General features: G+C 38.2%; 30 protein-coding genes and 2 pseudogenes (1 of these 32 running past the window's edge). 23 read left to right on the forward strand and 9 right to left on the reverse strand.

Translation table 11 applies throughout. The annotated features are described in order from the left end of the window. The 8 genes and pseudogenes from RMY63_RS24370 to RMY63_RS24405 form a co-directional block, all read right to left on the reverse strand. Window positions 1–929 (reverse strand): annotated as a pseudogene (locus RMY63_RS24370) (ISKra4 family transposase); the annotation flags it as partial. A 362-nt stretch (window positions 930–1,291) separates the two neighbouring features. Further along, window positions 1,292–2,935, reverse strand: coding sequence for a hypothetical protein (locus RMY63_RS24375; RefSeq protein ID WP_322731188.1), 1,644 nt, complete (start codon window positions 2,933–2,935; stop codon window positions 1,292–1,294). A 409-nt stretch (window positions 2,936–3,344) separates the two neighbouring features. Then, a complete protein-coding gene (locus RMY63_RS24380) occupies window positions 3,345–4,163 on the reverse strand; it encodes a thioesterase II family protein (RefSeq protein ID WP_322731226.1) in 819 nt (272 codons plus the stop codon). 97 nt (window positions 4,164–4,260) lie between these two features. Further along, complete coding sequence (locus RMY63_RS24385) at window positions 4,261–4,488, reverse strand: MbtH family protein (protein WP_185563727.1); 228 nt, start codon at window positions 4,486–4,488, stop codon at window positions 4,261–4,263. 430 nt (window positions 4,489–4,918) lie between these two features. Next, window positions 4,919–5,750, reverse strand: a protein-coding gene (locus RMY63_RS24390; RefSeq protein WP_322731189.1) for an IS5 family transposase whose coding sequence is annotated in 2 segments (ribosomal slippage) — window positions 4,919–5,488 and window positions 5,490–5,750 — 831 coding nt in all. Because the reading frame shifts where the segments join, the coding sequence is not laid out codon by codon here. Window positions 5,751–5,762: 12 nt separating this feature from the next. Then, complete coding sequence (locus RMY63_RS24395) at window positions 5,763–6,089, reverse strand: MbtH domain protein (protein ID WP_322731190.1); 327 nt, start codon at window positions 6,087–6,089, stop codon at window positions 5,763–5,765. A gap of 15 nt (window positions 6,090–6,104) precedes the next feature. Continuing rightward, a complete protein-coding gene (locus tag RMY63_RS24400) occupies window positions 6,105–6,440 on the reverse strand; it encodes a hypothetical protein (RefSeq protein WP_322731191.1) in 336 nt (111 codons plus the stop codon). A gap of 294 nt (window positions 6,441–6,734) precedes the next feature. Continuing rightward, a complete protein-coding gene (locus RMY63_RS24405) occupies window positions 6,735–7,481 on the reverse strand; it encodes a VOC family protein (protein ID WP_322731192.1) in 747 nt (248 codons plus the stop codon). A gap of 330 nt (window positions 7,482–7,811) precedes the next feature. Between RMY63_RS24405 and RMY63_RS24410 the strand changes: the two genes are divergently transcribed. Continuing rightward, on the forward strand, window positions 7,812–8,060 hold the full coding sequence (locus RMY63_RS24410; RefSeq protein WP_322731193.1) for a hypothetical protein: 249 nt from the start codon (window positions 7,812–7,814) through the stop codon (window positions 8,058–8,060). Between the two features lie 503 nt (window positions 8,061–8,563). Here RMY63_RS24410 and RMY63_RS24420 read toward each other — a convergent pair. Next, window positions 8,564–9,158: pseudogene (locus RMY63_RS24420) on the reverse strand (IS1 family transposase); the annotation flags it as partial. Window positions 9,159–9,315: 157 nt separating this feature from the next. On the opposite strand from RMY63_RS24420, the gene RMY63_RS24425 reads away from it, so the two are divergent. The 22 genes from RMY63_RS24425 to panP all read left to right on the forward strand — a co-directional run. Continuing rightward, window positions 9,316–10,311, forward strand: a complete 996-nt coding sequence (locus tag RMY63_RS24425; protein WP_322731194.1) for a DUF3102 domain-containing protein — start codon at window positions 9,316–9,318, stop codon at window positions 10,309–10,311. A gap of 489 nt (window positions 10,312–10,800) precedes the next feature. Beyond that, a complete protein-coding gene (locus RMY63_RS24430; protein ID WP_322731195.1) occupies window positions 10,801–16,224 on the forward strand; it encodes a non-ribosomal peptide synthetase in 5,424 nt (1,807 codons plus the stop codon). 65 nt (window positions 16,225–16,289) lie between these two features. Further along, window positions 16,290–17,153 carry a TauD/TfdA family dioxygenase gene (locus tag RMY63_RS24435; RefSeq protein ID WP_322731196.1) on the forward strand — a complete coding sequence of 288 codons (864 nt, stop codon included), beginning with the start codon at window positions 16,290–16,292 and terminating at the stop codon, window positions 17,151–17,153. A gap of 29 nt (window positions 17,154–17,182) precedes the next feature. Further along, complete coding sequence (locus RMY63_RS24440; protein WP_322731197.1) at window positions 17,183–18,553, forward strand: acyltransferase domain-containing protein; 1,371 nt, start codon at window positions 17,183–17,185, stop codon at window positions 18,551–18,553. A gap of 123 nt (window positions 18,554–18,676) precedes the next feature. After that, entirely contained in the window at window positions 18,677–20,065 is a 1,389-nt protein-coding gene (locus tag RMY63_RS24445) for an APC family permease (RefSeq protein WP_322731198.1), read from the forward strand. 64 nt (window positions 20,066–20,129) lie between these two features. Further along, window positions 20,130–20,816 (forward strand): SAM-dependent methyltransferase, encoded by a 687-nt coding sequence (locus RMY63_RS24450; RefSeq protein WP_322731199.1) that lies wholly within the window; start codon window positions 20,130–20,132, stop codon window positions 20,814–20,816. A gap of 111 nt (window positions 20,817–20,927) precedes the next feature. After that, window positions 20,928–21,782 (forward strand): 3-hydroxyacyl-CoA dehydrogenase family protein, encoded by an 855-nt coding sequence (locus tag RMY63_RS24455; RefSeq protein ID WP_322731200.1) that lies wholly within the window; start codon window positions 20,928–20,930, stop codon window positions 21,780–21,782. 19 nt (window positions 21,783–21,801) lie between these two features. Next, window positions 21,802–22,053 carry an acyl carrier protein gene (locus tag RMY63_RS24460; protein WP_322731201.1) on the forward strand — a complete coding sequence of 84 codons (252 nt, stop codon included), beginning with the start codon at window positions 21,802–21,804 and terminating at the stop codon, window positions 22,051–22,053. A gap of 88 nt (window positions 22,054–22,141) precedes the next feature. After that, entirely contained in the window at window positions 22,142–23,044 is a 903-nt protein-coding gene (locus RMY63_RS24465) for a cupin-like domain-containing protein (RefSeq protein ID WP_322731202.1), read from the forward strand. Between the two features lie 315 nt (window positions 23,045–23,359). Further along, entirely contained in the window at window positions 23,360–24,337 is a 978-nt protein-coding gene (locus tag RMY63_RS24470) for an acyl-CoA dehydrogenase family protein (RefSeq protein WP_322731203.1), read from the forward strand. Between the two features lie 171 nt (window positions 24,338–24,508). Further along, window positions 24,509–25,471, forward strand: coding sequence for a cupin-like domain-containing protein (locus RMY63_RS24475; protein ID WP_322731204.1), 963 nt, complete (start codon window positions 24,509–24,511; stop codon window positions 25,469–25,471). A gap of 124 nt (window positions 25,472–25,595) precedes the next feature. Beyond that, window positions 25,596–26,666, forward strand: coding sequence for an HAD-IIIC family phosphatase (locus tag RMY63_RS24480; RefSeq protein ID WP_322731205.1), 1,071 nt, complete (start codon window positions 25,596–25,598; stop codon window positions 26,664–26,666). 169 nt (window positions 26,667–26,835) lie between these two features. Beyond that, on the forward strand, window positions 26,836–32,670 hold the full coding sequence (locus tag RMY63_RS24485) for an SDR family oxidoreductase (protein ID WP_322731206.1): 5,835 nt from the start codon (window positions 26,836–26,838) through the stop codon (window positions 32,668–32,670). An 11-nt stretch (window positions 32,671–32,681) separates the two neighbouring features. After that, window positions 32,682–34,067, forward strand: a complete 1,386-nt coding sequence (locus tag RMY63_RS24490; RefSeq protein ID WP_322731207.1) for a condensation domain-containing protein — start codon at window positions 32,682–32,684, stop codon at window positions 34,065–34,067. A gap of 147 nt (window positions 34,068–34,214) precedes the next feature. Then, window positions 34,215–36,983 carry an amino acid adenylation domain-containing protein gene (locus tag RMY63_RS24495; protein ID WP_322731208.1) on the forward strand — a complete coding sequence of 923 codons (2,769 nt, stop codon included), beginning with the start codon at window positions 34,215–34,217 and terminating at the stop codon, window positions 36,981–36,983. 37 nt (window positions 36,984–37,020) lie between these two features. Further along, window positions 37,021–43,074 carry an SDR family oxidoreductase gene (locus tag RMY63_RS24500; RefSeq protein ID WP_322731209.1) on the forward strand — a complete coding sequence of 2,018 codons (6,054 nt, stop codon included), beginning with the start codon at window positions 37,021–37,023 and terminating at the stop codon, window positions 43,072–43,074. Next, window positions 43,055–44,458: a condensation domain-containing protein gene (locus RMY63_RS24505; RefSeq protein WP_322731210.1), complete on the forward strand. Its 1,404-nt coding sequence runs from the start codon at window positions 43,055–43,057 to the stop codon at window positions 44,456–44,458. The genes RMY63_RS24500 and RMY63_RS24505 overlap by 20 nt, the downstream gene beginning before the upstream one ends. Before the next feature lie 145 nt (window positions 44,459–44,603). Further along, window positions 44,604–45,485, forward strand: a complete 882-nt coding sequence (locus RMY63_RS24510; protein WP_322731211.1) for a cupin-like domain-containing protein — start codon at window positions 44,604–44,606, stop codon at window positions 45,483–45,485. Window positions 45,486–45,552: 67 nt separating this feature from the next. Beyond that, window positions 45,553–46,812, forward strand: coding sequence for a diaminobutyrate--2-oxoglutarate transaminase (ectB, locus tag RMY63_RS24515; RefSeq protein ID WP_322731212.1), 1,260 nt, complete (start codon window positions 45,553–45,555; stop codon window positions 46,810–46,812). 133 nt (window positions 46,813–46,945) lie between these two features. Then, a complete protein-coding gene (locus RMY63_RS24520; RefSeq protein ID WP_322731227.1) occupies window positions 46,946–49,714 on the forward strand; it encodes an amino acid adenylation domain-containing protein in 2,769 nt (922 codons plus the stop codon). Beyond that, window positions 49,711–56,439 carry a non-ribosomal peptide synthetase gene (locus RMY63_RS24525; protein ID WP_322731213.1) on the forward strand — a complete coding sequence of 2,243 codons (6,729 nt, stop codon included), beginning with the start codon at window positions 49,711–49,713 and terminating at the stop codon, window positions 56,437–56,439. The genes RMY63_RS24520 and RMY63_RS24525 overlap by 4 nt, the downstream gene beginning before the upstream one ends. Before the next feature lie 109 nt (window positions 56,440–56,548). Beyond that, a protein-coding gene (gene panP / locus RMY63_RS24530; RefSeq protein ID WP_322731214.1) for a pyridoxal-dependent aspartate 1-decarboxylase PanP crosses the window boundary here: on the forward strand, window positions 56,549–57,671 show its 5' portion. The gene runs 521 nt beyond the window's last position; only the first 1,123 of its 1,644 coding nucleotides appear in the window; it begins with the start codon at window positions 56,549–56,551; the stop codon falls past the right edge of the window.

The raw sequence follows: 57,671 nt of genomic DNA on the forward strand, positions 1-57,671 counted from the left end.
GGGATTTTATTCTTGATGCTTTATTTGCATCAAATTTTTCGTGAAATGGTATCAGGCGGTGTCGCTCAAGATAAGTACAGAAATTTTTCGCCTGCTTACCCTTGCAATCGGCAAACAACGCCTGGGTTGCCTCCACTTGACCTTGCCACAATAGGGTTTCGGCTTTTTTGAGTCGTTTGACGGAACCACCAACTTTGTAGAGATTTTCTTTGAGATGAAACCAGTCTAAAATTTCCCATCTTTGGTTAGCGATCGCAAATTCTTTAACTAAATTCCATACTCCATCATGTCCGTCTCCTAAACATACAAGTGGTTGACTAGCTGTTGGCTATTGACGTAATCAATCAATGATTGATTCGAGTCAAAAAATGCACCATAGTAAATGCCTTGTAAACGCACAACTTTGTAGTCTCGCCAATAACTACCTTCAGTAGGCTTTCCCCGTAGCCTCACTTTTCCCCCGTCCACACTTACTTCTGATACAGCTTGAAGTGCCTGTGGCAAGGGCAAGTCTTGCCGCAGTACCAGCCTCTGCTGAGTTGAATGACCCACTTTAACCCCCGTCAACGCCTCGATTTCGGCTTCTGCACTTTGGTATGACTCGTTTGCAGATAGTCGTAAGCAACACTTCTCCAACAAGGGACTGAGTTGACTATGTGACTTCAATCCTAATCTTTGTGCCTGCTTTGCTCTCAGCTTCAGTACCCCCAGACAGCTTTTTACTTTTCGGACTTTACCTGTTTTAGTTCCTGTTGCTTGTTCGATAAAAAAAGGGCGATTTCGGGGCTAACCTTTTCTAACATTTGGGTTCGCACTGTTTTTTCAATACTTTCTAGGTCGGTCAGCGTACTTTTGTCCGTCTGTTCATATAGTAACGTTGCGAGTTCTTTCAGGCAGGCTTCTAGACGTGCTTGTTTTTCAGGAATCATGTTTCACACGGACAGCTTGGGTATTGCCTTAGATTCTCTCAAGAATTGGTATATTTGCCAAAGTGGGATGCTCCCGTATTTCAGTGGATGTCGCTAGTATCGCTCCATTCTGGAGTACCACAACTAAGGCAAAGATCAAACCGAGTATAAACGGTAAAACACGGAATACTTTTCTTCTAAAAACTTTCAGTAAATAGCGCATATTGTAGTTTTTTAATTAATAAAGAGAATGTAAATAGCCTCTAATAATGATTTAGGCTTGCTATATTAATATCATAGTTATAAGAAACAAGTTTAAAACTTCAATATCATGTTATAAGTAATAAAATTTTAGTCAATTATATTGATATTTAGTATTTTTATTATTGTCTCTTAACTATAATTCGCTCAACAATATCTTCCGGCAGTTTATAAAAACTAGCAATCTCACTAATAGTAGCAACTCCTAGCTCAAACATATTCCTAATCTCCAAAATTTGCTTATTATTAAGGATTTTTCCATCCAAATTATCTAGATTTGTACCAGATGTCTCTGGCTGACCAAACTCATAAATTCGTAACCCTTCTTTATATGGAAGTGTGCCTTGTACATATGCACACTCAACCCAAATTAATGCTTCTTCACTACGATTCTTGCCTACAGGACAAAGACGGTAATGCCTTCTTCTGTGGTAACTACTAAACTGCCTTTTAGGTTCAGTAATACTGACCACTTCTGATTGTTGAAAGTTATCAACTTTACCTATCTCGTCACTCGAAAAAACTCCTGTTCGACAACTACGCTTACCACACATTTTAACTAGCGAATATCCCTGCTTATCTATTTTTAAAAGTGCTTTACTCCTTGTATTTGCATCATCTGATTCTAATTCTTTACGCAAATTATTGGGAATAAATCCAGGTATTTGTTCTGAAATTTCTTCAGTAAACCGATAATTAGTTGTGTAAAATATAGCATTGATAACTAACTTTAAAATTTTTAATATAAATTTATAACACTTATGATCATGAAATTCTTCAAATTCATAGAATAAAAAATCGTTCAAGAATTCTATATTAAAATCAACATCAATTTTATCAAGTAAATTATTCTCATCTAGATAATGAAATATGGCTTTTTTATGAGAGGCAGAAGTATCTATTATCTCCCAGTCTAAAGCTTCCCCAATAGTTATATCTGGATTAATTAAAGGAATTCTTACAGAAAGCGCTTCGGTCGGATACTCCAGCCAACTATCACTCAAAACTGGAAATTCTGGAGAACCAATTAATGCTAATTCAAAACCACCACTAGCTATTTCTTTTACATATACCCCCTCCAAGTAATATTTATTTATTTGCTTACTTTTTGTTGACAACGAACATAAAAATTCACTGTTGACTACATGTCCAAGTTCTAACTCTAAATCTTTTTGCAAACCAAAATGTAAATAAAAAGCTGGATATGGCAGTTTGACATCGCGTAAAGGAATTTTTTTTATATTTGTATTCTTAAAAGACTCTAATAAACATTGAGGAAAATCAAAAATATTTTTGCCTAAGTTATAAAAGTTTACAAAATCTAATGCCAACTTTAATTCATGGAGAATGTTGGCTTTCCAAGTGTAGACAACAGATGAATATTCATCATCAATTATCTCTGTACCTAAAGATTCTGGATTGAGAGCTTGATTTGGAACTTCTGTGAAAGTCTTTTTCAGATATTTTGCATAAGTTGTATTACCAGGAGTGTCGCATACTATCTCAGTAAAGAATTCATAAAAATCAGTTTGCAATGTACTAGTATTAAATATCTCTGCTGAAGGTAAAACAGTAAAATTTACTAGTTGAGTAGCATATATTTTTTGATATTTATTGACAAATTTAGGTAAATACCTGCGAACTAAAGCATACCGATAAGGAAAATACTTTTGTTGTCTTTGAAATCCCTTAAGAGTCTTAGAATCTATTCCCAATAAAGAAGAGGTACTCATATGCAATCCTAATTGACAAACTTCTTGTACCAACAATATTCAATATCGCTTAACCCCTAAACGGAAGTGAAAAATTTGTAAAGGTATGCCTTCAAAGTCTTGTATTTGGTTGATTAAAGCAGAATTTAGGAATCATCATTCAGTATGAATTGGAATCCTACTGTCGAACCCGAAGAGCGGATGAATAAGTGTGAAATACTGCGCTAAATCGTTCAAGTAAACTCTCTGGTAGGAGAAATTTAGCAGTCTATAATTAGCTGCGATTCTGTAGCAAGATCCCGTAGTATATCTGCCACTTTGTTGTTCTGAATTCTTCCTCAACTAGGTGAGATTTTTATTTGCGCTCTGCTTAAGGATTTTGTAGATACTGATTGAACAAATCTTAGTGGATAATACATTCTACAAATTAGAAATGCAAAGCAAAATCAAGAATAATACAGAGTCAATCAGAATTTTCCTGTAAACGGTCTATTTTACTGGTAATTTGCTGTAGTTCTTGAGAAAGTGACTGTAGCAGGAGTGATTGGGCTGAGTGTAAAAAGAAATGATCGCCCTTGAACATTTGTAGTGAGAATGCAGCATTTGTCTGCTCGCGCCAAGCTTGAAGTTCATCGCAATTAGCCTCTTGATCCTGTAAGCCACCAAAAGCAGTAATAGGACAATCAAGTGGTGGCTCAGTAGTATATACATAGGTTTCTAGAACTTCAAAGTCTGCTCGTAGAATTGGGACAAGAAGTTGCATTAATTCGGCATTTTCCAGTAGTGCTTCGGGAGTACCATTGAGACGGCGTAGTTCTTCTATGAACTCAGGTTCACTGAGAGCATGGATAGGTGGATCTGGATCGGGAATTTGTGGAGCACGGCGGCCGGAAACAAACATGTGTACTGGTTCAAGACCGTACTGTTTGCGGAGTAAACGGGCTAGCTCAAAACTGACAACTGCTCCCATGCTGTGACCAAAGAAGGCAAATGGCTTGTTTAAATGTGGAAGCAAGGCGGGAGCAAACTGATTCCTTGTCAGCGCTTGGGCGATCGCACCGACAAGAGGTTTTAGCCGCGAAAATGGGGCTGACTTCATCTGGGTTCCTCGTCCAGGAAGTTCAATAGAGCAAACTTCGACAGTTTTAGGTAGACTCTCAGCCCATGTGCGAAAAATGATAGAACTACCACCTGCATAGGGAAAGCAGAATAAACGCACTGAAGCATGAGGATTAGGTTTGGTATATGTTAGCCAGGAGTTAAATGTTTGTGCAGTTGTCATACTTTCATGTCGAATTTCTGTTGCTTCGGTCAAGAGTCCAGAGTTTTTTGACCCTTCACTCTTAACCTTGGACAACCTTTACGAAAAATCAAATGTGTTATGATTTACCTCCAGCAGCTTCTTCCATTTTCTTGCGAAGGCTAAGTGGTCTCATATCAGTCCAAACTTCTTTAATGTAATCTAGACATTCTTGTTTCAAACCACTTTTGCCAGCATCCTTCCAGCCGAGTGCGTTTTCTCTGTCAGCAGGCCAAATGGAATACTGTTCTTCATGATTGACTACAACTTTGTAAATTGTTGTGTCTTCTTTGTCGTCTTGGTACATAATTTATCTCCGTGGTATTTAATTGGCTATGTTTTCTAAGATTTGATAATCCAGTACTTTACTATAAGAAGTTAGTAGTCGGTGGCTCTAGTCGTCATTTAAGCCAATAAAGTACTTACTACTAACTCGTTTAACCTGTCATAATCACACTTGGGAGATTACGAGTACTAACTGCCTGTAATTCCTAATACTTGCTTGAAGGCGAGAAGGAAACTACGTAATTAAGTTTGGGCAAAAGTTTCAGGCATTTAAAATGGGTGGCTTATTTACCCCGATGTCTACTAATCCATCTACCTTAATAATTTACACGGGGAAATCTCACGATTCCACTGATTCAAGGTGTCCCTTACCTTCTAAACTTGCCAGTTCAATAGACCTCTTGCAAAAAAGTTTTGTGGTAAAGTAATGGGTTAAAAAAATTTGCGAAAACTTAACTGGCATTTAGAAGCTCATAGTTATAAATTCCAGCAATTAAGTGGCAGCGCAACACAAAACGTTTTCTGCGATTACGGTAGCGTTGAGAGAGAATCCGAAAGACCTTAAATCGTCGGTTGACGTGTTCAATAACAACTCGACGACGAGCTAAATCACGGTTAAAGTGCCTATCTTGCTTGGTTAACTTACCTCCTCTCGGTCTCTTTCTTGGTAAATGGCTATTGGCATGAAATTTAGCAATTCCTTGGTAGCCACTATCTTCTAGGCTATGTGTATCAGGATGAAAACGTACTTTGCTTTCCACAAACAGTTTGAAGTCGTGTTTACGACCTGAATCATTGACAACGCAACGTACTTGCGAGGTCTCAAGGTCAATGACAAATTGAGATTTGAGAGTATGCTGTCCCTTTTTGCCACTATAGAAACGTTTCTGACCGGATTTAGGACGTTCAATGGGACTCTCAGTTACATCCATCACAACCGTTTTTGGTTTCTGTGACGGTATCAACAAGGACTTTTTTCCTTCTAAACGGAATCTCCCAGAACTAACCAACACACTTTCTTTTGCGTTGTACTGTACGGCAAACAGTTGATTCTGATACTTGCCAATCTTGGGCTATATGGAAGTAAGTTCGATATTCTCGCCAATATTGTAAGCAAATCAAAATCTGGTCTTCCAAATCTAGTTTATTTGGACAACCTCGCGTTTTTTTAGTCTTAACAGTATCTCGCATGATTCTTACCATCTCATCAAACGTTCGTCTTTGTACTCCCACTAAACGTTTGAACTCGCGGTTAGATAACTTTTTTGTTTGCTCGTACTGCATTGCACAATTGACTCAAGCGACAAAACCCTCTATCTTACCAGAAAATAATTTTGCAAGAGGTCTAATATCTGCAATACATCGAACTTTCACGTAATTCAATGTCAAGTTCCCAACCAGATGAACCCTCCCTGTTTGATGCTCAAAGTCAGCTTCTTGCAAATTAGATGCTTCTGGGTCGAGTCTGACACCTAAATCAGTACCTCCGCTAGTATTCATGAATTTGATATGTACGTACCCTCGGTCAATACTTTCTTTCAGTGCTGTAGCTGTTTTTTCGGGTCGTAAGCTTGCTTCAACAGGATGTTCCCCGGATGACAAACGTTGCACTAATTCATTCATACAGATGTCTCCCTCTTAAGAATCACTTTTGTTTTGATTTGTTGATGCTTGTACTTTTACTGGCTCGTAGACTGGAATCTCAAATGCTAAGGTTTTGTGGCAAAACTCTTTCCATTCGGGAGTTATATTGTCAAAAATGATATTCTCATCCTTGAAAATCCCATCAGTCACTACGTAATTTTCTTGTAGGTAAAGAAAGTCATCATTAGTTAACTCTCTATTACTTTCGACTTCCTTACCCTCAACTGATTTGTTTTCTCTTTTTGCATTTTCAGCATACTCAGTCCACTGACTGAACTCACGTAATTTTTTCAAAGAGTAAGCTTTGCAATATTTTCCCATTGTTGCCATAGTAATACCTCAGTTCACATTCTTTTCGCCAGTGATGTTATCGAACAGAATTCAGGAGTCAGGAGTCAGAATGAATTCTGTATGACTGGCGTCTGATTAATCGGCGTTTTTGCACCCCCACCAAATTGAAAATTTGGTGGTCTTCAATCAGTCGCGGGTCTGAATCCCCGACTGATAGCGCAGCGTTAGCGAGTCTTCTCCCAAGGGGAGACGCCAAGGGCGAACGAGCGTCACGAGCACTTGATTCTGACTCCTGAATTCTGACTTCTGAATTCTTCTTCAACAGGCTATGTTTTAATATTTCAACAAAATTGGCAGAATTGGTCGTGCATCGAGATTTTTTTCTCTGATACCCTCGTCAAAGGTCAACTCTAGTAGTGGAGATTCCCCTCGTTCAATAGCGACAGCACTATGTGTACTAAGCAGAGTCATAGCATCAGTCAAATGTTTGTCGCTATTAATTGTGATTTTTACGCTCGTTAGTTTTTTTACACCCAAGGGATGAGAAATTAACTTCTGATGCGCTGTTAATGATGGATCAAGCCAAGCTGTCAGAGCAATACTGTCAGGAATCATAAAGCAAAAAGGTTCTTCCTGATTTACAAGATTTTCTGCTGCAAAACTAATAGACATCTGCGTAGGCGTAGCCCGCCGTAGGCATCGCATCCACTCAGACCAGTATAAAGTTGAATGGGATCGCAAGTTGCCATGATTAAACTTCCTACGTAGAGCGACACCAAAGGGTGATGCTCTTGTATGCTGCCCATGAAGACGATTTAGTGTATGAACGCCTGTGTTTACAGACTGCTGTTCCACTAAATGTTTATCTTCTATCCAAATTAACTCAAGATAGGTATTCTCAAAAAAAATTATTTTTGAGGCTGTTCCTTGTTTGAAATGTTGCACCGCCTGATTAGAGCAGTGAAGACCAAGTTCTTGAAGAACTGAGATGCTTTCAGTGTCTTTGGTCGTACAGACAAAAATGTGATCTACTTCTAGAAAAAAATCATCCACGCTTACCTGGGGTGACGTTGTTTGCATAGCAACTAATTCTCAGCTTTGATTTTTCTTGCTGGACTCAAATCTAGACTCTAGCTAGATAAAGAGATTTGCCTTGCTCAGGAACCCATGTGTGGAAAGTTAACTCTTAGTATCTAAAAGTTATGCCTTAGAAACTATTTTGGCTAAACTCTATTTACCTGTACTAAAACAAATGGAGTTGTTGGAAGTGTAATAGATTACTTCTTCCACAGGTGTTGTGCCACTAGTTAGGAATATTACTTAAGTTGAACTATGCATAATTTTGGTATTAGAAGCTAGTTTTTACTTTTTGTCATTGTCAATAAAGTTAATTCACTAGATTCAAAAGCTTTGCAAACTAAAAAAGAATCAGGGTTTGTGCCCATGTTTGGAAAACTGGCAATGATCAGTGGTTGCGATGGCGCAAAGCACCCGCAATATGCGATCGCTCTTCAGTCAATCCATAACAAAGTTAGCCAACAGGTAGATTCTAAGGTGATTTTAGAGGATTGTATTGCCCATCCCAAATCAAGGGCTGGTAAGACCTTTGGAAAACTTTTTGATCTGCTGAATTTACTTAATAATAAAGATTATCATTAAGTTTAGAAAATATCAAGCAACTTACTTCACATCTTTCCTCATTCTTCTCCTTCTTGAGCGTGATTATTATTCTTGTTATGAAAAACTATGCCCACAAGGGGAATGGGGAGCAGAGGTATAGGGCACAGAGGAAAGACTTACTGCCTTATACCTCTGCATCTTATGCGCTGCGGTATGGGGCGTTGCATATTTGCGGGATGAATTAGCTTGGAAGAGTAACAAAACCGTCATGGAGGTAATGAAGTAACAATTTAATTGAAAGCTTAAGCATTTCCTCTGATTTGGAATAATATAATGTCTTACGATGAAGCCGGGCTAAATAATTAGGACTTACGCATTGACAGGAAATACCAAATATGTAGTACTTGTTTCAGGCATTAAACCTTGATTTTTCGACACTTTTTAGGCGATCGCTATTTATCCAAGGATGACTGATAAAAGTCTGAAACGACGTATTTTCGTCAATGCACAAGATAATAAATTTGTACAGTGTGTAAGTCCTAATAATGTCTTAATCTTGTATTCTCTCCTTCAACTCTGGTCATATAAGTTTTCTTAACAATATGGTCTCCGTCATCAATAAAACATGGATAAACTGGATAACCATCCGTGACATAAAAATAACTTTTCCAGCATCTTATAATTCTCCATAGTTTTTCAAATGTCTTAGCACTACGGTCTCCCAAAACCCAGGCTAAAATCCCTGGATAGCTTTTATTCACTGCTGTCCACAGCTATATTTTGTTTTTTTTTAGCAACAAAAGTTTCTAGTTCATCTACTTGGGTTATTTCGGGAATTTCTGAATGCTCAGGTGCATCTGCTAATGGTTGAACCGCCTTTTTAACCCACTGTATGATCGTGTTATGGTTAACTCCCGTTTGCCGTTCTATGGCACGAAATCCTGTACCATTAACGTACATTGTTAAACATTATTTTTTAATTTCATCTGAATAACCTCGTTTTGAATATAATTCTATAAATTGGCGTTAGCGAAGCGGGGCGGAACGCACGTCGCATGATACGCAAATGTAATTTTGCTTACCACGTCGATGCCCGTTCTTACGAATATGGGTGGATGCACAATGAGGACACTTCATCCCTTAATTATGCAACGCCCGGTATGGCGCTTTCAATAAATTTATTTCTATATTTAGACGTATTGACAAAAAACATTTAAATTTAACTTTTCACGGATGATAATCAATTCATAATTAACTATGATAAATTTTGTGTACAAAATAGTTTAGATAAATTGTGAGCAAGTTAAAAAAACAGAGCGAAGTAGTCACAGGCTTCGACTATGAAAATTTGGATTCTGAACAGCGAATTGTTGTTCAGCAACGAACAGGAGAAATTAAGGAGCGCTTACGACGTTCCGCACAGGATATCTGGGAAATTGGTCAAAAGCTGGTTGACGTGCGTTCTCGGCTCAAACACGGACAGTTTGAGACTTGGCTGAAAGCTGAGTTTGGTTGGAGCCGACGGACAGCTTATAATTTTATTAACGTTTATGAAACATTGGCTGAACGTGCAAATTTTGCACAAATAGATATTGCCACGTCTGCGCTCTATCTTTTGGCAGCACCATCAACTCCACAAAACGTCCGCGAGGAATTTCTACAACGTGCTCAGGAAGGCGAAACCATAACTCATAAGAGTATTCGTCAAGTAATTGAGGACGAGAAATCACAGTCTATCTCTACTCCTGCTTTGCCTGAGCCATCACAACCACTCACTTCTAAGAAGCCGGAAATCCTGGCTATCATTCCCAAGGAGCCGGTTAATGGTGAAACACCAGCTTTAGAGGTGACTATAGCAACGTCATCCTCAGTCTCACCTGTTGTTGTGAATCCTAATGAAATTCAGTCAAGTTGGTTTTTACTAGAAAAGCAACATTTTGTCTTCTGTGGTGATACAGCTTCACCACAATTCATCGAGCGCATACCCTTTGCGGCTCTTGCCATTGCCATTACCTCCGATGACTGGGATCATGATTGGTTAATTGAACGGGCGAAAACTGTGATTATCTTTCCGGAATCAGATTTAAAGGAGCAGCTGATTGAACAGCTAATCAAGATGTTTTCGGCATCTGGGGATATAGTGATTTTTCCCTGGCTACCAAGTAGGGATATGATAGAAATGGCTCATCAGCTAAATAGGCGAGTATTTGCGGGAGATCCCAGCATTGAGCGTTGTCGTCAGGCGATCGCACAGTCCCGATTAAAATCTGAGCCATTAGACTATCCTTAGACTATGGAATTTCATCTTCAGCCAAAATCAATTCGTTGAAACCATTCGACTTTTTTCAGGCGTTGACATCTATCAAAAGTGATAGAATGTTTTAGCAATAGTCTAAAATGACACATATTTCAAATATTGATAATTATTACCTATTAATACAGGATTGCAAAATGCCACAATCCCTTGTAATGTAAGAAAGTCTAAATGAAAATAACTAGCAATATTAAAGCTTGCATTGCTGACTTACTAATTTCGCGCTGTCTTCCCTAGAGCAATTGAGGTTTGTTTAAGAGTTTTCCCAATTGAATTAAATAATTCTGTAAAAACACTACCTTGAGTAAGAAAGAGGTATGTCTGTTTAAGGTTTGCTGTATTTAAGTGGATTTTTAAACTAAGATACCCACAAAAACTGACTCCAACCCTTGTTCAGCCAGGAGTGAGTGTGAGATTAATTTTGCCACTATTGTTTGCCTGTATCTGATTAACTAAGGCATAATAATGACCCAAATTATCGATAGCTTCCCAGAAATTCCCTCTCAATGTGCAACAATCGTTGATATTCTGCGCGATCGCAGATGTCAGATGCCACACACACAAGCCTTTACTTTCCTTGAGGATGGAGAGACTCAGGAATTAACCCTGACTTACCATGAATTGGATCGGCGCAGTCGGGCTGTAGCAGCTCAACTCCAAGCTCTTGGTTTGAGAGGTGAGTGTGCCATATTACTGTATCCTTCTGGACTGGATTACCTAATAGCATTTTTCGGTTGTCTATATGCTGGAGTAGTGGCAGTTCCAGCTTATCCACCTCGCAATCAACGTAAAACGCCCAGAATACAAGCTATTAGCATAGATGCACAGGCAAGTATTGCTCTCACCACCACAGCAATGCTCCCCACATTACAATCAATACTCACACCTGAAACAAAACAGGGAAATTTTCACTGGCTGACAACTGACAACATCGCACAGGGTATAGAAGATTCTTGGCAACAACCTGCAATCAATGGGGATACCCTAGCGTTTCTGCAATATACATCGGGTTCTACAGGCACACCAAAAGGAGTCATGCTCAGTCATGGCAATCTGCTGCATAACGCCGCTGTAACCTACCAAATGATGGAACATTCGCCTAGCAGTAAGTTTGTTTCGTGGCTACCTGTTTACCATGATATGGGGTTGATTGGTGGTATTTTGCAACCTTTATATGGTGCTTTTCCTTGCATCCTAATGTCTCCAGCATCTTTCCTACAACGACCTTACCGCTGGTTGCAAGCAATTTCCCGCTACAAAGGCACAACGAGTGGTGGCCCCAACTTTGCCTATGAACAATGTGTTCAAAGGATTACTCAAGAACAAAAAGAAACTCTTGACTTGAGTAGTTGGAATGTCGCGTTTAACGGTGCTGAACCAGTCCGGCAAGATACTCTTGAACTATTTGCAACCACCTTTGCAGAGTGTGGCTTTCGTTCAGAAGCGTTCTACCCCTGTTACGGTATGGCGGAAGCAACTTTGATAGTTTCTGGTGGGAGCAAAACAGCCTTAGCTCAGGTAAAAACTATAGAGAAATCTGCACTTTCACAAAACCAGATAGTTGAAGCAACTCCCCAGAGTCAAGATATCCAAACCTTTGTCAGTTGCGGTCAAACTATTCCTCAACAGCAAATTGTCATTGTTAATCCTGAAACATTAACTCGCTGTTCATCAGATGAAGTTGGGGAAATTTGGGTATCTGGCTTCAGTGTTGGTAAGGGTTACTGGAATCGAACAGAAGAAACAGAGCAAACATTCCATGCCTATCTGAAAGACACAAAAGTTAGCGAAGCGGGACGAAGTCCGGGGCCCTTTTTACGGACTGGTGACTTAGGCTTTTTGGACAATGGTGAGCTTTTCATTACAGGTAGAGCAAAAGATTTAATTATTATTCGCGGTCGCAATCTTTACCCGCAGGATATCGAATTAACCGCAGAACGCAGCCATTCATCCTTACGTTCCGGTGCTAATGGAGCATTTACAGTAGAGGTTAACAACGAAGAAAGGCTCTTTATTGTACAAGAATTAGAGTTTCGCGCCAAGCCAAATTTAGCAGAAGTAGTTAATGCAATTCGGCAAGCAGTTACTGATGAACATGAAGTACAAGTTTATGCAGTGGTTTTAATTAAACCAGGTAGTATACCCAAAACTTCTAGCGGTAAGATTCAACGTCGTGCAACTCGCGCTCAATTTCAGAATGGCGAACTGAATGTAGTTGAAAGTGACATTCTCAAGATTAGTGATATTGCCAGAAATGAAACTCAATTACAACGTTCTGAACTTTTGGCGCTTTCCCCAAGGGAGTGTCAACCAGTTTTAGAAAGATATCTGATTGAACTCTTGGCGGGAGTACTTTCAATTGCAACAGATGATATTAATCCACAAGAACAATTAAGCACACTGGGACTTGATTCTTTAAAAGTATTTGAGTTGAAAAACCGGATTGAGGTTGATTTAGAGGTAGAAGTATCCGTAGCAGACTTTTTTGAAGGGATGAGTACGCGATCGCTAGCTACAAAGATCCTCGCTCAACTGACAACAGATGCAATACCTTCACTATCCCTTACTCAACAAGAGAAAAACACATCTATTTATCCTCTATCCTTTGCCCAGCAGGGATTATGGTTCATCAATCAGCTAAATCCCGATAGTCCTACATATAATATTCCTATAGTTATTAACTTCAAAGGTTACATTAACTTAACAGCTTTACAAGATAGTCTGAACGAAATTATTAGACGACACGAAGTATTACGCACAAGCTTTACATTGATTGATGGACAACCCGTCCAAGTTGTAAATCAAGCTGTACCTGTAACTTTGACGGTTGAAGATTTGCGTTCTTTATCAAAAAATGAGCGTACCCAAGAAGCCCAACGTTTGGCTATAGAATTCGCACAGCAGCCATTTGATTTATCTGCTCAATCGCTTTTGCGTAGTAAAATTTTACAATTAAATGAAAAAAATTATCAATTGTTGGTGACTCTGCATCATATAATTGCAGATGGTTGGTCTATCGGTATTCTGATTAAAGAATTAGCTGCACTATATGAAGCATTCTCAACAGGCAAAGTTTCTCTGCGTTCGCGCAGCGTGTCGCAGACAGACGCTACGCGTAGCTTGCTTCCCCAAAAGGGTACACCACTTCCTGAATTACCTATTCAGTATAGAGATTTTGTCAATTGGCAACGAAAATGGCTTGATGGCGAACGTACTCAACCGTTATTGACTTATTGGAAACAAAAATTGCAGGGTGAGCTGCCTGTACTGAATTTACCAACTGATCGGGCGCGATCGCCTTTGTCAACCTTCAAAGGTGGTCGAGCGAAATTAGTTCTCTCCCCAACTTTGAGAAAAGAACTAAAGAATTTGAGCCGTCAGCAGGGAGTAACTCTATTTATGACCTTGCTTACAGCCTTCAAAATTTTGCTGTATCGCTACACAGGTCAGACTGATATTGTAGTTGGTTCACCGATAGCCAATCGTAATAGAGCGGAAGTTGATTCATTAATAGGACTTTTTGTCAATGTTTTAGTACTACGTACAGACCTTTCTGGCGACCTGAGTTTTCAAGAGTTGTTAGCGCGGGTGAAGTCAACAGCTCTACAAGCTTATGTTCACCAAGACTTACCTTTTGAGAAGTTAGTAGAGGAACTACAGCCAAGCAGAGACCTGAGCTACAATCCACTATTTCAAGTAATGTTTGTTCTTCAAAATGTTCCAAAACCCAATCTCAGTCTAACTGATGTATCAGTCACCTATGAAGAAGGTGACAACGGCACATCTAAGTTTGATTTGACATTGTTTATGGATGATTCTAAGCAAAGTTTAGTTGCAACTTGCGAGTACAACAGGGATTTATTTAATGCAGATACTATTAACAGGATGCTGGGACATTTCCAGACTTTACTAGAAAGCATAGTTAGCGATCCCGAACAACGTATTTCACAATTGCAACTACTGACACCATCTGAAGTACAACAGTTATTAGTTGAGTGGAATGATACTAAGACAGATTATCCACAAGATAAATGCATTCATCAGTTATTTGAAGCACAGGTAGAGAAAACACCATCTGACATTGCCATCATATTTGAAAACCAACAACTAACCTACCGAGAGTTAAACAATCGGGCAAATCAACTAGGGCATTACTTACAAAAACAAGGTGTTAAACCAGACACAGTTATTGGAATTTGCATGGAACGTTCACCAGAAATGGTGGTAGGGCTATTAGCCATCCTTAAAGCAGGTGGAGCTTACTTGCCCTTAGATCCTGCACACCCAAAAGAACGCTTAGCCTCCATCTTAGAAGATACCCAAAGTATAGTGCTGTTAACTAAGCAGAGGTGGATACAGGAATTGCCGACTGGTGAAACCAAGGTAATTTGTTTAGATATTGACTGGGAAAGAATTACTCAAGAGAGTTCAGAGAATGTTATTAGTAATGCATATTCTGCAAATCTAGCTTACGTAATCTACACCTCTGGCTCTAGTGGTAAACCAAAGGGCACTATGATTCCTCACCAGGCAATTTGTAATCATATGTTTTGGATGCAAACGGAGTTTCCTCTGACTGAAAAAGACAAAGTTCTACAGAAAACTCCATTTAGCTTTGATGCTTCAATTTGGGAGTTCTACGCACCCTTGCTAGCAGGAGCACAGTTAATCATAGCTCAACCAAATGGACATCAGGACAGTGCTTATCTAATAAAGATAATTGCTGATCAACAGGTGACTACTGTCCAATTTGTTCCACCCTTGCTGCAAATGCTACTTTCTCAGGGAGGGTTGGAAACTTGCAAATCTCTTAAACGTGTATTTTGCGGTGGCGAGGCTTTAGCTGTTTCTCTGCAAGAGCTCTTTTTTGCTCATTTGGATGCCGATTTGCACAATCTCTATGGGCCGACGGAAACTTGCATTGATGCCACATTGTGGACTTGTAAGCATGGAAACCAACAAGTTGTGCCCATCGGTCGTCCGATTGCCAATATGCAAGTTTATATTCTCAACCAGCAATTTCAGTCAGTGCCAATTGGAGTTCCGGGCGAACTATACATTGGAGGTGCTGGTTTAGCGCGAGGTTATTTGAATAGACCAGAACTCACATCTGAAAAATTTATCCCCAATCCCTTCTGTAACGAGCCGGGAGCGCGATTGTATAAAACAGGAGACTTGGTTCGCTATCGGTTAGATGGAAATCTAGAGTTCCTGGGGCGGATTGACCATCAGGTGAAAGTGCGGGGCTATCGTGTTGAACTTGGAGAGATTGAAGCTTTATTGAAGCAACATCCACAGGTACGAGAAACAGTGGTAGTAGCTAGAAAAGATATACCGAATGAGTGTCGCCTGGTTGCATATCTAGTTACCTATAAAAAAGCTATACTTTCTGTTAATGAATTACGGGGTTTTCTCAAGGAGAAACTACCTGAATATATGCTTCCTTCTGCTTTTGTCATGTTAGATACTCTACCTTTAACTCCTAATGGTAAAGTAGACCGTCGTGCATTAAGAGCACCTGAAAATCTACGTCCAGAATTAACAGCACCTTTTCAGGCACCTCAATCTGATATAGAGAAAATTATTGCTCAGGCTTGGCAAGAGGTTTTACATCTAGAAAAAGTAGGAATTAATGATAATTTCTTTGACCTTGGAGGTCATTCATTGCTGATAGTAGAGCTAAATCATAAACTTAAAAAAGATTTAAGTAAAGACATATCAATTGTAGAAATATTTCAAAATCCTACTATTAATTTGTTAGCAGAATATTTAAAACAAAGATTCAAGCCTCAATCTTTTTTGGAACCAATAAATAATAGAGTTAAAAAACGAAGACAAATGTCTACACAGCAAAAAGAAATATGGATTAGGCGACAAAACAAAAAATAGTAAACATTATATTCTACGTATAGTATGACTAAAATGATATTTACTTCACTAATAAAGGATGTAGGATGATGAAAGTTGAACCATTAGGCATTACTACTGCTAATGTAGTTTATGCTAACAATGAATATCGGGATATTTTAGAATTAACAACACAGGAAGTTTTTCAATTATTCAAATCATGTGGTGTAATTTTGTTTCGAGGATTTGAAGTTAATTATGAGCAGATGAAAAAGTTTTCTGCACAATTTAGTGATAGATATGTCATAGATCCAACTAGAGAAAATAGTTATGTTGACGGTTCTTTTGTTCAGCTTGTAGATGGTGGAACGCATCCTCTTGATCCTCATTGTGAAAATGCTAGTAGTCCTTTTGTCTCTGATGTGATTTGGTTTTGTTGTGATGTGCCTATAGAAGGGGGTGAAACGTTATTCTGGAACGGTGTACAGGTTTGGAAAGAGTTGAGTGAGCAAGTAAAGCAACTATTTCTTCATAAAAAAGTCAAGTATAGACATGATGTGTCAGTTGAGCAGTGGAAATTATTTTTAGGAGCAGACAGTACTATCGTTGATCTTAAGCTGCTGCTGGACAATATTGAAGGAGTAAAGTATTGGATTAATGATGATGAATCTTTTTATATGGAATATATTTGTTCCGCTGTAAAAAAACCAAATTTTGATCAGGAACTTGCATTTGCTAATTCGGTATTGTTCGAGTATGAACAACAAAAAATTTCTTTAGAAGATGGTTCAGCAATTCCTGATGCAGTCATTGCAGAAATCAAGGATATTATGAATAGATTAACTGAAGAAATACCGTGGCAACATGGGGACTTGGCAATGATTGATAATTCAAAGTTTTTGCACGGTCGCCCAGAATTGAAAGATGCTGATGGTAAACGAAAAATTTTTGTAACCCAAACTAACTTTTAAATTGAGTAACAATTTGGAATTTGTCAAAAATGCTTACTAGCACTTCTCGTCCTTGGCAGTTATTGCTACTTTCTGCACAAACTGACTCAGAACTAAAAACTGCTACCGTAAACCTTACAGATTATTTGAGACAGCATCGTGACTTAAACCTTGCGGATGTTGCTCAAACATTACAATGCGAACAACAAGCTTTTAAGCATCGGCGGACAGTTGTTTGTCGGGATATAGAAGATGCTCTAGTTGCATTTGCAGATCCCAAGCGGGTACTTACCAACATCCAAGAAACACAAGAACGTTCTGTAGCTTTTATGTTTCCTGGACTTGGTACTCACTACGTTAACATGGCTCTTGAACTTTACCAGGTTGAACCTGTGTTTCGCGTCTGTGTTGACTACTGTTGTGAATTTCTTAAACCCCTTCTCGGTCAAGATTTGCGAGATGTAATCTATCCAAATAGAGCTTCTCAACAAGACCAGCAGTCGCCACAAGAAAATTCTCAGGGTTTGGATTTGCGAAAAATGTTAGGTCGCAGCCAAACACAAACGGATACAAAGATGGTAACTGCAACATCTTTACTCAATCAAACTCACCTCGCTCAACCAGCCATTTTTGTTATTGAATATGCCTTAGCACAGCTATTGGTATCCTGGGGAATTCGTCCGGCGGCAATGATTGGCTACAGCATTGGTGAATATGTAGCAGCGACTATAGCAGAAGTTTTATCTTTGGACGAAGGTTTAAAACTAATTGCTACTAGAGCACAAATGATTCAAAAGTTGCCAAATGGAGCTATGCTTGCAGTTCCACTTTCGCAAACAGAGATATTTCCCCTACTCAATGACAAACTCTCACTTTCTGCGGTCAATGGCCCATCTATGGGTGTAATCGCAGGTGAAACTGATGCTATAGAAGCTTTAGAACAACAATTAACTCATAAAGGTTTAGCTTGTCGTTGTCTGGAAACTTCTCATGCTTTTCACTCTCAGATGATGGAGGGTGCTAGTTATGGTTTACATGAGTTAGTAACAACATTTAACCTGCAAGCACCAAAAATTCCTTATATATCTAACGTTACAGGAACTTGGATAACAACAGCATCAGCTACAAATCCCGATTATTGGGTTAAGCATATGTGTCAACCCGTATTATTTTCTCGGGGTATACAACAGTTGTGGAAACAACAATATCCAATTTTATTGGAAGTAGGTCCTGGACAGACTCTAGGTAGCTTTGCGCTGCAATGTATAGAAGATAATCCGACGGTTAGTCAGATTATCTTGCCTTCTCTGAGATATTCCTACGATCGCAAACCAGATTTAGCATTCTTACTGAAAACATTAGGTCGACTGTGGTTAGCAGGAGTGCAAATAGATTGGGCAGGATTTGTATCGGCTCAATAAGTTGGGGTAGGCAGAGGGCAGAAGACAGAAGGGAAGAGCTTTTTGGGCAACTTTACTTTTCGTTACATATTTTGTTTTTTTTACGCTGTTCTACTTACATATTGAGAAATCCACGATTATATTATGTCAGAAAAACTGATAGTACCGAAACCTACACTTTCTACAATCGATGCAGGAGCTTTGATTGTTGGAATGGTGGTGGGTGTAGGTATTTTTGAAACGCCAAGTTTAGTAGCAGCAAATGCCCAAACTGCTGGGATTACTATATTTGCATGGTTTTTGGGCGGAGTCATGTCTTTGATTGGTGCCTTGTGCTACGCGGAGTTAGCCACAGCCTATCCTGATGCGGGTGGTACTTATTATTACCTACTGCGAGCTTTCGGAAAGAATTTAGCCTTTCTGTTTGCTTGGGCGCGGATGGCGATAATTCAGACAGGCTCGATCGCCCTGCTAGCATTTGTATTTGGTGATTATGCTTCCCAGATGTTACCTTTAGGGAAGTTTTCCTCGGCATTGTATGCTTGTGGAGCGATCGCACTGTTGACAGTTGTAAATCTAGTCGGCTTAAAGCAAGGTAAACGGGTGCAAAACTGGTTAACAGTAGCAAAAGTTTTGGGATTGCTATTGGTGATTGTTGCTGCAATCATTCTCGCAACTCCACAAACTGGGAATGAAGCGATGCTGCAAAGCGGCCACCTTGTAACGAACGCATCTAGCAATCAAACAGGTAATTTTGGTTTGGCGATGGTATTTGTCTTGCTTACCTATGGCGGTTGGAATGAAGCTGCATATATTTCCGCTGAGGTAAGAGAAGCCAAACGAAATATGGTATTGGTATTATTAGGAAGTATCATTATCATTACAGTCATATATTTATTAATTAACTTTGCTTACTTGCACGGCTTGGGACTAGTAGCAATGCAAGTATCCAAAGCACCAGCAGCCGAATTAATGCGTCGTGCTTGGGGAAATAATGGTGCAATCTTTGTGAGCTTATTAATAGCAGTCTCTGCCTTGGGCACAGCTAACGCCACTATTTTTACCGGAGCGCGGACTAACTATGCTTTAGGGCGAGACTTTCCAGTGCTGGGATTTTTGGGAAAGTGGGGACATCGCACCTCTTCACCTAGCAACGCCCTGATTTTGCAAAGTGCGATCGCCATCCTTCTAGTAGTCTATGGTGCAATCCAACGTAAAGGCTTTAGCACAATGGTAGATTATACTGCCCCCGTCTTCTGGTTTTTTTTCCTACTCTCAGGGGCCAGCCTCTTAGTTCTGCGCTTCCGGGAACCAGAAACACAACGCCCCTTCCGAGTCCCCCTTTACCCTGTGATTCCCTTACTTTTTTGTGCAGTGTGCGGGTACATGCTGCACTCTAGCCTTGCTTACACGGGTTCCGGTGCGCGTCTGGGAATCGTAGTTTTGCTTACGGGCATACCTGTATTACTGCTTAACTACCGCACCTCCCGTAGGCAGCAGCATCCAGATATCAAAGAAAGAGAAAAAGTTTAAATATGTCTCTTGGTAAAATTACACTCCTAATGTTCCAAGTTTATATTAATTTGAGAAAAATATCATGCCAGTAAACTCACTGTTAAAAATGTTTCTTCTCACCATGAGTTCAGGTAGCCTCTTGCTTGCAGGTTGTAGCCAAGAAACAGTTTCCCAACTCAACACCGACCCCGCAACAACAAACCCCAATACCTTACAAGTTCAGCAATCTACGCCCGAAGCTAAACCCAGCGAAAAAGAACCAGATGCAGGGTACACGCCCACACCGCAAGCAATAGTAGATCAAATGCTGAAAATAGCGAAGGTAGGTAAAGATGATATACTTTACGACCTCGGTAGCGGCGATGGCAGAATTCCCATCACTGCGGCGAAAAAGTTTGGTACTCGCAGTACTGGTATAGAGATCCGCCCGGAACTCGTCAAAAAAGCGAATGAGAATGCTAAAAATGCAGGTGTAACCGATAAAGTCAAGATTCTTCAGCAGGATTTATTCAAGAGTAACTTTAGCGACGCAACAGTTGTGACTCTGTACTTGGGAGACGATGTTAACATCAGACTGAGACCACAACTATTCAAGCAACTCAAACCTGGTACTCGTGTAGTATCTTTCCAGCATCATATGGGGGACTGGGTAGACTATGAATATGAAGGCTACCCAAAGTGTAATCCTGAAGATAACTGTAGTCAAGAAGATAAGTGTAGTCTGATTTATATGTGGAAGATTCCAGAAAAAGTGCCAGAAAATTTGTGACCCGATCCTAACATCGATTCCCTGCGTTTTAAATAGCAAAGTTTTTGAACTACAGGGGTAATGTGACCCAAGTCAAACTGTTAGCGTTTTATAGGATAATGAATTGAAGTTATGAACATTCAAACAGTAGGTGTTGTCGGTGCGGGCGTAATGGGGATAGGAGTTGCACAAAACCTCGCTCAAACAGGCCATCAAGTTATCCTAGTAGATATTTCAGAAAATATCCTAGATAAAGCTAAACACGAAATCAGGAATAATATCCGCTTTCAGACTTTTTTCAACAAAAGCGATAACACAGAGACTCTAGATAATGTTCTTAACAGAATTGAATTCTCAAAAAACTATAAAATTTTAGAAAATGCAGATTTTGTAGTTGAAAATGTCACTGAAAAATGGGATATTAAAAAAGAAGTGTATCCCCTTCTAGATTCTATTTGCCCAACAGATTGCGTATTCGCCGCTAACACCTCAGCAATTCCCATTACCCGCATTGCTTCAGTCACCAAACGGGCCGATAAAGTTGTTGGTATCCACTTTATGAATCCTGTACCAATGAAGCCGATGGTGGAGATGATTCGTGGATATCATACCTCTGAGTCAACAATTGATACAGCAAAACAAATGCTGACTCAAATGGGTAAAGAATGCATCATTGTCAATGATTCACCAGGTTTTGTTTCCAACCGCGTGTTGATGTTAACTATTAACGAAGCTATTTTTCTGTTGCAAGACCAGGTTGCTACAGCAGAAGATGTGGACAAAATCTTTAAAGGCTGCTTTGGTCACAAAATGGGGCCTTTAGAAACAGCAGATTTGATTGGACTAGACACCATTTTATTTTCTATCGAAGTCTTGTACGAAAACTTTAACGATAGTAAGTATAGACCATGCTCTTTACTCAAAAAAATGGTAGATGCAGGATTACATGGTAGAAAAAGTGGGAAAGGGTTTTATATCTATCAATAAATAGGAATAATTAAAAATAATGAACGAAATTCAAGTTAAAATCAAAACTTTTCTTTCCAAATTTTTTGGCAATCATGACTTACAGAAAGATGAAGACATTTTTGCTCTAGGTTTTGTCAACTCTATGTTTGCAATGCAACTTGTTTTATTTGTAGAACAAGAGTTCCAGATTGTTATTGAAAATGAAGACTTAGAGTTTGAAAATTTCCGGACAATTAACTCTATTACTAATTTAGTTGAGCGTAAGACTGCTGTAATAATTCATATATAAATGAATGATCAACCGACATTCATTATGGCAATAGTCAGAAAGCAGGGCAAAACTTCCAGTTACAGAAGCTAAAAATGTTGGAGTGTTTATGAAAATTCAAGCTAGGGAATCAATTGTAAAAATCAATAATCCTAGTACAAAGCAGTTTTTAGAGATATGGAAGCAATATCAGCCTTTTTTAATTGAGGATGTTGCTGAACATTGGGATGCTTGTAATAATTGGTCTAATGATTATCTGATAAAACACTGTGGAAAGAAAATGATTTCTATATGGTTTTTTCAAAAAGGTTTTTTGGGTGATTATAAAAAGTTTGCTTATGATAATGGTTCTTATTACATAAAAGAGATGCAATACAAGGAGTATATAAAGGATATAGAAGATAGAGTTAATGAAAAGAATAATGATGATATAGGATGTTATTCAAATGAGATAGATTTTGAAGATCGCTTTCCTGAACTTGTTGGAGATGTTACTTATCCAAAATACTTAAATAGAAAGCCATGGGTTAACTTATGGCATGGTTTCTCAAATAAAAATTTTACTTCAGCTAGTACCCTTCACTTTGACCGAGTACATAATATTTATGCTCAAATTCGAGGGAGAAAAAGATTTCTTTTATTTCCTCCTTCAAATTATCTATCATTTTATCCACCTCTTGAGGATAGTTCTGGCATAGGACATAATAGCAAAGTAAATCCGGATTTGCTCCAATTGGAATTCTTTCCAAAATTTCCTTGGCAAGAAAGAATAGAAGTTATACTTCAACCGGGAGAAATACTCTATATACCACCTTTTTGGTGGCATCATGTTACAGCAATAGATGAGAATATATCATTATCATTTTGGTATGATCTTAAAATTCAAGATTTTTTCAAACAAAAAAATATGTTACAAGTTTTTTTAAACATCGCACCTCCTTATCTTCGTCATGCAATTTCTGGAGGATCTCTAAAGCATACTATAGACTTATTTAAAGGTCTTATCTCATAGATTGTTTTTATATTTTCGTATGAAAATAGGTAGTGATTCATAGTAATGATTTATTGTTGTAAAGAGGCATTATAGTGATAAACAAAATACCAGACTAGTACAGCTTGGCGTAAATAAACATACCCTTCGGGTTCACCAGTCGCCTGCGGAGGGAAACCCTCCCGCAGCGCTGATTCACCATTTCAAATGGCGCAAGAGCTTGAAATACAATTCTTTTGACTTTTGACTTCCGCCTTGCGGTACTAGCCATCATTAAATTTGTTATCTCAAGAGAGAATACGGAGATTGATAATTTCAGAACGATAAACTCTATTCATGAAACTAGAACTATCTACTCAACAAAAAAACGCTAAAGCTGAATTTCAAGCTTTTGTTAATGAGGAAATATGTCCTCATGCTGGCGAATGGGATAGAAAAGAATTTACTCCGCCAGAACTAATTAAGAAAACAGCTCAACGTGGTTTCCTCGGTGCCATATTACCTCAAGAATATGGCGGTCAAGGAATGGATATGATTACCTATGGCATTCTCAACGAGGAAATTGGACGGGGATGTTCTTCTATTAGGAGTTTGCTGACGGTTCACAACATGGTTGCTCATGCTTTATGTAAATGGGGTAATAAGTCTCAAAAACAGTATTGGCTTCCTAAATTTGCATCTGGAGAAATCATAGCTGCTTTTGCGTTAAGCGAACCTAATGTAGGTAGCGATGCAAAAAGTGTAGAAACAATAGCAACACTTACTGGTGATGTTTATATCTTAAATGGGCAAAAGAAATGGATAACCTATGGTCAAGTAGCAGATATATTTTTAGTCTTTGCTAAATGTGAGGGTAAACCTACTGCTTTTTTAGTTGAAAAAAATAGTCCAGGACTGTCAGTCAAACCCATGTCTGGAATCTTAGGTGTTAGGGCTTCAATGTCAGCAGAATTGCAGTTTAATAACTGTCACGTTTCTTTAGAAAATTTAGTAGGTAAATTAGATTTTGGATTTTCCTACATTGCTTCTAGTGCGCTTGATTATGGTAGATATAGTGTAGCCTCGGGATGTGTAGGTATTGCTCAAGCTTGTTTAGAAGCTTGTATCAAGTATACAAACGAGCGAAAACAGTTTGGTGTTTACCTTAAAGAACATCAATTAATTCGTCAAAAGATTACTCAGATGATAACTAACACCAAAGCAGCAAGATTGTTATATTATCAAGCTGGTTATCTCAAAGATATTAACGACCCAAACTCGATTATAGAGACTTCAAGTAAGAGTTACAGATTGCCATTGAAAATGAGGACTTAGATTTTGAAAAGAAAATTTTCAGACAATAAATTCTATCGCCAATTTAATTGAACGTAAAACTGCTCTCATAATTAATTCATAGATGAATAAAAAACATTCATTCTATATGGTGATAGCGATAAAGCAGCGCCAGTTTTTCAGTTAAAGCAAATTAAGGATGTTAGAGTTTTTATGGAAAGTCAAGTTCGCAAATCGATTTTAAAAATTAAAAATCCTAGTCTCAAGCAATTTTTAGAAATGTGGAAGCAATATCAGCCTTTTTTAATTGAAGATGTTGCTAAATATTGGCATGCTTGTAATAATTGGTCTAATGATTATCTGATAAAATACTGTGGAAATAATGTGATTCATGTAGAAGTTTCTCAAAAAGATTTTTTGGATGATTATAAGAACTTTGCTTATGATGATGCTGATGATTGTGTAGATGAAAAAAAAATGAAATACAAGGAGTATATAAAGCACGTAGAAGATAAAGTTAATGAAAATCAGAATGATGATTTAGGATATTATTTAACAGGGGAACTTTTTGAAAAGTCTTTTCCTGAAATTATTGGAGACGTAACCTATCCAGAATACTTAAACAGGAAGCCATTAGTTAGCTACTGGCATGGTTTCTCGAGTAAAAATTTTTCTTCAACTACTGTCCTTCATTTTGACGGATTTCATAATATTTTTGTTCAAATTCGAGGTAGAAAAAAAATACTTTTATATCCTCCTTCAAATTATTTATCATTTTATCCACCTCTTGAGGATAGTCATGGTTTAGCAGATTATAGTAAGGTAGATCCAAATCACCCCAATTTGGAATTATTTCCAAAGTTTCCTTGGCAAGAAAGAATGGAAGTTGTACTTCAACCGGGAGAAATGCTCTACATACCACCTTATTGGTGGCATTATGTAACAGCAGTAGATGAGAATATATCATTATCATTTTTCTACGATGTTACAATTCAAGATTATTTCAGGCAAAAAAATATGTTCTCAGTTTTTTTAAACATCGCACCTCATTATCTATATCATGCAATCTCTTCTAAAGACGGTCTACGGACTTCTATAGCTCTGATCAAATCTATTATCTTACCGGGTAGTTTCACACAGAACATTGAGCAGAAAAACTCCAACAAATACAAGTAAACCATTGAGATATATTTAGCACGGAAATCAACTGAGCTTTTGATTTAGCTACAAGCAGCTAATAAATCATAGCTGATAGCTGAGCGCTCAAAGTATAAGACACCAAAGATAGAGAAATCAATATATGATTAATACTCAAAAACAAAACTTAAATAGCAAGCAAAAAGACAAAAAAGTTATTAAATGTGTCGTTTGGGATTTAGATAATACCTTATGGCAGGGAGTTTTGCTAGAAGATCAGAAAGTCTCTTTGCGAAAAAACATAATAAATCTTATTCAAACTTTAGATAATCGTGGTATCCTACAATCTATAGCTAGTAAGAATGATTATGCTACAACAATAGCTAAACTAGAAGAGCTTGGTTTAAAAGAGTATTTCTTATATCCCCAAATAAATTGGAATTCTAAGGCTTCTTCTTTACAAGAAATTGCGAAGTTACTTAATATTGGTATAGATGCGATTGCATTTATCGACGATCAATTATTTGAACTAGAAGAAGTTAAATTTACCTTTCCAGAAATTCTGTGCATAAATGCAGATGAAATAGGCAATATTTTAGATATGCCAATCATGAATCCTCGTTTTATTACAGATGATTCACGAATTAGAAGGTTGATGTATATTAGTGATATCGAGCGTCAAAATGCAGAAAAAGAATTTGTTGGCACAACAGACAAATTCTTGTCTACTCTCAATATGAATTTTACTATCTCTTCTGCTCAAGAAGAGGACTTACAGCGTGCAGAAGAATTAACACTACGAACCAACCAATTAAATACAACTGGTTATACCTACTCCTATGACGAACTCAATCATTTTCGCCAATCAGAAAATCATAAACTACTAATTGCAAGTCTGGAAGATAAGTATGGAAGCTACGGTAAAATAGGTTTAATTCTCATTGAATGTCAGCCTCAGTCATGGACGATAAAGCTTTTGCTGATGTCTTGTCGCGTTATGTCGAGAGGAGTTGGCACAATTATGTTGAATCATGTCATGAGTCTGGCTAAAAGCAATGATGTTCGTCTTTTGGCAGAGTTTGTACCAAACGATCGCAACAGAATGATGTATATATCTTATAAATTTACAGGTTTTAAAGAAATTGAGAATAATGGCAATTCTGTTATTTTGGAAAATGATTTAACTCGAATTCAGGCTATTCCTGCTTATGTAAAATTTCAGGTGATTGATTGAGTTTTACAATTTCTTTTGAAGATGCACTGAATTTTGATGAAACGAACTGAAGAGGCGCAGAGAACGCAGAGCAAGAGAGAAGATAATGATTTAGTGCAACTTTAGAGAGAATTGGGATTCGATTTTAAATTTAGTTTTAAGCCAGTGAAAGCAATAAAGGTTTAATAAGATGAATAAACAAGATGATACTGAAAAAGTTTATGAATTAATGGAAGGAGTTGCTATTATCGGGATGGCTGGCCGTTTTCCAGGAGCCGTCAGTATAGAATCTTTTTGGCAAAATTTACAAGATGGCGTGGAGTCATTATCTTTATTTACAGATGAAGAGTTAATAGCTGTTGGTGTACCTTCGGCGTTAATAAGTAATAGTAATTATGTCAAACTTGGCGGTGTTTTAGAAAATATCGATTTATTTGATGCTGCATTCTTTGACCTAAATCCGAAAGAAGCGGAAGTCACAGATCCTCAACATCGCCTATTTTTGGAATGCGCTTGGTCAGCTTTGGAAAATGCTGGGTATGACTCCACTAAGTGTGAAAGTAGAATTGGGGTCTATGCTGGTGCTAGCTTAAATAACTATTTCTATTTTGATTTAAACAATGATCAAATAGGATCGGCGCAATTATATCAAAAGATAATTGGAAATGATAAAGGGTTTCTCTCTACCCGTGTTTCTTATAAATTAAATCTCACAGGGCCAAGTATTACAGTTCAAACAGCTTGTTCTACATCATTAGTTGCTACTACCCTCGCGTGCCAAAGTTTGCAAAATTATCAATGTGATATGGCTTTGGCGGGAGGGGTTTCTATCCGATTGCCTCAAAAAACTGGTTATTTATATGAACCAGGAGGGCCACTATCTCCTGATGGTCGTTGTCATGCTTTTGATGCTGCGGCGCAGGGAACAACTGTTGGTAATGGTGTGGGGATAGTTGTTCTCAAACGAGTCAGAGATGCGATCGCAGATGGCGATTGCATATATGCTGTCATTAAAGGTGCGGCAATTAACAACGACGGTTCGATGAAAGTTGGCTACACAGCGCCTAGTGTAGATGGTCAAGCAGAAGCGATCGCTGAAGCGGTAATGTTAGCAGAGGTAGAACCGCAGACAATCAGCTATATTGAAGCTCATGGTAGCGGTACAGCTTTGGGCGATCCGATTGAAATTGCTGCCCTGACTAAAGTTTTTCGTGCTAGTACCGAGAAAAAGAATTTCTGCGCCATTGGTTCAGTCAAAACGAATATTGGTCATTTAGATGCCGCCGCCGGAGTTGCAGGATTAATCAAGACGGCATTGGCTCTCAAGCATCAGTTAATTCCGCCAAGCTTAAACTTTGAACAGCCTAATCCTCAAATTGATTTTGCCAATAGTCCTTTTTACGTCAACACCAAGTTAACTGCATGGAAAACAGGCTCGACTCCCCGCCGTGCGGGTGTTAGCTCTTTAGGAATGGGCGGAACCAATACCCACGTAGTTCTAGAAGAAGCCCCAACCCTTCCAGCTTCTAGTGCTTCCCGTCCTTGGCAATTGTTAGTAGTTTCTGCAAAAACCGAGTCTGCGTTAGAAACTGCCACGCAGAATCTAAGCCAACATCTGATGCTACATCCCGATTTGAATCTTGCAGATGTAGCTTATACCTTGCAAGTGGGGCGTAGAGACTTTAATTATCGGCAAATATTAGTTTGCTTCGATGCCCAAGATGCGATTAAGGCATTGAATCAGCCAGCCTCAGAACGAGTTATAACTCAATTTCAAGAGTCAGGAACTCGCTCCGTTGCTTTCATTTTTCCTGGACGAGGTGCGCTGTATACAGATATGGGCAAAGAACTCTACGAAACTGAGCCGATGTTCCGCAAGCAGGTAGAAAAGTGCTGCCTCATATTAAAACCACATCTAGAGTTAGATTTGCGATCGGTAATTTATCCCAGCGAATCTGAGCAGGAAACCGCATTAGAGAAACTCCAACAAACTTGCTTTGTTCAGAGTGCCCTGTTTGTCATTGAGTATGCCTTGGCTCAGTTGTGGATGTCCTGGGGTGTTTCCCCTCAAGCAATGATTGGGCAAGGTGTTGGAGAATACGTTGTTGCCACTTTAGCCGGAGTTTTTCCCCTTGAAGATGCCCTTGCACTAGTGGTCAATGAATCTTCCACAGAGTTGTTACAAAAAGTCCAACTCAATCCTCCAACAATTCCATTTATATCTAATGTTAGTAGCACTTGGATTACTCAAACTGAAGCAATAGACCCTAACTATTGGGCACACATACAGCAACCAAGACATTTTAATGAAGGAATTGCAGAGTTACTCAAAGACAATCAGCGGATTCTACTAGAAGTTGGTTGTGGAGAGACTTTCAGTCCTGAAGAATTAACTGTGCTGACCTCAATACCCCATCCTCACGAACAGCATTCAGATGTAGCATTTTTACTTAACACCTTGGGTCGCCTATGGATGTTGGGAATCAAGATAGATTGGTCAAGTTTTTACGCCAATGAACGTCGTCATCGCCTCCCCTTACCAACCTATCCCTTTGAGCGTCAGCGTTATTGGATTGAGTCATCAGCCTCGCAAAAATCGTTAGATCAAAATCCTCTAAGTCATCCCGTTGAAAATCAGCGTTACTCTATTGAGCTAGATTCCTCATCCACTTCAGATACAGCATCACAACAATCATTAGAGAAAAAGCCAAATATCGCTGACTGGTTTTATATTCCAGTATGGAAACAATCCATACCACTTGAGTTTTTTCAAGGAAAAGAACCGAGCAAACAAAAGTTGCGTTGCTTAGTCTTTGTGGATAACTATGGAGTAGGAACTGAATTTGCCAAACGACTTGAGCAACAGAGTCAAGATGTCATCACTGTGCAGGTGGGCGAACAGTTTAGTAAGCTCGATGACCGGATGTATGTCATCAATCCCCAACAACCAGATGACTATGATGCCTTGCTTCAAGAACTTCAAAAGCAGGATTTTAAGCCAAATACAATTGCCCACTTTTGGAGCGTTACACCAAATGATACTTTGCTCAACAACGAGCTAGGATTATTTGAAGATTACCAGCATTTTGGTTTCTATAGCCTGTTGTTTTTAGCACAAGCAATCGGAAAACAAGATATTTGGGATTCTCTCAAGCTGATAGTTGTCACCAGCAATGTCCATAATGTAACTGCCGATGAAAATTTATGCCCACAAAAGGCTACGGTATTAGGGCCATGCAAAGTAATTCCCAAGGAATATCGAAATATTAATTGCAGTAGTGTTGATTTAGTTATGCATTCTGCTCAAACTCCTTTATCTAAAAAACTCATAGATAATTTGGTAGCAGAATTCACACTGCAACAGACTAATGAAATAGTTGCCTACCGTGGAACTCAGCGTTGGATTCAAACCTTTGAAGCAGTCCCATTAGATGACCGCATTGCAGGCAAAACTAAGTTAAGAGAAGGTGGAGTTTACTTAATTACTGGTGGACTCGGTGGTATTGGTTTAGTATTAGCAGAACATCTAGCAAAGACGCTACAAGCTAAGTTAATACTCATCGGACGAAGGGGACTACCGGAACGCTCTGAGTGGGAACAATGGCTAGAAACTCATGATAGCCAAAATTCTATCAGTCGTCAGATACAAAAAGTGCGATCGCTTGAGGAATTAGGGGCAGAGGTTGAAGTTAAAAGTGCCGATGTGACTAATTCCGAACAAATGCAGGCAGTAATTACTCAAGCATTCCAAAAATTCGGTCAAATTAATGGCGTAATCCATGCGGCTGGGATTGCGGGTGGTGGTGTTACCCAACTCAAGACGCGGGATATAGCAACCAATGTCTTAGCACCGAAAGTGAAAGGAACATTAATCTTGGAGGAGGTTTTAAAGAATATAAATCTAGATTTCTTGGTGCTTTGTTCATCTGGAACCTCTATTTTGGGTGAATTTGGACAGATAGATTATTGTGCAGCCAATGCCTTTCTAGATGCTTATGCCCACAGTTATACTTCCACATCTGGTCAATTAACAGTATCAATCAGCTGGGATGTTTGGCAAGAAGTTGGGCTGGCAGTGGAAACTGTATTACCAGATAAAATTAAACAGGAGCGCGACAAAATTCTCAAAAAAGGAATATTACCTCAAGAAGGAATCGATGCTTTTAATCGCATTCTGCAAAACAGACTGCCTCATATGATTGTTTCAACACAAGACTTCCCAACTTTAATTAAGCAGAATAACTCTCCCCAGTATTTGCAAGAGCAATTAACGCTTTTGGAGTCAAAATTATCTTCAGTCAATCTCTCCAAAGCAAATCATCCCCGCCCTAATTTAGGCAATGATTACATCGCTCCCGAAAACGAAATCGAGCAAATGCTGGCTGACATTTGGCAAGAAATTCTGGGAATTGACAAGATAGGTATTCACGACAACTTTTTTGAGTTGGGAGGAAATTCTATCAACACGATTCAAATTGCTGCCAAAGCTAACCAAGCAGGTTTGAAGTTGACATCTCAACAGTTTTTTCATTACCAAACAATTGCTGAATTAGCGACAGACTTATGCATTAGTCAAACTACCCAACCCGAACAGAGGTTAGGAACAGAAGGGTTGCAACTCACACCGATTCAGCATCAGTTCCTTGAACATAATCAGCCCGATATACACCATTGTAACCAGTCTTTACTGCTGGAAATACAGCAAGCGTGCGATCGCAATTTATTAGAGCAGGCTTTACAGCATTTGATTGAACATCATGACGTATTTCGCCTGCGTTTTATCCAAAAAGAATCTGCTTGGCAACAAATTTATGCTAGTTCTAATGATACTATTGAATTTAAACATGTAGATTTATCGGTACTACCAAAAATTGAACGAAAACTTGCTATTGAATCTGTAGCTGCGGAACTAGAAACAAGTTTGAACTTATTTGAGGGGCCACTTGTACGGTTTGCCTTCTTTGACTTAATACCACAGCAAACTAGCTACTTACTAATTATCATTCACCACCTAGCAGTTGATACTGTCTCTTGGCAAATTTTGCTAGAAGACTTGCAAACAGCTTATCAGCAAATCATTCAAGGTCAGGCGATACATTTGCCATCTTGTACTACTTCATATATGCAGTGGGCACAATACCTACATGAATATGCTGAATCTTCAGAAATGATCCCAGAACGGGATTATTGGCTCCAAGAAATGCAAAAACCATTTAGCCACTTACCCGTTGACTATTCAACAGGTGACAATACAGTAGCTAATGTAGATATAGTATCCGTCTGTCTCAATAAAAAAGAGACAAAAACTTTATTAGAAGAGATACACAAAGCCTATAATACTCAAATTGATGAAGTGTTACTCACAGCTTTAGTGCAAGCTTTTGCAACATGGACAGGAGAACAAAGATTGTGGGTAGATATCAGAGTTAATAGTCGAAAGGCAATCTTTAAAGATGTAAATTTATCTCGTACAGTTGGTTTATTCACAACTTGCTTTCCAGTTATTTTGGATATTACCAAATCTTCCGATCCAGGAACTTCATTAATAACAATAAAAGAATATTTGCGTAGTATTCACAATAGTGGGATTGGTTATGGCATCCTAAATTACTTAAGCAATAAGCAGGAAAAGCAAGCGAAACTGCAAGGTTTTCCGAAAACTGAAGTGAGTTTCAATTACTTCGGCGAGTATGACCAAATGGTTTCAGAATCGTCTTTATTTGGTAAACCAAATAAATCTCAAGGTATCAATTCCAGCACACCCAAGAATCTATTTTATTTGTTAGAGATTAATGCAATTGTTCTTAACAAAGAATTGCAATTTTCTTGGAAGTATAGTCAAGCTATTTACCGCCGAGAAACAATTGAGAAATTGGCTGATGATTTTATAAAAGTACTGCGCTCTCTGATGATTGACTGTCAATCTGTAGAAGCAGAAAGATATACACCATCTGACTTCCCTAGAGCCAAATTGAACCAACAGCAATTGGATAATTTACTATTAAAAATTAACCAAAAGAGGTAGAGAACAGCCAAATGAACACAAAAACTATTGAAGACATATACGAACTAACGCCTGTACAAAAGGGGATGTTATTCCACTGTTTGTTTGATAGTGAATTATCCTTATATTTTTTCCAGCATATCTTTATTGTGCGTGGCAATCTTAACATAGAGGTCTTTGAAAAAGCTTGGCAACTAGTAATGGATCGGCATCACATTTTACGGACTGGGTTTTATTGGGAAGAAATTGAAAATCCACTACAAATTGTGTACAACCAAGTAGAAGTGCCCCTAAATCTCCATGACTGGTCTAATATAAATTCAGTTGAACAAGAAGCGCAATTTCAGTCTTTTCTTTTAAGCGATCGCAAAAAAAGTTTTGACTTTTCCCAGCCATGTCTAATGCGTCATACTTTAATTCGCCTGACTGATAACTGCTATCGATATATTTGGAGTGTGAACCACATTATCTTAGATGGTTGGGCTGGCTCACTAGTATTTCAGGAGTTTGTGGAAGTTTATGGAGCACTTTGTAAAGATAAAGAAATCTGTTTAGCACCTACTCGTCCTTTTAGAGACTACATTGACTGGTTGCAGCAGCAGGATATATCTAAAGCTGAGCTTTTTTGGCGACAAGCATTACAGGGTGTCAAAGCACCAACTCCTCTCACTTATATAGAAAAAATCAACCAATCATCTACTGAAGAAGTAAGGTACACTGAAGAAATAATTCAGCTATCATTAACAAGTACACAGGCGCTACAATCTTTTGCTGCACAACATCGTCTTACTCTTGCTACTATAATTAACGGTATTTGGGTCATTCTCCTTAGTCGCTATACTTGCCGCAACAATATATTGTATGGCTACAACGTTGCTGGACGACCAGTAGAGTTGAATGGAGTGGAGTCAATGGTGGGCATGTTTGTTAATACCTTGCCTATTCAAGTCAATATAGATGCTGAACTGCTTTTCTTGTCATGGCTACAGCGTTTTCAGCTTCAACTAGCTGAGGTACGCTGCTATGAATACACTCCGTTGACAGAAATTCATCGATGGAGTGAAGTTCCACAAAAATTAACTTTATTTGAAAGTATTGTGGTAATTGAAAACTTTCCAGTCAGTGAATTTATCCGAGATTGGAAGGGAAATATAGAATTTCAACATACAGGATTATATTATAGAAATAACTATCCTCTGAATTTAGTCGTCTACCCCAATAAAGAGTTATTAATAGCTATTTCCTATGATTCTATAAGATTTGATACCGATACTATTACTGGAATACTAGAAGATATTGAAATTCTTTTACAAGAATTAATGACTAATTCTAATATTCAAATTAAATACTTACCATTTTTGACTCTAGAGCAACAACAAGTTACTTCAATTTTAGAAAAAGAAACCTTGTTTTATTAAGCTTATAATCCAGATATTTAATCGATGCAATTACGCAATGCTCGCAAAACATACATCTAACAAATAATCTGTCTAAATGTGGATCTTAATTACATATTATGCTAAATATCATTCGCAATATTTACTAGTTAAACGGGATAAATGAATATGCATTTACGCAAAAACAAAGTATTTTCTCAAAAGATTTATTGGATAAATAAATTATCCGGAGAGCTTCCAGAAACTAATCTTATTTTAGACTATATAAGACCTTCGCTTTCTAGCACTAAAAATAAGTCTATTAACTTTGACTTATCGCATGATTTATCTCAAGAAATCATGAAGCTGGCTAAAGGTTCTTACTTTTCAGTGTACTTGATACTTGTATCTGCATTGAATATACTGCTGCAAAAATATACTCGAAAAAACGATGTTATTGTAGGCATACCAATATATGAGAAAATTGGCACAATTGATTTAAGTAGCAAAGTTATTCCCTTGCGTATTCAGATAACACCGGAGATATCATTTAAGGATTTTTTGTTTCAAGTTAAAGATTCAGTTATTGGTGCTTACAGTCATCAAAACTATCATTTTGACGAATTAATTAATTTATTAAAAATACCAACAAGTCCGAACCGTTGTTCACTTTTTGATATAGTGGTTTTATTAGAAAATATTCATAATAAAAATAGTTTAAATCATCTCAATAATGACATTACATTTTCTTTTCTAATTAATGGTAAAAATATTAGTGCAAATATAGAGTATAGTGAGCAAATTTTTCAAGATGAGACTATCCAATTAATTATTAAATATTATACTAATGTTATTGAAAGTATTGTCAGTAATATTGATGCTAAAATATCGGATATTGTTTTTTTTAAAGACTTCGAGCGATACCATTTGTTAAAACAATTTAATGACAATAATAAAAATAAAGAATATCCCATTGAACAGACGCTCAATAAATTGTTTGAACACCAGGCCAATAAAACCCCTAACAATATAGCAGTAGTTGATGGACAAACAAAACTAACTTATCAAGAGTTAAATGAAAAAGCTAATCAGTTAGCAGTAATGCTGCGTCAACTAGGACTTGCTAAAGGTGAGTTTGTAGGCATATTTAAAGACCGTGATATAAATTTTCTTATCGCTATTCTGGCTATATATAAGGCAGGTGGTGCTTACGTACCGATTGATAGCACTTATCCGTCAAATAGAATTGAATATATGTTGTCTAATAGTGAAGTTAACTTTCTTTTAACTGATACTTACTTATTAACTGTTTTGACAGACTTAATAAATAACTGTCCTCAATTAAAATCGATTATTTGTTTAGACGAGGTTATTCCTGAAAACATACAATTAACTCATAACCAGGAATTAACAATATACGATAAACTTGGCTTCAGTAACCTCCCCAAAGAAAATCTAGAACCAGTGAACGAGGGAATCGACACTGCTTATATGATATATACCTCTGGTTCCACAGGATTACCAAAGGGAACAGTTATCAGACATGATGGTGCAATCAATCATATTTATGCCCAATTCGATCAGCTGGAGTTAAGGTCAGAATTTTGTTTTCTGCAAAGCGCTTCTTCTTCAACAGATATTTCTGTGTGGCAATTTTTGGCACCACTTTTAATCGCTGGAAAGACAGTAATTGTAGATATTGAAACTGTTGCTGTTCCTGAAAAACTATTCAAAGCACTTAAATCACAAAAAATAACAGTTGTTGAATTGGTACCAGCATTATTTGGGGGCTTACTTGAATATACCTCCCAATTGACAAGCCAAGAAAGGGAGTTACCAGATTTAAAATGGATGATGCTATCGGGCGAATCTGTGTCGATCAGTTGGGTAAATAAGTGGCTCCAGATATATCCCGAAATCAAAATTGCTAATGCTTATGGTCCGACCGAAGCTGCTGATGATATTACCCAGTTTATCGTTGACAAGCCTTTGCCAGAAAATCAGCGAACAATTCCAATTGGCAAACCCTTAGCGAACTTAAATCTCTATATCCTGGATGAGCAAATGAAGTTATTACCGATTGGTGTTCCAGGAGAGATTTGTGTATCGGGAATCGGTGTGGGTGCTGGTTACTGGAAAAACGAAGAAAAAACTAAATTAAGCTTTGTGACAAATCCGTTTACAGAAACTAAAAAGAATTTACCAAGAAATCGTGCAGATTTGATTTATAAAACAGGAGATTTAGGAAGGTGGCTGACCGATGGGAATATAGAATTCCTCGGACGCATTGACAATCAAGTAAAGATTCGTGGCTTCCGCGTCGAGCTTGGAGAGATTGAAACATTTTTGGGTCAGCACCCGAATGTACGTGAAAATGTTGTGGTGGTTGATCAGGAGGAACCAGATAACCTTCAATTAATTGCTTATGTAGTTGTGAAGACAGAACCAGTTCCTAGTATCAGTGAATTGCGTAGTTTCTTAAGAAAAAAGTTACCTGACCACATGTTACCTTCTGCCTTTGTGATGCTAGAAAGCCTACCACTAGCACCTAGCGGTAAAGTAGACCGTAAAGCTCTGCCCAAACCAGATAATCTTCGCCCGGAATTGGAAACTACTTATGTTAAACCACGAAATGAGGTAGAACACTTAATTGTTGATACATGGCAGAAAATACTTAAGGTTGAAAAAGTAGGTATTCAAGACAATTTCTTTGACCTTGGTGGACATTCTCTAAACGTGCTTCAGGTACATAGCAAACTGCGCGAACTTTTGAAAGTGGATTTAGCTATAACTGACCTTTTCAAATATCCGACTATAAGCTCTTTATCAAACTATTTCAGTCAAAAAGATGATAGTGATGAAGTATTTGCTTCTGAAACTAATCAAATCAGTCAAAAGCTGGGAGCTGGTAAAGCTAGATTAAAGCAAAGTTTTGTAAGAAAAAAGCAGAGTATTTAAAAAAGTCTAGATAAATTATCTTAAAAGGGTGAAAATCATGGATAGTTCAGTAGATAATTTAACTAATAAAACGGGCTTAGAAATAGCTGTTATTGGGATGAATGGCTATTTTCCAGAAGCTCAAAATATAGAGCGATTTTGGCAAAATCTCCGAGACGGAGTAGAGTCAATTCATTTTTTCACTGATCAAGAACTAAAAGATTTAGGTGTAGATTCTGCTGACCTGACAAACCCTTATTATGTCAAGGCAGAGGGTGTAGTTGAAGATATAGATTTGTTTGATGCTTCATTCTTCGGTATAAATCCCAGAGAAGCTGAAACTATGGACCCCGGACTTCGTTTGTTTTTGGAATATGCATGGACAGCACTTGAAGATGCTGGCTATAGTTTTGAAGCTTACAATAAGCCGATTGGAGTTTTCGCTGGTTTTGGTTTTGGCGGTTATCTACCTAATATTTATTCAAATCCCGATATTGTAGACTCTGTTGGTCAATACCAAATAGAGAAAGGAATCTCTCCAGCTTCCATTACACTTGCTTCTTACAAGTTAAACTTGCAGGGACCAAGTTATGCAGTTCAAACTACCTGCTCAAGTTCATTAGTTGCTTTACATTTAGCCTGTCAAAGTTTGCTAAGTGGCGAGTGTGATGTTGCCTTGGTTGGAGGAGTCTCAATATCAGAAGCAGTCGGTTATGTATATCAGGAAGGAGGAACTTCATCTCCTGATGGACATTGCCGTGCTTTTGATGCAAAGGCTAAGGGATGTCCGAGAGGAACGGGTCTGGGTATTGTAGTTTTAAAACTTTTAGAAGAAGCGATCGCAGATGGAGACTGCATCCATGCAGTGATAAAAGGTTCCGCCATTAATAATGATGGATCAGACAAAGTTAGCTACACTGCACCCAGTATTCATGGTCAGGCAACAGTGATTAGGGCGGCTCAGATTATGGCTGAGGTTGAACCCGAAACAATTACTTATATAGAAGCTCATGGAACTGGAACTGCTCTAGGTGATCCCGTTGAAATTGCAGCCTTGACACAAGCTTTTCAGACCAAAACTCAGAAAAAGGGCTTTTGTGCGATCGGTTCTTTGAAAACCAACATTGGACATTTGGACGAAGCTGCTGGAGTGGCAAGTATAATCAAAACCGTTTTAGCCCTTAAGCATAAACAGATACCACCTAGCTTAAACTTTGAAGAACCATCACCCCAGATAGATTTTGCTAACAGTCCTTTTTACGTTAACAACACATTGTCTGAGTGGAAAACCAACGGTACTCCTCGTCGTGCTGGAGTTAGTGCTTTTGGTTTTGGCGGGACAAATGCCCATGTAATTTTAGAGGAAGCTCCAATAATTAAACCCTCTAGCCCTTCTCGAACTTGGCAGTTATTATTACTTTCAACCAAAACGAGTACAGCACTAGAAACTGCTACAGAAAATATCGCTAATTACCTACAAAAAAATCCAGATTTAAACCTCGCTGATGTTGCTCATACTTTGCAAGTGGGTCGGTGGACTTTGAACCATCGCCGAATAGTAGTTTGCCAAAACCAACAAGATGCAATAAAAGCACTGCAAGACCCTCAAAGAGCTTTCACTCATTACCAAGAACCTTGTAATCGCTCTGTAGTGTTTATGTTTTCTGGGCAAGGTACGCAGTATGTAAATATGGCTCGAGAATTATACGAGAGCGAAACCGTATTTAGAGAGCAAGTTGATTGCTGCTGCGAACTGCTCAAACCTCACTTGGAAGTAGACTTGCGTACAGTCCTCTATCCCAATGAAAAAAAAGCGTTAACAGCAGCACAAAAGTTACAGCAAACAGCAATTACTCAACCAGCGCTGTTTGTGATTGAATACGCTCTAGCCAAGTTATGGATGGCGTGGGGCGTGCGTCCTGAAACTATGATTGGTCACGGTGTAGGAGAGTATGTAGCTGCCACTGTAGCTGGAGTTTTCTCTTTGGAAGATGCCTTGGGAATAGTGGCGAATCGAGGAAAACTCATGCAGCAGTTACCTGGTGGTGCTATGCTCTCGGTTCAGCTTCCAGAACAAGAAGTACAACAACTGCTAGAAAAGGGAATCTCTCTAGCTGCGAGTAATGCACCTTCTTCCTGCGTGGTGTCTGGTTCGACAGAAGCGATAGACCAATTGCAACAGAAGCTACAACAAAGAGGTGTAAGCTGTAGGCGCTTGCATACTAACCACGCCTTTCATTCTCAAATGATGGAACCCATCATTGAGACTTTCACTCGGTCGTTACAAAAAGTAAAACTCAATCCCCCGAAAATTCCATTTGTGTCTAATGTTAGCGGAACTTGGATTACCGCAGCCGAAGCGGCAGATCCTAACTATTGGGCTACGCATTTAAGACAACCAGTGCGTTTTAGTCAAGGGGTAACAGAGTTGCTCAAACAGCCAGAACGAATACTGTTGGAGGTTAGCCCAGGGCAGACTTTAAGTAATTTGGCTAAACAACATCAAACAGATGAGCTGATAGCACTAACGTCTATACGGCATCCTCAAGAGCAACAATCAGATGTCGCATTTTTACTTAACACCTTGGGTAAACTTTGGGTAGTAGGGGTTCAAATTGATTGGTCTGGTTTTTATATAGATGAGAAGCGTCATCGCGTACCCTTACCTACTTATCCTTTTGAGCGCCAGCGTTACTGGCTTGAGGTAAATCGAAATGTACCTCTGGCAACGATTTGGCAAAAAACCTTAGACCTAGACGAGAAGCCAGATATTGCTGACTGGTTCTACATTCCTCGCTGGAAACAATCTACACCGCTTGAGCTTTTCCAAAAGGAAAAACTGGTAGAACAAAAGTCATGTTGGTTAGTTTTTGTCGATAGCTATGGAGTCGGAGTCGGAATTGCAGAAAGACTTAAACAACAAGGTCAGGATGTGATTATCATCAAGGTCGCAGATGATTTTGCGAAACTCAGCGACTTTATATATACAATTAATCCCCAACAAAGAGATGACTATGATGCCTTGCTGCAAGCACTACGAGAGCAAAATTGGACTCCACAAGCGATCGCCCATTTATGGAGCGTTACTCCTAACGATACTTTACCTAATCAAGAGCTAGATGAACAAACACAAAATCAATTTTTTGAAGATTGTCAAAATCTCGGTTTTTATAGTCTGCTGTTTCTAACACAAGCCTTGGCAGAGCAGAATATAATTGAGCCAATCAAGCTAGTGGTTGTCACCAATAATGTATATGATGTAACTGGCAGCGAGAATTTATGCCCTGAGAAGGCAACTATATTAGGACCATGCAAGGTAATTCCACAGGAATATCCAAACATTAACTGTTGCTGTTTTGATGTGGTGCTTCCAGGATATGAAACTAAGCCATCACATAAAACGGCTAAATTAATAGATTATTTGCTTGCAGAATTTGTAGCACAGCCAACTGAAAATGTTGTTGCCTACCGTGGTCATCATCGCTGGATTCAAACATATGAGCCTATTCGCTTAGATGAAAGTATTGTTGGTAGAAAGAAGTTGAGGAAAGAGGGAGTTTACCTAATCACTGGTGGACTAGGTGGTGTTGGTTTAGTATTGGCAGAATATTTAGCTCAGACAGTGCAGGCGAAATTGATTCTGCTTGGACGAAAAGGTCTTCCCGAAAAAGACCAGTGGCAAGAATGGCTAGCAACTCACGATCAGCAGGATAGTATTAGCCGCAAGATTCGCAAAGTGCAGGCTTTATTGGCTTTGGGTGCTGAGGTTTTGGTCATCAGTGCCGATGTCGCAAATGAACAACAAATGCACAATGTAATTGCGATCGCCACTAAAAGATTTGGTGGAATTAATGGTGTCATCCATGCCGCAGGAAATGCTGAACATGTACATTGCACTATTATGGAAACTTCCAAAGCGGAAGCACAATCGCAATTTCATCCCAAAGTTTATGGACTATTTGTCTTAGAAAAAGTCCTGCAAGGGCAAGAGCTAGATTTTTGTCAATTAACATCATCGTTAGCATCTGTGTTGGGAGGTCTAGGATTTATCTCCTATTCCGCAGCAAACATTTTTATGGATGCTTTTGTTCATAACTATAACAAAACCAACTCTTTCGCTTGGAGTAGTTTTAACTGGGATGATTGGGTAACTGAAGAGGAACAGCAAAATACAAGTGTTCTAGAAACCTTGTATAAATATGGTATGAGATCGAAGACTGCTAGTATAGATGCATTTGAACGTCTATTATCGATGTGTGGATTTCCTCAAATTGTTGTCTCTACTGGAGACTTACAAGCTAGAGTTGAGGAATGGATAAAGCTTGAATCTTTGCAAACTAAAGAATTATCAAATAACGAAAATTTATTTTCAAAACACCAAAGACCAAACCTGGGCATAGAATATCTTGCACCTAGAAATGAAGCGGAAGAAACAGTTGCTAATATTTGGCAGGAAATTCTAGGTATCGAATGCATAGGTATCGATGACAACTTTTTTGAATTGGGAGGAAATTCCATAAATGCGATTCAAATTGCTGCCAAAGCTAACAAAACAGGCTTAAAATTAACACCTAAACAGTTTTTTGAACACCAGACAATTGCAGAATTAGTGACAGATTTAGGCATTACTCAAACTATCCAACCTGAAAATAATTTAGAAACAAAAGAGTTATACCTCACACCTATTCAACATTGGTTATTTGCCCAAAATCAGCCCGATCCACATAATTGTAACCAGTCTTTGCTACTGGAAATGCAGAAAGGATGCGATCGCAATTTGTTAGAGCAGGCTTTACAGCATTTGATTGAACATCATGACGTATTTCGCCTGCGTTTTATCCAAAAAGAATCTGCTTGGCAACAAGTTTATGCTAGTTCTAATGATACTATTGAATTGAAACGAGTAGATTTGTCGGCACTACCAGAAATTGAGCGAAAATTTGCTATTGAGTCTGTAGCTGCGGAACTAGAGGCAAGTTTGAACTTATTTGAGGGGCCACTTGTACGGTTTGCCTTCTTTGACTTAGTGCCACAACAAACTAGCTACCTGCTAATTATCATTCATCACCTAGCAGTTGATAGTCTCTCTTGGCAAATCTTGCTAGAAGACTTGCAAACAGTTTATCAGCAAATCAGTCAGGGCAAGGCGATACATTTGCCAGATTATACTACCTCATATATGCAGTGGACACAATGTCTACAGGGGTATGCTGAATCTTCAGAAATGATGCGAGAGCAGGACTATTGGCTCCAAGAAATACAAAAACCATTTAGCCGCTTACCCGTTGACTATTCAACAGGTGACAATACAGTAGCTAATGCAGATATAGTATCAGTTTGTCTAAATAAACAAGAAACAAAAACTATACTAGAAGAGATACACAAAGCCTATAATACTCAAATCAACGATGTATTACTCACAGCTTTGATGCAAGCTTTTGCAACATGGACAGGAGAACAAACATTGTGGGTAGATATCAGAGGTAATGGTCGAGAAAAAACATTCAAAGATGTAAATATTTTCCGTACAGTTGGTTCGTTTACAACTTGTTATCCAGTTATTTTGGATACAAGAGAATTTTCGGAATCGGGAAATTCATTAATAGCAATAAAAGAATATTTGCGTGGTATTCCCAATAGTGGGATTGGTTACAGTCTACTAGAGTATTTGAGCAGTGAGCAGGAGATAGAATCGAAACTGCGAGTTCTTCCTCAGACGGAAGTGAGTTTTAATTACTTAGGTCAATATGACCAAATGATTTCAAAGTCATCTTTATTTTGTCTACCCCAAGAGTCGAAAGGACTCAACTACAGTACACCTGCCAACAGATTTTATTTACTAGAGCTTAATGGAATTGTGGTTCAAGAACAATTGCAATTGCACTGGACGTACAGTAAGGCTATTCACCGCCGAGAAACAATTGAAAAATTGGCTGATGATTTTATAAAAGCACTACGCTCCCTGATTATTCACTGTCAGTCTCTTGAAACAGCAATTTATACACCTTCGGACTTTCCAAAAGCTAACTTGAGCAAACAAAAATTGGATCAGTTTTTAGCAAAAATTACCCAAAAAAGTCAGGAAAACACAAATGAAAGCAGAAAATATTGAAGATATATACGAACTCACACCTCTACAAAAGGGCATTCTCTTCCACAGTTTATATGAAAATGAATCTCAGCTATATTTGTTTCAGCAACTCTATAGTGTGCCTAATCTTAACATAGATGTGTTTGAAAAGGCTTGGCAACTTTTAGTGGATCGACACACCATTTTACGTACTGGGTTTTATTGGGAAGAGATTGAAAATCCACTACAAGTTGTATACAAACAAGTAAAACTACCTTTAAATCAGTATGACTGGCGTAATCTGGAGCGAGTTGAACAAGAAAATCAATTAGAATCATTTATTGACAGCGATCGCAAATTATATTTCGACTTGTCGCAACCATGTCTAATGCGTCTAACTTTAATTCGCCTTACTGATGACTACTACCAATTTATTTGGAGCAATCACTTCATCATCGTAGATGGTTGGAGCGATTCACTAATACTTCAGGAGTTTGTGCAAATTTATGAAGCACTTTCTAAGAATAAAGAAATACCTTTAGCGCCTACTCGCCCTTTTAGAGACTACGTTGACTGGTTACAGCAACAGGACATATCTAGAACCGAAATTTTTTGGCGACAAGCATTACAGGGTGTTAAAACACCTACTCCTCTTACTTACATAGAAAAAATTGGCCAATCGCCTACTCAGGAAGAACGGTACGATGAGGAAATAATTAAGCTATCATCAACAAGTACACAGGCAATAGAATCTTTCGCAATACAACATCGTCTCACCCTCGCAACCATACTTAACGGTATCTGGGCTATTCTCCTGGGCCGCTATAGCAGACGCAACGATATACTATATGGCTGTACTGTTACTGGACGCCCGGTAGATTTGGATGGAGTAGAGTCAATAGCTGGTGTATTTGTTAATACCTTGCCAATCTATGTCAACATAGATATTGAACAGCCTTTGTTATCATGGCTACAGCATTTACAGACTCAACTGGTTGAAACACGTGACTATGAATATACTCCATTGACAGAAATTCATGGATGGAGTGAAGTACCACGAAACTTAACTTTATTTGAAAGTTATGTGGTGCTTGAAAACTTTCCAATCAGCCAATTTGTAAAGAGCTGGGGGAGGGGGACGAATTTAGAAATTAAACATAATAAAGTGTATTACAGAAGTAACTACCCTCTGAATTTAGTTGTATACCCAGATGAAGAGTTATTAATAGCTTTTTCTTATGATTCTAGAAGATTTGAGATTGATACTATTGCCGGAATACTCAAAGATATTGAAATCCTCTTACAACAGTTGATAATTAATCCTAATTTACAAATAAAAAATTTACCATTTTCGACACCAAAACAGCAACTAATTACTTCAATTTTAGAAAAAGAAGCATTAGGCGTGGAGCTTTTCCAAATTTAGTTAGCTACACAAGATTTGTAGAACTCATGCCTTAGAGCTTAATGTTGTTGTGTTGTTTTTTTGCATACACTGACGGGAGAAATTACAGGGATAAGTTTTATCGATGCCTCAATCAAAATGATACCAAAGCAGAAAAGGTTAGACCATGATCATCTCAAATGAAATCGAGCGCAGATATAAACTTTCAAATGAGGAATTTACAAAAGATTATGTTGAACTCGGAAAACCCGTCATAATTTCTGGAGTTATCCCTAGCTGGGACAGCTTTAGTAAATGGTCTTTAAAATACTTGAAACAATTATCACCTTCTCTGAAAATTTCCGCGAAAAAATTTAGTGATAAAGGAATTCAAGTATATAGCCTGACAATGGAAAAATATATAAAATTAATAGAAAATTATGAAGCTGATTCCCTGAATAATCCTTTACCACCATATTGCCACGACCTACCTTTATTTAGCTTAATTCCTTCACTAATAGAAGACGCTCAACCATTTCCCTTAGATTATTTCCCAAAATGGTACTGGTACAAGTGGTGGCGTTACTGTCAGTTTTTCTTAGGTTGTTCTAATAGTATTACTCCACTACATTTTGATTGTCTTCTCACTAACAATATTTTTTTTCAAATTGTTGGACGCAAACAATTTACCATATTATTACCTGAAGATGCCAAATATTGTTATCGCAAGGGCTGGCGATGGTTTTTTGTGAATCCAGAAAATCCAGATTTCAATAAATATCCTGAATATAAAAACGCTAACCCAATCAAATTTATTGTAAATCCTGGAGATATTTTATATATGCCTCCTGGAACGTTACATCATGTTAGAAGCTTAGATATGTCAATTTCTTTTAATATCGATTGGCACAGTCGTAAAAGCTCGTTGAATGCTCTAGCCGCTAGTATAAAGGGTATGCCGATTCAAAACTCATACTATAACATTTTACTAGCTATGGGATTAGTATTTAAAATTCCGTCTCCGATAATTTTTAAATTTTATAAGTCGTATTTAAATTATGTATCTTGATAATGTCAAGTTTATCATAATTTTCCCAAGCTAACTAATATTATATAGTAAGATGGAGAGCAGTTGCATGGATATATTTGAAAAGTGTGAATCAAACGTCAGAAGCTATTGCCGTAATTTCCCTGCCATATTCCATCGGGCTAAAGGTTCCATAATTTATGCTGAATCAGGTGAAGAATACATAGATTTTTTTGCAGGAGCAGGCGCTTTAAATTACGGACATAATCATGACTATATAAAACAAAAAATCATGTGCTATTTAGATGCCGATGGAATAGCGCATGGCTTAGATATGTATACTTCCGCTAAAGAGAAGTTTTTAGCTAAGTTTAATGAGGTAGTACTAAGTACAAAACAGCTAGATTATCGCATCCAGTTCTGCGGTCCGACTGGAACAAATGCCGTCGAAGCAGCTTTAAAATTAGCTAGAAAAGTCAAAAAAAGGCCAGGTATATTCTCCTTTATGGGAGCTTATCATGGAATGACTTTAGGTAGCTTATCAATTACTGGTAATACTGGAATTCGAGCGGGAGCAATTGGATCATTAAACAATGTAACATTTATGCCTTATCCCTATGGATTCATGGAAAGTTTTGACACAATAAAATATATAGAGTCAGTTTTAAATGACGTTAGTTCCGGAATTGAAAAACCAGCCGCGATAATCTTTGAAACAGTACAAGCTGAGGGGGGAGTTGTTGTTGCTCCAATTGAGTGGATGCAAAGACTAAGGAAGTTGTGTGACGAGAATGATATTTTATTAATCTGCGATGATATTCAAGTTGGTTGTGGTAGAACAGGTTCTTTCTTTTCTTTTGAAAGAGCAGGTATTGTTCCCGATATAGTCATACTCTCTAAATCGATCAGCGGATATGGGTTTCCAATGTCCGTATTATTGATTAAGCCAGAATTGGATATTTGGGAACCTGGTGAACATAATGGCACTTTTAGAGGTAATCAATTAGCATTTGTAGGAGCTACAGCTGCTTTAGAGTATAGAGAAAGTAGCAATCTTCAACAGGATGTTAAAGTCAAAGAGCTTTTCTTGAAAAATTTTCTAGTTCAACAAATATCACCAATCAGTGAAAACATAGCAATACGTGGAATAGGCATGATTTGGGGTATAGATTTGACAAAATTTGGTGGCAACAGTTTGGCTAAAAACATCACAATGCGTTGTTTTGAACAGGGATTAATAGTTGAAAGAGCAGGTAGAAATGATACCGTAATTAAATTATTGCCCCCTCTAACGATTGATATGCCTACTTTAAAAGAAGGTTGTTCAGTCGTAGAAACAGCTTTTAATGAATGTTTGTCAATTAACTAGACTAAACCACAATAAAATGTGAGTTTGATTCCAGTATTTATTCCTACTCACTTATTGTGACAATAATCTCTCTCACATATCTATTCAATTTAACTATTCTGCTAGTATAACCAGTTTCAACCAGCTAAAAATGATGACTACAATACTAGATCCCCAAGAGCTATTCTCTCAAAAAATATACTGGTTAAATCAACTTTTGGGAGAATTACCAGAAACAAACTTCATACAAGACTATGTTAGACACTCCCAGTATACTGGAAAAAATAGAAGTCATTATTTTGAGCTACCTGATTATTTATCTCAGGGAATTATCAAGTTAGCTAAAGGGTCTGATTTTTTGTTGTACTTAATGCTTTTATCGGCATTTCAAATACTGCTGCAACGGTATCTTAGAACTAATGGCTTTATCGTTGGAATACCAGTTTACAAGAAAATAGATGGTGTAAATCTAGATTATTTGAATGATAATAAACTGATTCCCTTACGAACTCAGTTATATAATGAGATGACATTTAAAAGTTTTCTCATTCAAGTCAAAGATAATGTAATTCAGGCATACAGTCATCAGGACTACTGCTTTGATGAATTAATTGGATTATTAAATTTGCCTCAGGCTGAAAATCGATGTTCGTTATTTGATATAGTTATATTATTAGAAAATATTCATAACAAAACTGAGATACTAAAAATTAATAATGATATTACAGTTTCTTTTCTTGCAGAAAATGATAAGATTTGCGGTTCGATAGATTACAATGAAGCTATTTTTAATAGAGAAAATATTCAATTAATAACTAACTGCTATAAAAACATAGTAGAGAGCATTGTCACTAATGTCGATATTCAGTTATCAGATATTGCTATTTTGAATGATTTCGATGAGCAGAAAATTATCCAAGAATTTAATTACAAAATTAAAAAATATCCAGTCGATAAAACAATAAATCAGTTATTTGAACACCAGGTATATAAAACACCTAACAATATAGCAGTAGTTGATGGACACGCAAAACTAACTTATCAAGAGTTAAATGAGAAAGCTAACCAGTTAGCTGTAATGCTGCGTCAACTAGGACTCGGTAAAGGGGAGTTTGTAGGCATATTTAAAGACCGCGATCTAAATTTTCTTATCGCTATTCTGGCTATATGTAAAGCAGGTGGGGCTTACGTACCGATTGATAGCGCTTATCCGTCAGATAGAATTGAATATATGTTGTCTAATAGCGAAGTTAAGCTTTTATTAACTGATTCTTCGTTATTAAATGTTTTGATAAATTTGATAGACGATTGTCCTCAATTAAAATCGATTATTCGTTTAGACGGAGTTATTTCTGAAAATATACAAATCACGGGTCGCCAGGAATTAACAATATACGAGCAACTTGGTTTTATTAATCTCCCCAAAGAAAATATAGAGCCAATAAATGATGCTAGTGACCCAGCCTACATGCTCTATACCTCCGGTTCTACAGGACTACCCAAGGGAGCAATAGTTAGACATGATGGTGCAGTTAATCATATTTATGCCCAGTTCGATGAGCTGGAATTGACCGAGGAATTTTGTTTTCTCCAAAGTGCTCCTTCTTCAACTGATATTTCCGTTTGGCAGTTTTTAGCACCACTGTTAATTGGCGGAAGGACGGTAATAGTAGATATTGAAACTGTTGCGATTCCTGATAAATTATTTAAAGTACTTAAATCAGAAGAAATAACAGTTGTTGAATTAGTACCAGCATTATTTGGCGGGTTGCTTGAACATACTTCGGGGCTAGCAAATCACGAAAGAGAATTGCCGTCTTTAAAATGGATGATGGTTGTAGGGGAACCTGTATCAGTTAATTGGGTAAATAAGTGGCTGCAAGTATATCCCGAAATCAAAATTGTTAACGCTTATGGACCGACCGAAGCTGCTGATGATATTACCCAGTTTATCGTTGACAAGCCCTTGCCAGAAAATCAGCGAACAATTCCAATTGGCAAACCCTTAGCGAACTTAAATCTCTACATCCTGGATGAGCAAATGAAATTATTACCGATTGGTGCTCCAGGAGAGATTTGTGTATCGGGAATCGGTGTCGGTGCTGGTTACTGGAAAAATGAAGAAAAAACTAAATTAAGCTTTGTTCCCAATCCGTTTACAGATTTTACAGATGCGAGTAAGAAGCTACCAGCAAATCGTGCAGATTTGATTTATAAAACCGGAGATTTAGGTAGGTGGCTTCCTGATGGAAATATAGAATTTCTCGGACGGATTGACCATCAGGTAAAAATTCGTGGTTTTCGGGTTGAATTGGGAGAGATTGAGACATTTTTACTGCAACACGAAGCCGTTAGGGAGGCTGTAGTTGTAGTTAGAGAAGATGACCCTGGTGATAAGCGCTTGGTTGCTTATTTTGTACCTAAGTCTGAGTTTGATCGGGATACCTTAGCAAGTAGCGAGCTAGTCCAACAGTTACGTGATTTTCTTCAAGAAAAGCTACCAGGGCATATGCTACCTTCTGCGATTGTACAGCTAGAAGCATTGCCTCTAGCTCCCAGTGGTAAAGTAGATCGCGGTGCATTACCTGTACCAAGTTTCAAGAATGAATCAGAATTGGGCTTTGTTGCACCTCGTACTCCTACAGAGCAGATAGTTGCTGATATTTGGGGTCAGGTATTAAAGCAAGAACATATCGGAATTCACGATAATTTCTTTGATTTGGGTGGACATTCTTTGCTGGCGACCCAGGTTATTTCCAGGTTACGAGAAGCCTTTAAGATTGAGTTACCTTTACGCAGTTTGTTTGAATCACCGACTGTTGCTCAATTGGTAGAAAATATCGAGAAGATGCTAACAGTTCAACAACTACAGCTTGTTCCAACGAATGGGTTAGATAGTGACCGTGAGGAGATAGAATTATGAAAACTATTGAAGAATTTTTGTCTTACCTTTGCAGTTTGGATGTCAAGCTTTGGGTTGAAGAGAATCGCTTACGCTGTAGCGCTCCAAAAGATGTGCTGACACCAGTTATCAAGGAAGAACTTGCTGAACGCAAAGAAGATGTGCTTGCTTTTATACGCAATAACAGTGTAGCTTTAGTTGCTGATAAACAGCCTATTCGCCCAGTAAAACGGCAGGAAAATTTACCACTATCATTTGCCCAACAAAGACTGTGGTTTACAGAACAATTGACACAAGTTAGTCAGGTGTTTGATGTCCCTGCTATTTCATACTTAAAAGGCTCACTGAATGTAGCATTCCTGGAAAATGTCATCAATGAAATAGTGTGTCGACATGAAATACTTAGAACAAGTTTTATATCAGTAGAAGGGCAACCAGTTCAAATAATCCACTCGAATTTGAAATTATCCTTACCCGTAGTTGATTTGCAAGGATTAGCAGAAGCAGAGCGCAAAGTTGAAATTCAAAGGCTTATCAACAATGTCGAAGCATCGCTATACTTTAACTTAACCGAAGTTCCATTGTTATGGTGTATTCTTATAAAGTTAAGTCAAGAAGAACACATCTCATTGTTACTAATGCACCATATTATTACAGATGGTTGGTCAGTGGGGGTAATTACTAATGAATTAACAACTCTTTACAAAGCTTTCTCTCAAAATCAACCTTCACCACTACCAGAATTACCTATTCAGTATGCAGACTTTGCTGTTTGGCAACGACAGTATTTACAGGGAAAAGTTCTTGACAATCTTCTCACTTACTGGAAACAAAAGCTAAGTGGAAATTTACCTACATTGCAATTACCTACAGACTATTCGCGACCAGCAATTCAGACTGTTTCTGGTAAAAGAAAATCGTTTTTTATATCTGCAAACTTAACACAAGCTTTAAAGACACTTAGCCGTAATGAAGATGCGACTATCTTCATGACCTTATTAGCAAGTTTTAAGATATTGCTACATCGCTACAGTGGTCAAGATGATATCTTGGTGGGTTCACCCATTGCTAATCGTAACCAGCATGATATTGAGCAGCTAATTGGCTTTTTTGTCAACACCCTTGTGTTCCGTACTAATTTCAGTGGTAATCCTAGTTTTCAAGAATTACTCAGACGTGTACGTGAGACAACCTTAGGAGTTTATGCTCACCAAGATATGCCTTTTGAGTTGTTAGTAGATAAACTGCAACCACAGCGAAATTTGAGTTACACACCTCTATTTCAAGTGGTGTTTGTGCTTCATAATGCACCAATTTCTGAGGTAGAGATGCCTGGCTTAACTTTTAGCTCAGTGGAAGCTGACAATAATCGTAATGTGATGTTTGATTTAATACTTCATATTACAGAAACAGAGTCAGGACTAGATGGAGGTTTAGATTACAATACTGATTTGTTTCAGGAAGACACAATATGTCAAATGGTAAGTCATTTGCAGACACTGCTTGAAGCAATTGTAGCAAATCCAAAGCAGCGTTTGTCAGAGTTACCACTTTTAACGGAACCTGAGAAACATCAGTTGCTTGTGGAGTGGAATAATACAGAAGCTGAGTATTCCCAACAACAATGTATTCATGAGTTATTTGAAGCACAGGTAGAGGAAACACCTAATGCGATCGCAGTTGTGTTTGAAAACCAACAGTTAAGTTATCGGGAATTGAACCAACGAGCGAATCAGTTGGCACACTACTTGCGATCACTGGGAGTAAAACCAGAGGTATTGGTAGGCATATGCGTAGAGCGATCACTTTCTATGGTCATCGGACTATTAGCCATCCTCAAAGGAGGTGGTGCATACGTACCACTAGACCCTAGCTATCCCCAAGAACGTTTGGCTTTCATGTTGGAAGATGCTTCTGTATCAGTAGTACTAACACAACAGCACTTGATAGAGAATTTGCCACAAAACCAGACAAGGGTTGTTTGTCTAGATACAAACTGGGAAAGTGTAGCTCAACAAAGCTCACAAAACCCAATTAATGAATCCACAACCGATAACCTAGCTTATATCATTTACACCTCTGGCTCAACAGGTCAACCTAAGGGTGTCTTAGTCAACCATGCCAATGTTGTTCGTCTGTTAGCAGCAACTGAATCCTGGTATAACTTTAACCAACATGATGTTTGGACACTATTCCACTCTATAGCCTTTGACTTTTCCGTTTGGGAAATCTGGGGAGCATTGCTATATGGTGGACAATTAGTAGTAGTACCATATTGGCTGAGTCGTTCACCAGAAGACTTTTATAAATTGCTCCAAACACAGCAAGTGACTGTACTTAACCAGACACCTTCTGCTTTCCGCCAACTGATACAGGTAGAGGAATCGCTGGGAAATAGTAACAACCTAAGCCTGCGAAAAGTTATTTTCGGTGGAGAAGCATTGCAACTGGAAAGTTTAAGACCTTGGTTTGAACGTCATGGCGACCAGTCACCACAGTTAATTAATATGTACGGAATTACGGAAACAACCGTGCATGTGACATATCGTCCTTTAACAATGGCAGACTTAGAAGTAGCATCAGCAAGTTTAATAGGTCGTCCAATTGGTGACTTACAAGTTTATTTGTTAGATATGTATGGGCAGCCAGTACCTATCGGAGTACCAGGTGAAATGTATATTGGTGGTGCTGGTGTGGTACGGGGTTATTTAAATCGACCAGAACTAACTCCTCAAAGGTTTATTCCTAATCGCTTTAGTGATAAACCAAATGCGCGTCTTTATAAATCTGGCGATAAGGCACGCTATCTACCGAATGGAGACATTGAATATTTAGGTCGTATTGACCATCAAGTAAAAGTTCGAGGATTCCGCATAGAACTCGGAGAAATTGAAGCAGTAATCACTCAACACCCAATAATTCGAGAAACTGTAGTTGTAGTACATGAAGAATCAGCAGACTCTCAACGAATAGTTGCCTATATAGTTCCACAAAAAGAGCAAACACTCATTCTTTCTGAATTACGTAGCTTCTTGGAGTCAAAGTTGCCAAGCTACATGATACCAGCAGCTTTTGTCACATTAGAGGTACTACCACTCACACCCAACGGTAAGATTGACCGCACAGCATTACCTGCTCCTGATACTGCACGTCCCCAATTGGAAGAAGCTTTTGTCGCACCTCGCACAAAAGAAGAGAAAATACTAGCTGAGGCTTGGGCTAAAGTTCTCGGTATCAAGCAAGTGGGTATTCACGACAACTTCTTTTCATTAGGTGGAGATTCCATCCGTAGCATTCAAGTTCAGTCTGAAGTACAAAAACATGGTTTAAACTTTTCAATACAACAGCTATTTCGATTTCAAACCATTTATGAACTTGCTAAAATTTTAGTTAATGCAAAGGAAAGTAACATAAATGTGAAAGCAGTTAAACCATTTAGTCTACTTTCTGAAGCAGATAGACAAAAGTTACCTGATGATTTAGAGGATGCTTACCCTCTAAGTAAACTTCAGGTAGGAATGTTGTTTCATAGTATTTCCAGTCCCGATACTGCAATCTATCACAACGTTACTAGTCTGCATTTGAAAGCTCCTTTTGACTTGCAGAAATTACTGATTGCTATTCAAGAACTGGCGGCTTCTCATCCTGTACTAAGAACTTCATTTGATTTAGAAAACTATAGCGAGCCAATACAATTTGTTCACAAAATAGTTTCTATTCCCTTGCAGGTTGAAGACTTACGACACCTTGGTGGAAATGAACAAGAGAAGGTGTTGGCAGCTTGGTATGAAGCTGAAAAGACCCAAAAGTTTGACTGGACATGCCCACCAGTGTTACGCTTTCAGGTCCATCTTCGCAGTGAAGAAACTTTTCAGTTTAGCTTCAGTGAACACCATGCGATTCTGGATGGATGGAGTGTGGCTTCTATGGTTACAGAGTTGTTTGGGCGTTATTTATTTCTCTTGGGTCAAAACATTTCCTTCCTAGAATCATCACCAACAACGGCGTATCGAGATTTTATCGCTCTAGAACGAGAAACACTGGTATCAGATGAGTGTCAGAATTACTGGAGCGAAAAGTTGAAAGACAGCACAGTAACAACTATACCTCGCTGGTCAAAAATTGACCAAGTTGCTAATCATATTGATAACATTGGTGTACATCAAGTTGAGCTATCTCCTGAAGTTTCTCTTGGTTTAAAACAATTAGCTCAACTTGCTTGTGTTCCACTTAAAAGTATTCTCCTAGCGGCACACTTTAGAGTGTTAAGCCTGCTGAGTGGTCAAACAGATGTCATAACTGGCTTAGTATCAAATGGTCGCCCAGAAAAAGCTGATGGAGAGCGGACTCTCGGACTTTTCCTAAATACCATACCATTTCGTTTGAAACTATCTGGAGGAACCTGGTTAGACTTAGTGCAAAAAACCTTTGACGCAGAGCAGGAATTCTTATCATACCGACGGTATCCCTTAGCAGAAATACAAAGACGCTCAGAACAACAATCTTTGTTTGAGACAGCGTTTAACTTCACCAACTTTCACGTTTACCAGGGTGTGCTAGGACTTGACAACGTTCAAGTTTTGAGTAGTAAACTTTTCGCAGAAACAAATTTTGCATTTTGTACACAATTTAGTTTAGACGAATTTTCATCTAAGATTCACTTAGATTTGGAGTATGATGTCAAAGAATTTAGCTCCAAACAAATTGAAGCTATTGGTGGTTATTACGCTAGAACACTTACCGCAATAGCAGCAGAACACAAGAAACGCTATAAGTCTATTTCTCTGCTTTCTCCAGAGGAACAGCATCAGTTGCTAGTAGAGTGGAATAACACCTCTGTTGAATATCCTCAACAGCTATGTATTCATGACTTATTTGAAGCACAGGTAGAAAAAACACCTGATGCAGTAGCAGTGGTGTTTGAAGATGAACAATTAACCTACAGTGAACTCAATGCTAGAGCAAATCAACTAGCACATTATTTGCAAAAGCTAGGAGTCAAACCAGAGGTATTGGTAGGGATTTGTGTAGAGCGATCGCTCTCTATGGTCATCGGACTACTAGCCATCCTCAAAGCTGGTGGCGCATATGTACCTCTAGACCCTAGCTATCCGATTGAACGTATCGCTTTTATCCTAGAAGATACTCAAGCGCCAGTGTTGCTAACTCAAGCTTCGCTTGTGGAGGCGATACCGCAACACCAAGCGGCTGTGGTATGTTTAGATACTGATTGGTATTTGCTCGCCCAACAAAGCCAAGAAAATTTATTCTCTGAGTTAACAACTGACAATCTAGCTTATGTTATCTATACCTCTGGTTCTACTGGTAAACCCAAAGGTGTAATGATTAAGCACGCTAGCACAGTTGCAATGTTAGATTGGGCAAACAAAACCTTTACTCCAGAAGCAAGGGCTGGAGTTTTGGCATCCACCTCGATTTGCTTCGACCTTTCAGTCTTTGAGGTGTTTGTGCCTCTATGTTCTGGTGGCAAGGTGATTTTAATCGAGAATGCACTATATTTAGCAACTTTGCCAGCAGCCTTTGGTGTCACATTAATTAATACTGTCCCTAGTGTAATTTCCCAATTAATCAGAAATAATAGTATTCCAAGAACGGTGCAGGCTGTTAATATTGCAGGAGAACCGCTTCAAAATCAACTCGTACAACAACTATATCAACAAAATAATATACAACAGGTATTTAACCTGTATGGACCTTCTGAAGATACAACTTATTCGACCTCTTGCTGGATACATCCGGGTGCTAGCAATACCCCGCCAATTGGTCGCCCGATTCACAACACACAAACTTATTTATTAGATCAAAATTTACAACCTGTCCCTGTAGGTGTACCAGGGATGCTGTATATGGGTGGTGCGGGTTTAGCTCGTGGTTATTTCAATCAACCTGAACTGACTGCGGATAAGTTTATTCCCAATCCTTACGCTAACCTGCCAGGAGAGCGGTTATATAAAACTGGGGATTTAGCCCGCTATCTGCCGAATGGGGAGATAGAGTATATTGGTCGTATTGATAACCAAGTCAAGATACGTGGTTTCCGCATTGAACTGGGAGAAATCGAAACTCAAATTAGTCAGCACCCAGCAATACAAGAAGCTGTTGTTGCGGTTTATTGTTCAGAAGCAGATTCTCAACGAATAGTTGCATATATAGTTTCTCAAACAGACCAAACACTGACAATTTCTGAATTACGTAGTTTCCTACAGTCAAACTTGCCTAACTACATGGTGCCAGCAGCTTTTATCATACTAGAGGCACTCCCGCTCACACCAAATGGAAAGGTTGATCGCAAAGCTTTACCTGCACCTGATACAGCACGTCCCCAATTGGAAGCAATTTATCAGCAGCCCCAAACTGAGGTCGAAAAAACTATTGCTGGTATTTGGCAAGAAATACTGAATGTTGAGAAAGTAGGAATCCATGATAACTTCTTTGACCTCGGTGGTCATTCGCTGCTTTTAGTTCAGATCCATAGTAAATTACAAAAAACATTTCAGAGAGATTTTCTTTTGGTAGAAATGTTTCAATATCCAACCATCAGCCACTTAGCTAAATATTTTAGTCAGGAATCAAAAGAAGAAATAGCTTTTATCAAACATTCTCAGGTTTCTGAAAGTAGGGCAGCTTCATTACAGCGTCGCAAACAAGCCAGGAAAGAACACCGGACAGCAACCAAGGAAGGTGGAATTTCGTCTCAATCAAGTGAACAAAATTTATCAAATTAAATAAAATAACCGCAGAAAACACGAATAATTGACAGATTAAAAGTTTTTTTGCGTAAGTTTTAAAGAGTATTAGCAATTTAAAATTAAATTACCTCTTGCAGGAGACAAAATGACATTAAGTAAAAAACGTTTTTTATCCACAAATAGCTTTTCGCAAACTGAGCAAATATTACATTCTGAAATTGGTGAGTATGTAAAACAAATGTTTGTACCTACTTTAGGCACATCTATTGAAACGCAGATAGATGAGATAGTTAATGATTTGTCTGAGGAATTCTTGATTACAAAAAATGCAAACACTAATGTTAATCTTGAATTAATAATTAAAAATTTTGGTGACAGCAAAATACCTCTAAACCCTACTGATTTTGAAAGCTATTTTCAATACTTAGGTGATAAAGTTGTTTCTGATTCTATACACACATCTTCATCACAATTTATCGGTCACATGACCGCAGCACTCCCTTCTTTTGTACGTCCTTTAGCCAAATTGATGACAGTGATGAATCAAAATGCTGTCAAAATAGAGACAGCTAAATCCTTAAGCTTTTGTGAACGTGAAGCTTTAGCAATGATGCATCGACAAATTTATAATTTTTCCGATGATTTTTACACGCAACATATTCAAAATAATCAGAGTACATTAGGCATTTTAACTTCTGGTGGTACAACAGCCAATATCACAGCACTATGGTGTGCGCGAAATACATCGTTGGGAGCCAAAAATGAGTTTTTAGGCATAGAAAAAGCAGGTTTAACAGCAGCCCTAAATTTTTATGGCTATAAAGGAGCAGTGATAATTGGCTCTGAATTGATGCATTTTTCTTTTGATAAAGCTGCCGATTTGATGGGTATTAGTACCCAAAATTTGATTAGAGTGGCTGTTGATTCTAACAATCGAGTTAACATACAAGCACTACGCCAAGCTGTTGCAGATTGTCGCCAACAAAACTTGCATATCATAGCCATTGTTGGCATTGCTGGAACTACAGATTCTGGGACTGTCGATCCCCTAGAAGATATTGCCAAGATAGCCCAAGAAAATAATATACATTTTCATGTAGATGCCGCTTGGGGTGGTCCGGTGATCTTTTCTCGAAAACATCAACATAAGCTTGCTGGGATTGAGAAAGCTGATTCAGTAACCATTGATGGACATAAACAATTATATTTACCAATGGGTATTGGCATAGTATTTTTCCGCGACCCTCATTTGGCTTCTTCCATTGAAA

Origin of the sequence: Nostoc sp. ChiQUE01b, assembly GCF_034531255.1 — a bacterium.
Lineage (GTDB): Bacteria > Cyanobacteriota > Cyanobacteriia > Cyanobacteriales > Nostocaceae > Nostoc.

Coding starts and splice junctions, on each gene's coding strand:
- RMY63_RS24470 (WP_322731203.1), top strand. CDS start 23,360: ATGAAACTAGAACTATCTACTCAACAAAAAAACGCTAAAGCTGAATTT.
- RMY63_RS24440 (WP_322731197.1), top strand. CDS start 17,183: ATGCTTACTAGCACTTCTCGTCCTTGGCAGTTATTGCTACTTTCTGCA.
- RMY63_RS24525 (WP_322731213.1), top strand. CDS start 49,711: ATGAAAACTATTGAAGAATTTTTGTCTTACCTTTGCAGTTTGGATGTC.
- RMY63_RS24450 (WP_322731199.1), top strand. CDS start 20,130: ATGCCAGTAAACTCACTGTTAAAAATGTTTCTTCTCACCATGAGTTCA.
- RMY63_RS24475 (WP_322731204.1), top strand. CDS start 24,509: ATGGAAAGTCAAGTTCGCAAATCGATTTTAAAAATTAAAAATCCTAGT.
- RMY63_RS24500 (WP_322731209.1), top strand. CDS start 37,021: ATGGATAGTTCAGTAGATAATTTAACTAATAAAACGGGCTTAGAAATA.
- RMY63_RS24465 (WP_322731202.1), top strand. CDS start 22,142: ATGAAAATTCAAGCTAGGGAATCAATTGTAAAAATCAATAATCCTAGT.
- RMY63_RS24510 (WP_322731211.1), top strand. CDS start 44,604: ATGATCATCTCAAATGAAATCGAGCGCAGATATAAACTTTCAAATGAG.
- RMY63_RS24380 (WP_322731226.1), bottom strand. CDS start 4,163: ATGACAACTGCACAAACATTTAACTCCTGGCTAACATATACCAAACCT.
- RMY63_RS24495 (WP_322731208.1), top strand. CDS start 34,215: ATGCATTTACGCAAAAACAAAGTATTTTCTCAAAAGATTTATTGGATA.
- RMY63_RS24485 (WP_322731206.1), top strand. CDS start 26,836: ATGAATAAACAAGATGATACTGAAAAAGTTTATGAATTAATGGAAGGA.
- RMY63_RS24445 (WP_322731198.1), top strand. CDS start 18,677: ATGTCAGAAAAACTGATAGTACCGAAACCTACACTTTCTACAATCGAT.
- RMY63_RS24460 (WP_322731201.1), top strand. CDS start 21,802: ATGAACGAAATTCAAGTTAAAATCAAAACTTTTCTTTCCAAATTTTTT.
- RMY63_RS24505 (WP_322731210.1), top strand. CDS start 43,055: ATGAAAGCAGAAAATATTGAAGATATATACGAACTCACACCTCTACAA.
- RMY63_RS24490 (WP_322731207.1), top strand. CDS start 32,682: ATGAACACAAAAACTATTGAAGACATATACGAACTAACGCCTGTACAA.
- ectB (WP_322731212.1), top strand. CDS start 45,553: ATGGATATATTTGAAAAGTGTGAATCAAACGTCAGAAGCTATTGCCGT.
- RMY63_RS24520 (WP_322731227.1), top strand. CDS start 46,946: ATGACTACAATACTAGATCCCCAAGAGCTATTCTCTCAAAAAATATAC.
- RMY63_RS24385 (WP_185563727.1), bottom strand. CDS start 4,488: ATGTACCAAGACGACAAAGAAGACACAACAATTTACAAAGTTGTAGTC.
- RMY63_RS24480 (WP_322731205.1), top strand. CDS start 25,596: ATGATTAATACTCAAAAACAAAACTTAAATAGCAAGCAAAAAGACAAA.
- RMY63_RS24435 (WP_322731196.1), top strand. CDS start 16,290: ATGATGAAAGTTGAACCATTAGGCATTACTACTGCTAATGTAGTTTAT.
- RMY63_RS24400 (WP_322731191.1), bottom strand. CDS start 6,440: ATGGCAACAATGGGAAAATATTGCAAAGCTTACTCTTTGAAAAAATTA.
- RMY63_RS24430 (WP_322731195.1), top strand. CDS start 10,801: ATGACCCAAATTATCGATAGCTTCCCAGAAATTCCCTCTCAATGTGCA.
- RMY63_RS24405 (WP_322731192.1), bottom strand. CDS start 7,481: ATGCAAACAACGTCACCCCAGGTAAGCGTGGATGATTTTTTTCTAGAA.
- RMY63_RS24395 (WP_322731190.1), bottom strand. CDS start 6,089: ATGAATGAATTAGTGCAACGTTTGTCATCCGGGGAACATCCTGTTGAA.
- RMY63_RS24455 (WP_322731200.1), top strand. CDS start 20,928: ATGAACATTCAAACAGTAGGTGTTGTCGGTGCGGGCGTAATGGGGATA.